The sequence below is a fragment of the Streptomyces sparsogenes genome (assembly GCF_001704635.1).
Taxonomy (GTDB): Bacteria; Actinomycetota; Actinomycetes; order Streptomycetales; family Streptomycetaceae; genus Streptomyces; species Streptomyces sparsogenes.
The window spans coordinates 1-57671 of the sequence record NZ_MAXF01000077.1 but is presented as its reverse complement, the minus strand read 5'-3'; the positions used below and the strand labels follow the sequence as shown (position 1 = coordinate 57671).

Below are 57671 nucleotides of genomic sequence, written 5' to 3'. Positions count from 1 at the left end.
TCCGAGCGCTCGCCCCGGGCGGCCGGGACGGAGCCGCCGGCGGCGGCCGCGGGCTGGGGCCGCCGCGCGGCGCGGTCGGCCCGGGCGGCGGTGCGTCGCTGTGTCCGGGGAAGCCGGGCGCTCCAGCGTGTGAAGTTCACCGGGGGTTACCTCGCGAGGTTGTGGCTGAGCGGCGCGCCGGCGCGGGGGTCGGGAGAGGGGTGCGGGTGTGGGTGCGGGGGGCGGCCCCCAGGGGAATGCAGCAAACTTCCGAATCCTCGCGATTGTCACTCTTTGCAGATACGAGCCCACCCATGGTCACACGTCCAGTGTGGCCGACCGGACTGACATCCGTGAGACGCCGGTCGGGTAGGGGGAGTTCCCGCCACCGCCCCGACGGCCCCGACACGCCGGAACGGGCGTCAACTGGCCTCGGGATGGCGGCCGGTGTCGGCGGCCAGCTTGAACTCGGCCCGCGGGTTCTCCAGCGAACCGAGCGAGACGATCTCCCGTTTGAAGAGCCCCGACAGGGTCCACTCGGCCAGCACCCGCGCCTTGCGGTTGAAGGTCGGCACCCGGCTGAGGTGGTACGCGCGGTGCATGAACCAGGCCGGGTAGCCCTTCAGCTTCCGCCCGTACACATGCGCGACGCCCTTGTGCAGGCCCAGGGAGGCCACCGAGCCGGCGTACTTGTGCGCGTAGTCCTTCAGCGGGCGGCCGCGCAGGGAGGCGATCACGTTCTCGGCGAGCACCTTCGACTGGCGCAGGGCGTGCTGCGCGTTGGGGGCGCATTCCTTTCCGGGCTCCTCCGCCGTCAGGTCCGGGACCGCCGCCGCGTCCCCGGCCGCCCAGGCGTGTTCCACCCCGTCCACATGGAGGGCCGCGGTGCACTTCAGGCGGCCGCGCGCGTTCACCGGCAGGTCGGCGGAGGCCAGGATGGGGTGCGGCTTGACCCCCGCGGTCCACACCAGGGTGCGGGTGGGGAAGCGCGAGCCGTCGCTCAGCGCGGCCACCCGGTCCACACAGGAGTCGAGGCGGGTCTCCAGCCGTACGTCGATGTTGCGGCCGCGCAGCTCGCGGACCGCGTACTTGCCCATCTCCTCGCCGACCTCGGGGAGGATGCGGCCGGTGGCCTCCACCAGGATCCACTTCAGGTCCTCGGGCGAGATGTTGTGGTAGTAGCGGACCGCGTAGCGGGCCATGTCCTCCAGCTCGGCGAGCGCCTCCACGCCCGCGTACCCGCCGCCGACGAACACGAAGGTGAGGGCGGCGTCCCGGACGTCGGGGTCCCGGGTGGACGACGCGATGTCCAGCTGCTCCAGGACGTGGTTGCGCAGGCCGATGGCCTCCTCGACGGTCTTGAAGCCGATGCCGTGGTCGACCAGGCCGGGGACCGGGAGGGTGCGGGAGACGGAGCCGGGCGCCAGCACGAGCTCGTCGTAGTGGATCTCGATCGAGCCGGTGCCCTCCTCCTCGGTGGCGAGGGTTCTGACGGTCGCGGTGCGCTTGCCGTGGTGGATCGCCGTGGCCTCGCCGATCACGACCTGGCACTGGGGCAGGACGCGGCGCAGCGGCACGACGACATGGCGTGGCGAAATGGATCCGGCCGCGGCCTCGGGGAGGAACGGCTGATAGGTCATATACGGCTCGGGGTCGACCACGATGACCTGTACGTCGCCTTGCCTCAGCTCCTTCTTCAGCTTCCGCTGGAGGCGCAGCGCGGTGTACATCCCGACGTAGCCGCCGCCGACAACGAGAATGCGCGCAGGTTCCTTCACTCTCCCATGACGCACGCACAGCCGCGGTTTGTCCACAGCCCCGACGAATTGTGTGACCGGCGGTCCCGGGGCGGCGCCCGGCGCCCATTCGGTCTGGCGTACGGAAGGTGCGCAGGTCAGTAGGGGCGCGCGGGGTGGTGGGCGGCCGGGGAAGCGGGGATGGGCGGTGCGGTACTCCGAACGTGGGTCGATCTGTCCGGACCTACCCCCTTCTTTCTTGACCGGTGCTCAACTATGTTCGTACTACCTGTCGGGGTCGAGACTGCCCCGGCAATTCTGGGCGGGGAGTCTCCGGGGGGAGACGTCATTACCGGGGGATCACTATGCAGCTTCAGGGTTCTCATTGGTCGTCAGCCGTCGCGTCGGCGGACGGGACCGGCGGCCGGAACACTCCGCTGCGCGTGGACGCGCAGCGCAATCTCGAGCATGTGCTGCGGGCGGCGCGCGAGGTCTTCGGGGAGCTGGGGTACGGGGCTCCCATGGAGGACGTCGCGCGGCGGGCGCGGGTCGGGGTGGGCACCGTCTACCGGCGCTTCCCCAGCAAGGACGTCCTGGTGCGCCGCATAGCGGAGGAGGAGACGGCCCGGCTGACCGACCAGGCGCGGGCGGCCCTCGGCCAGGAGAACGAGCCGTGGTCGGCGCTGGCCCGGTTCCTGCGCACCTCGGTGGCCTCCGGCGCGGGCCGGCTGCTGCCGCCCCAGGTGCTGCGGGTCGGCGTCGAGGCGGAGGCGGAGATCCGGGTGCCGCAGCAGCGGCAGGCGGCGTTAGCCGACCCTCCCCAGCCGGAGCTGCGGCTGGTGGAGCAGCCCAGCGCCGTCCCCGGCGGCCCGGACGACGCGGGCGCGGCGGCGCTGCTGGAGGTCGTGGGCCAGCTGGTGGAGCGGGCGCGGGAAGCGGGCGAGCTGCGGCCGGACGTGACGGTGGCCGATGTGCTGCTCGTCATCGCCACGGCGGCCCCCTCCCTGCCGGACGCGGCCCAGCAGGCGGCGGCCTCGGCGCGACTGCTGGACATCCTCCTGGACGGCCTGCGGTCCCGCCCGGCGAGCTGAGGCGCCGCGCGGAGCGCTGACCTGGGACGGACGCGGCGTCCGTCCCCGGAGCGGAAGCGGTCTGCGGGGGCCTGCGTCATACATGCGCGTTCACGGCGCGTTCACGGCGCGTCGAGCAGGTCGACGACCTGCTCGACGGACAGCCCCGCGCCCTCGGCGCGCAGCGCCCGGGCCGCCTCGCGGCCCAGGGCGCGGTGCGTGGCCTCCGCGACCTTCTCGACCTCCTGACGCGGAAGCGGGGTGCGCGGCAGCTCGCCGCGCCAGCCGTCGGCCGCGCCCAGCAGCCGGGCGGCGAGGCGCTCCTTCCCGCAGCCCACCAGGATGTGTGCGGCGGTCTCCGCCTGCTGGGCCAGCAGCACCTCCGAGCATCCGACCTCCCCGCCCTGGCTCAGGGCCTCGCGTATCTTGCGCAGCGCCCCGGGGGTATCGCCCTCCTCGGCGGTGAGGCGGGCGTCCAGGCCGTTCAGCACCACCCGGAACTGGGGCGGCGGGGTCGCCTGGTCCCCCACGCGCCGCGCCTCCTCCCACAGCACCCGGGCCCGGACCGGGTCTCCGCGCCGCAACTCGATCAGGGAGCGCAGCAAGCGGTTGAAGGACTGGACGTCCCGGGTGCCGCGGCGCTCCGCCTCCTCGTCGGAGAGGTCCAGCAGCTTCTCCGCGCTGTCGAGGTCCCCGGCGTGGAGTTCCACGTCCGCGAGCCGGGTGATGATGAAGGGTGTCTCGGTGTGCGCGCCGATCTCCCGGGCGAGCCGCCGCGCCGTCCGGTAGGCGGCCCGGGCCTCGTCGAGACGGCCCCGGTTGGTGGCCATCTCTCCGGCGGCGGTCTCGACCTGGGCGAACATCCACCGGTCGCCGACCCGCCGGCTCAGCTCCCGCAGCTCCGCCCACCCCTCCTCGGCGTGGATCACCCCGCCCGGCGAGTCGATGACCAGGTGGACGCGGAACATCATCACCACGCCGAGCGCCCAGTCGTCGCCGTACTCCCGGCAGTTGGCCACCGCGATGTCGGTCATCGGCAGGACCGCGTTGTGGCCACCGAGGACGAAGCCGGAGAAGGGCCACAGCATGCCGGGGAAGCGGGCGGCGCGCGGGCCGGGGTGGTCTCTGTAGGCATCGCGGATACGCCGGGCCGCGGTCTGGAACCCGGGGGTGGCCATGGTGGCGCCGTCGGCGTTGTCGGCGTTCAGGAAGAACAGCATCAGCCGCAGGTCCATCTGGTCCCAGTAGCGCGTGGCGGCCTCGTCGACGCCGTCCTGCCCGGGCGGGACGTCCTCGGGGATCGAGCCGAGCACGCTCTCCAGGTCGTCAGCGCTCAGGACTCCGCCGAGCTTCAACGCCTCGCGGATCCAGGCCCCGCCCTCGTCCCGGTAGTTGCGCAGCCACCAGAACCAGCTCATGGACCTGACGAACTCGACCACGGTCCGCTCGTCGCCCGCCTCCAGGGAGCGCAGCAGCGCGGCCCGGATGTTGTCCAGCTCCGTCTCGACCCGGTGCAGCCAGGGAAGCTGTTCGGCGGAGCGCAGCCGTGGCTCGGCCGTGCGGATGAAGTCGCGGAAGTGGGCGATGTGCCGGGCGACGGCGGCGGCGTGGTCGGCTCGCGCGGCGGTGTCCTCGGTGGCGCGCTCGCCGACGTACTCGTGGATGGTCTCCAGCATGCGGTAGCGCACCTCGGCGGGCGCGGCGGCCGAGGCGCCGGCGGGGTCCTCCGGGCCCTGGTCGGGCGTCGGGTGGTCGACGACCAGGAGTGACTTGTCGACCAGCGCCCCGAGCAGATCGAGCACCTCGCCGGGGGCGATGTGGGTACGGGGGCGGGCGCCGGACGCGCCCGGATCGCCGGACGCGTTGGGGTGCGCGGACGCGGTGGGGTGCGCGGACGCGCGTACGCCGGCTCGGGGCGCGCCTGCATGGGGCGCGCCCCCGTGGGCTCCCCCGTCGTGGGCTGCGCCGTCCTGGGTTGCCTGGTCGTACGCCACGCCGGGCCCCGCCGCCCCCTCGTACGCCGCCGTGCCGACGCCCGGGTCGGCGGCGGGCGAGGCGTCCGCGCACACCGCCTCCGCCGCGCTCAGGCTCCACCCGCCCGCGAACACCGACGCCCGGCGCAGCACGGTGCGCTCCCGCTCGTCGAGCAGCTCCCAGGACCAGTCGACGACGGCCCGCAGCGTCTGCTGGCGCGGCAGGAGCGTCCGGCTGCCGCTGGTCAGCAGCCGGAAGCGGTCGTCGAGCCGGTCCGCGATCTGCCGGGCGGTCAGCATCCGCAGCCGCGCGGCGGCCAGCTCGATCGCCAGCGGCAGGCCGTCCAGCCGGCGGCAGATCTCCGCGACGGCCGCCGGCGTCTCCGGATCCCTCGCCGGGTCGAAGCCCGGCAGGGTGGCCGCCGCGCGCTCGGCGAACAGCTGGTGGGCGGGCACGGGCCGGAGCGGCTCCACGGGCCGTACGGTCTCGCCGGGCACGCCCAGCGGCTCCCGGCTGGTGGCCAGCACGGTCACCCCGGGGCAGTGGGCGAGGAGGGTCTCGGCCAGCCGTGCGGCGGCGTCGATGACGTGCTCGCAGTTGTCGAGCAGGAGCAGCAGGCGGCGGTGGGCGCAGAGCTCGACGAGGCGCGCGGTCGGGTCGGCGCCGTCCGCCCCGCCCTTCCGCCCTTCGAGGCCGGTCGCGAGCAGGCGGCTCTCGCGGTCGCCGACGGCGCTCAGCACGGCCCCGGGGACGGCGGCGGCATGGTCGAGCTTGGCGAGCTCGGCCACCCACACCCCGTCCGGGTAGGCGGCCGCGACGGTCGCGGCGGTCTCCTCGGAGAGCCGGGTCTTGCCGGACCCGCCGGGTCCGGTGAGCGTGACCAGGCGGGCGCCGCCCAGGTCGCGGCGCAGGTCGCCGATCTCGGTCTGCCGGCCGACGAAGCTGGTGAGCCGGGGGCGGAGGTTGCCGCGCGGACGGGAGCCGGCGCCCGGCCCCCCGCCCGCCCCGGTCCCGCCGTTCGGCGACAGCGCGGGCGGGGGACCGGCGGGGGCGGGGCGGAGCGCGTCGTGGGCGGGCCCGCCGGGGCGGCGCGGGCCCGGGGCTTCGGGGTCCTGGGGGGCGTACGCGGTGTGGGGCGCCGTCGCGTGGGCCGCGGCGGCCGCTGCCGCTTCGTACGCCGCGTCGGCCGCGTCCCGGCCGTATGGCGCCCCGGGGCCGGGGCCGCCGGACGGCGCTCCCGGCGCCGCCGCGTCGTCGCGGCCGGGGTACGGGGCGTGGGCGGCGGCTCGCCCGTGAACGGAGCCCGGTCCCTGGGCCGTCTCAGGAGCGAGGGCCTGAACCCCGGGGGGCTGCTCGGCGGCGGGGCGGGCGTGCCCGACTCCGGGGGCCGGCGCGGCGTGGGCGCCCTCGCTGTCGTGGGCGCTCGCGCTGTCGTGGGCCGCGCCAGAAGGTTCGGGAGCGGGATACGGCACACCGGCCGACGCGGATCCCAGAGGCGCCGCGGGCCCATGGTGGCCCCGCCCCGCCCCGCCGCCGCGCCCCGCCTCGCCGCCGGTGGCCGGTCCCGCGCCGGCCGGGAGCGGGGCGGGCTCCCCAGACAGCAGCCGCCCGTGCAGCGCCTTGAGGTCCGCGCCCGGGTCGGCGCCGAGGTGGTCGGCGAGGGTCCGGCGGACCGTCTCGTACGCGGCGAGCGCGTCCGCCGTACGGCCCGACGCGTGCAGCGCGCGGATGAGCTGCGCGTGGAAGGTCTCGTCGAGGGTGTGGTCCACGACGAGCCCGCGCAGCTCCGGTATGACGTCCGCCGCGCGGCCGAGGGCGAGGTCGGCGTCGATACGGCGGTGCAGCGCGGCCATCCGGAGCGCCTCGGGGCGGGCCGCGGCCGCGTCCCGGTCCGGCAGGTCGGCCAGCGCGGGGCCGCGCCACAGCGCGAGCGCCTGCCGCAGCACCTCGGCGGCCGTCCCCGGGTCTCCGGCGTCGAGGGCCCGGGTGCCGTTCCTCGTCAGCGCCTCGAAGTGGAGCAGATCGACGTCCTGGGGCCCGGCGGTGGCGAGGCGGTAGCCCCCGGGCGAGGAGACCACCGCATCCCGGCCGATGGCCCTGCGCAGCCGGCCCACGAGCGCTTGGAGGGCGGCGGGCGCGTCCTGGGGTGGGTCGTCGGTCCAGAGTTCGTCGATGAGGACGTCCACGGGCGCGGGGGCGGGCCGTGCGGCGCGCATGGCGAGGGCGGTGAGGAGCGCGCGGAGCCGGGGACCGCCCAGGGGGAGGGGGTTCCCGTCGTCGTCGCGAGCTTCGGCCGAGCCGAGGATCAGATACCGCACGGGGTCATTGTCCTCGGGGCGTCGATCGAATTATGCGAACACACGACCAATTGGCGCGCCGCGCCGCCGCCCCCTGCCCCGACAAGCACTGCCTCGCCCCCACAAGCACAACCCGCCCCCACGAGCGCATCCCCACCCCACGAGCCCCGCGCCGCGCCCCCACAAGCCCAGCCACGCCCCTACAAGCCCAGCCACGCCCCTACAAGCCCAGCCGCGGGACCACCCCGCCCGCCACCGCCCGCTGCCGCGGCGCCGCCGTCCCCGTCCAGCAGGTGCCGCGCCGGGCCAGCAGCCGCCGCAGCCACACCTCCGTGGAGACCAGTTCGGCCAGCCCGTCCAGGGGCAGCCGCTCCCCCTCCGCCGCCGCCCGCAGCGCCTTGCGTACGACGCGGGCCTCGACCAGGCCCGCGTCGGCCAGCAGCGGGGCGTCGAAGAGGCTGACGACCTCGCCCACCCAGGCGCGCAGCCCGGCCCGTACGGCGGCGGCGTGGGCGGCGTGGGACGGGGCTCCCCAGCCGGGCGGCAGGTCGCGGATGCCCGCTCCGGCGAGGACCGCGCGCAGCACGGCCGCGCGCGCCCCGGGTTGCACACGAAGCGTTTCGGGGAGCGCGCGGCAGGCCCGTACGACCTGGTTGTCGAGGAAGGGCGCGTGCAGGCGCTGGCTGCGCACCTCGGCGGCCTGCTCGAACACCCGGTGGTCGGCGGCGTACCTGGCCAGGGCCGCGTCGGCGCGCCGCTCGCCCGGGCGGCGCAGGGTGACAGGGCGGGCCGCGGCCTCCGCCAGGCGCAGCGAGACCTCGGCCAGCGCCTCGCCGGTGAGCCAGCGCGCGGCGGGGCCGGGCCGGCACCAGGCGAGCGCGGCGAGGGATGCGGAGACGACGCCGCGGCCGCCCTTGCCGCCCGCCGCGCCGCCGCCGTCGTCGGTGAAGCGCCGCTCCAGGAGGCGGCTGGCGGCGTCCTCGACGCCGTCCCGGTAGGACGTGCGGGCCAGCTTGCGCGCCGCCCGGTAGACGGTGAAGGGCACGAAGAAGGAGTGGCCGGTGGGCCCGTCGGCCTTGGCCAGCGCGGTGGCGGGGCGCAGCAGGTGGCGGCGTCGGCGGTCGAGCAGCAGGTCGGCCAGGCGCGCGGGGTGGGCGTCGAGCGCCTGCCGGGCGCCGTGGCCGACGAAGTGGTCGGCGCTGCCCGCGACGAGCCGGCGGCGGTGGCGCTCGGCGACGACGATGGAGGGCCCGGGTTCGTCGGTGAGCGGGCCACTGTCCAGCGCGGCGTACGGGAGCGCCTCCTCGCCCGCGGCGACCACGACGTGGTGCAGCCGCGGGTCCGCGGCGATGGCGCCGGCCCGCTCCAGCTCGGCCTCGCGGGAGCGGGCGCCGCCGGCGGTGGCCAGGTCGTTGAAGGTGACGGCGAGGAGCCGCTGGCCTGCCTCCGTGCCCTGGCCGGACAGGGTGCCGGGCAGAGTGCCGGGCATGCCGGGGAGTCCGGCGGCCAGCAGGGCCAGGGTGGCGGAGGCGCTGCCCCCGGAGAGGTCGGCGCCGATGCCGGGTGCCGGGGCGCCGCGGGCGGCGCGCCGCTCGGCGGGGCCCATGCCGGGGACCGGTCCGGGGTCGAGGCCGCCGCCGGTCTCGGGGGCGTGGCGAGGGGCGGTGAGCCTGGCCCGTACGGCCTCCACGAGGGCGTCCCGTACACCCTCCACGGCCTGCTCCTGGTCGGCTTGGGGCGCGGCGACGGCGAGCGAGGCGGTGGGCTCGTAGCCGATGATGTCGCGGGCGCCGTCGCGCAGGATCAGCGCGTGGCCCGGGGGCACGCGTCTGACGCCCAGGTACGGGGTGCCGTCGCGCATCGCCTCCGGGGAGTCGGGGCAGGCCAGGAGCGCGCCGAGGTGGCCGACGTCGAGCTGGGCCTCGATCAGGTCGGCGAGCGGCAGGGCGGCGGTGGCGTACGCGGTGCCGCCGCCCCAGTCGGTGTGGAAGACGGGCCGGGCGCCGGCCAGGTCGCCGACGATGGTGGTGCGGCGGCCGACCTGGGCGACGGCGGTGTAGCTGCCGGGCCAGGCGGTGAGGTGGCGCAGGGCACCGCCGCGGGCGGCGAACAGGCCGACGCGCAGCTCGTCGTCGGAGGCGCCGCAGCAGCCGAAGACGGCGAGGCGGGAGAAGGGGTCGGCCTGGACGACGCGTACCTCGTCGGGCCGCCAGTCGCCGACCGCCCACAGCGGATCGGGGTCCGCCCACAGGAGGTGGGCACCGACCGGCTGGATCGCGCGGCCCTGCGCGGGGTCCGGCCCCGATGCGGTACTGCTCCACCCCACCAACCACCGCATCGCGCCTCCACAGGGTGTGGACAAACAAGGCAACCAAGAGAGAAGGCAGCCAAGAAAGTAGGTGCCATCATGCACAGCACGTCGACGGTTTCGGCATCGAACCGGACAACTACATGGATCTCCTGGATGTCCTTTGACCGTAGTCGACCACAGGAACAACAGGGTTGATCACAAGACGTGATCCCGCCAAGTCCCGCACATGCCCCGCCCACATCCCAGCCCACGTTCTGTCGGGCGCGGAACGCGACATAAGGGAACCGCCGTCGGCGCGACGGACCGCTCCGCCGTGGCCCATGCTGCCATGAGCGGGGCGCACAAGGGCGCACGAGGGCGCATAGGCGTCAATACGGTGCGTGCCCCCGGCACTTGCGAGGGGGCTGCCGCGCCGGGCCTCCCCCTCCCCGGTCCGGCACGGCAGCCCGGCCGCGGTCGAGCGCCACGCGGAGCCACGGCAGTGGGTGGCAGGCGTTATTCGGCCAAACTTCCGCGGCGCTCTTGATGGCTCGCCATGGGCTCGCCAACGGGCCCACGAAGTCCCCGACGGGGTAAGCCACTGAGGGATGGCACTTGGATGCGGCACATGCCGCACGACAGTCCGGGAGGCGGCATCCGCCTCCCGGACCGCTCCGCCGCCCGCGGGGAATGAGGCGGCGGCGTCCCCCAGCCCACTGATTCCGTACAGCGGGCCGACCCACGCAGGACCCATCGAAACGTTCCCGCGAACCCTGAGACAGAGCGCACGGACGGGCGCACAGCCACACACAACGGGAGCACGCGTCACGTCCCGCACGCCCGTTCGTACAAGAATCTCGCCATCCGGGACACCACCTCTTAACGGTCGGGATGCGGCGAACTACGCTGGGTTTACGAATGCCCCGTGCCTATGCCGGGGCGGCCGTCGGTGCTGTCGAGGGGTGCGCATGTCCAGGGAGCCACGCGGGCCGAACGAGAAGCTCGGCACCGTTCTCGCCCTCGCGGGGATCAGCAATGCCGGGCTGGCGCGCAGAGTCAACGACCTCGGAGCCCAGCGTGGCCTGACGCTTCGCTACGACAAGACGTCCGTGGCCCGCTGGGTCTCCAAGGGCATGGTGCCCCAAGGCGCCGCGCCCCATCTGATTGCGGCCGCTATCGGGAGCAAACTCGGGCGGCCCGTACCACTCCATGAGATCGGGCTCGCCGACGCCGATCCGGCGCCCGAGGTCGGCCTCGCCTTCCCGCGCGACGTCGGCCAGGCCGTCCGCTCGGCGACCGAGCTCTACCGGCTGGATCTGGCGGGTCGGCGCGGAGGCGGCGGCATCTGGCACAGCCTGGCCGGATCCTTCGCGGTCAGCGCGTACGCCACACCGGCGTCGCGCTGGCTGATCACCCCCGCCGACCCGACGGTCGCGCGCGAGCCGAGGGACGCCGAAGTCGGCGGCGGCGTGGACGGTTTACCCCAGCGCGTCGGGCACAGCGACGTCACCAAGCTGCGTGAGGCCGCCGAGGATGCGCGCCGCTGGGACTCCAAGTACGGCGGCGGCGACTGGCGTTCGTCGATGGTCCCCGAGTGCCTGCGCGTCGACGCGGCGCCGCTGCTCCTCGGCTCGTACAGCGACGAGGTCGGCCGCTCCCTGTTCGGCGCCACCGCAGAACTGACCCGGCTCGCGGGGTGGATGGCCTTCGACACCGGCCAGCAGGAGGCCGCCCAGCGCTACTACATCCAGGCGCTGCGGCTCGCGCGCGCCGCGGCCGACGTCCCGCTCGGCGGCTATGTGCTGGCCTCCATGAGCCTTCAGGCCACCTATAGAGGCTTCGCCGACGAGGGCGTGGACCTGGCCCAGGCCGCCGTGGAGCGCAACCGCGGCCTGGCCACCGCCCGCACCATGAGCTTCTTCCGCCTGGTCGAGGCCCGCGCCCAGGCCAAGGCCGGGGACGGCCCGGCCTGCGGCGCGGCGCTGAAGTCCGCCGAGGGCTGGCTGGAGCGCTCCCGGTCGGGCGACCCCGACCCCTCCTGGCTGGACTTCTACTCCCACGAGCGGTTCGCCGCCGACGCCGCCGAGTGCTACCGCGACCTGCGGCTGCCGCGCCAGGTGCGGCGGTTCACCGAGCAGGCGCTGGCCCGGCCCACCGAGGAGTTCGTCCGCTCCCACGGGCTGCGGCTCGTCGTGTCCGCCGTGGCCGAACTGGAGTCCGGCAATCTGGACGCGGCCTGCGCGGCGGGCACCCGCGCCGTGGAGGTCGCCAACCGCATCTCCTCCGCGCGCACCACCGAGTACGTACGGGACCTGATGCACCGCCTGGAGGCCTACCGCGACGAGCCGCGCGTCGCCGAACTGCGGGAGCGGGCACGGCCGCTGCTGATGGCCCCGGCGTGACGGCCGGGGCCGACCGGGCCGCGTGATCGCCTGACCGCGCGGCACACTCGCGGCTCGCGGCCGACGAGATCGACAAGCCTGACAAGGCCGACAAGGTTGGCAAGACCGACAAGGACGACGACCGGGGTTTCGGGGCGTTGTCAGTGGGGCGGGTCATGATAGTTGTCGGCGGTCGGGTGAGTGGACTGTGCGCGGTGTGGGGAGGTGTGGTGACGTGAGGGCGCTGGACTGCGATGTTCTGGTGATCGGGGGCGGGATCGTCGGCCTGTCGACGGCGTATGCGATCACGCGCGCCGCGCCCGGCACCCGCGTGACCGTCCTGGAGAAGGAGGCCGGTCCCGCCCGCCACCAGACCGGGCGGAACAGCGGCGTGATCCACAGCGGCATCTACTACCGCCCCGGCTCCCTCAAGGCCCGGTTCGCGGTGCAGGGCGCCGCGGAGATGGTCAAGTTCTGCGCCGAGCACGGCATCGCCCATGAGGTGACCGGCAAGCTCATCGTCGCCACGGAGCGGTCGGAGCTGCCCCGGCTGCACGCCCTCGTCCAGCGCGGCCGGGAAAACGGCATCCCGGTGCGCGAGCTCGGCCCCGCCCAGCTCGAGGAGCGCGAGCCCTGGGTGCGCGGCCTGGCCGCCATCCATGTCGGCACGACCGGCATCTGCGACTTCAAGGCGGTCGCGGCCCGGCTCGCCCGCCTCGCGCGCGACGCCGGGGCCTCGGTGCGGTACGGAGCGGGGGTGCGCGCCATCGGGCGGCGCCCGTCGGCCGTCGCGGTCCGTACGGCCGACGGGGCGGTGCTGCGGGCCCGCGCCCTGGTCAACTGCGCGGGACTGCACTGCGACCGGATCGCCCGGCTCGCCGGCGACGACCCGGGCATGCGGATCGTCCCCTTCCGCGGTGAGTACTACGAGCTGGTCCCCGCCCGCTCCTCCCTCGTGCGCGGCCTGGTCTACCCCGTCCCCGACCCGGCCTTCCCCTTCCTCGGCGTCCACCTCACCCGCGGCGTGGACGGCTCCGTCCACATCGGGCCCAACGCGGTGCCCGCCCTCGCCCGGGAGGGCTACGCCTGGCACACGGTCCGCCCGCGCGAGCTGGCCGGCACGCTGGCGTACCGCGGCTCCTGGCGGATAGCCCGCCGCCACTGGCGTTACGGCGCGGGCGAGCTCCACCGCTCGCTGTCCAAGCGCGCCTTCACCGACGCCGTCCGCCGCCTGCTGCCCGACATCACCGCCGACGACCTGATACCGGCCCCGGCGGGCGTGCGCGCCCAGGCGGTCCTGCCCGACGGCACGCTGGTGGACGACTTCCTGATCCGGGAGTCCCCCCGCATCGTCCATGTGCTCAACGCGCCCTCGCCCGCGGCGACGGCGTCCCTGCCGATCGGCCGGGAGGTCGCGAGGCGGGTGCTGGAGCGGCTGTGACGCCGGGGCGGGGCCCCGGCGGGCGTCGGCGGGCGTCGGCCGGGGACGCCGGGCCGGACGTGGCGGCCGGGGACGCCGAGGGCAACGGGCCTCGCCGGGGGGCGGAGTGTCGGCCGGGGACGCCGAGGGCAACGGGGCCAGGGCCCGGCCCCGGCCGCGTCCCCGGCCCGATGATCACGCGCAGGGCCCCGCACCTGATCACCCTCACGCGCCACGCCCCACCGCCCGCGCCCCCGGCTCCCGCGCTCGCCCGCCGCCCCCACCGAGGCCGCCACCGCCACCGGCGCCCGACACACCCACCGGCGCCCGCCGCCCCCACCAAGGCCACCACCCCCGCCAAGGCCACCACCCCACCGGCGCCCGCCGCCCGCCAGGCCCGCACCGGCCCCGCCCGTAGAATCGAAGCACTGTGTCCGAGAACCACGCCGCGAACCCCGTCCCGACTCCCGTCCCGACTCCCGTTCCGACCCCCGCCCCCAACCCCACCGCGCCCGAGCCGCGCGCCGAGCGGGCCGTCCCCGCCCCGCGCGACCGCGCCGAGCCGATGTTCCCGGGCGGCCCCCTGGCCGACCCCGCCGGCTCGCACCACGAGCGGCGCATCCGGTCCTTCCGCCCCCGGCGCGGGCGGGTGACCCCGGGCCAGGGCGAGGCGCTGCGCCGCCTGTGGGGGCAGTGGGGCCTGGACATCGACGGTCTCTCCCGCATCGACCTCGGGGAGCTGTTCGGCGACCCGGACCTGCCCGTCGTCCTGGAGATCGGCTTCGGCATGGGCGAGGCCACGGCCCAGATGGCCGCCGCCGACCCCGACACCGGCATCCTGGCCGCCGATGTCCACACCCCCGGCCAGGGCAATCTCCTCGCCCTCGCGGAGCGGAACAACCTCTCCAACATCCGGGTGGCCAACGGCGACGCGATCATCCTGCTCCGCGAGATGCTGGAGCCCGCCTCCCTCGCCGGGCTGCGCGTCTACTTCCCGGACCCCTGGCCCAAGAAGCGCCACCACAAGCGGCGCCTCATCCAGCCCGAGTTCATCGCGCTCGCCGCCACCCGGCTGCGCCCCGGCGCGCTGCTGCACTGCGCGACCGACTGGGAGCCGTACGCCGAGCAGATGCTCGAGGTCCTGACCGCCGACCCCCACTTCGAGAACACCCAGCCCGACGGCGGTTACAGCCCGCGCCCGGACTTCCGCCCGCTGACCAAGTTCGAGGGCCAGGGGTTGGAGAAGGGCCATGTCGTCCACGACCTGATCTTCCGCCGCCGCGACACATAGCGCCCTTTGCCGGCTGGGCGTAATCCCGCGGTCCCCCATTCCCCCGTTGGTTAGGGTCGTCAGGTGCACGAGTCCCCGCCCCCACACCAGCAGCCCGGACCACCGGCCACGGCGTACGGACAGCAGCCGTGGCCCGACGCCCCGTCCGCGCCGCCGGCCACAGGCGGCGGCTGGCCGTACCCGCCTCCCCGCGCCTCGTGGGGCGGCCGGCTGAGCGCGCTGTGGGCCAACAAGTCCGTGCGCGCCACGGCGCTGGTCGTCCTGCTCTCCCTGTCCGGGCTGATCATCCTGGCGCTGGTCCGCCGGCAGACCGGCACCGAGGGCTTCCTGGTGGGCCTGGGCCTGGCCATCCTGCCCGTACCCCTGCTGATAGCCGCGTTCCGCTGGATGGACCGCGTCGCCCCCCAACCCTGGCGGAACCTGTTCTTCGTCTTCGCCTGGGGCGCCTGCGCCGCCACCCTCGTCGCCATCATCGCCAACGGCTTCGCCACCGAGTGGCTGATCAGCACCGTCGCCGACTCCTCACACTCCGGCCAGGCCGACGCCGACGCCTGGGGCGCCACCCTCGTCGCCCCCGTTGTCGAGGAGAGCGCCAAGGCCGCCGCCGTCCTGCTGCTCTTCCTCTTCCGGCGCCGCGACTTCCACGGGATCGTCGACGGCGTCGTCATCGCCGGCATCACGGCCACCGGCTTCGCCTTCACCGAGAACATCCTCTACCTCGGCACGGCCTTCGTCAGCGACCAGGAGTTCGGCTACTCCGGCATCCGCTCCACCACCGCGGCGACCTTCTTCATCCGCGCGGTGATGTCCCCCTTCGCCCACCCCCTCTTCACGGCCGCCACCGGCATCGGCTTCGGCATAGCCGCCGCGGCCGCCCACCACCAGCGCGCCCGCCGGACCCTCGTCCCCCTCGCCGCCCTGCTGGGCGCCATGGTCCTGCACGGCGTCTGGAACGGCTCCGCCACCTTCGGCGGCTACGGCTTCCTCGCCGTCTACGCCCTCTTCATGGTCCCGGTCTTCGGCCTGCTGACCTGGCTGGTCATCTGGGCCCGCAACAACCAGCTGCGCACCATACGCACCCAGCTCCCCGCCTACCAGGCCGCCGGCTGGCTCACCCCGCCCGAGCCCATCGCCCTGTCCTCCATGCGCGCCCGCGGCATAGCCCGCGACCTGGCCCGCCGCACCCAGGGCCCGGCCGCGGCCCGCGTCGTCGCCGACTACACCGCGACCGCCACCTCCCTCGCCCTCCTCCGCCACCGCGCCTACCGCGGCACGGCCGGCCCCGACTTCACCACCCGCGAGCGCGAGTTCCTGGACCGCCTCTGGCAACACCGCGAAACCGCCCAACCACCCCTCGCCCACGCGGCCCTGTCCGTCCCCCTCCCCCGCCGCCCGGTCCCCCGCCCCCACCCGGCCACCATGCCCCCGCCCTACTGGCCGCCCGCCCCCCACACCACGTACGCCCCACCCCCCGGCTACGCCCAGCCCACCCCGTACGCCTACCCATCCTGGCCCCCGGCCGGCCCGCCCCCGCGCCCGCAGGGCCAGCCGTGACCAGGTTCGCTGTTCAGGCACCCCTTCTGCGGATCCTGAGCCACGGCGCACAGTCGCCGCCGTCAAGCCCACTCAGCGGAATCGCGCCCGACCCTGCCGGCACAATGGCCACGTGCCCGTCACACCGTCTTCCCCCGGGGTCTCCGCCCGCATGAGCCGCCAGGCCAGCCAGGACACCACGCCGGAGCTGGCTGTGCGGCGTCTGCTGTACGCGAGTGGGCACCGGTACCGCCTGCACCGCCCGGTCCCAGGGCTTCCCCGCCGAACAATCGACATCGCCTTTCCCGGGCTCAAGATCGCTGTTTTCCTCGACGGGTGCTTCTGGCACGGCTGCCCCCAGCATGCGACCCACCCGAAGGCGAACGCCGACTGGTGGCGGCAGAAGCTGAATCGAAACATCACTCGCGATCTTGAAACCACCGAGCGCCTCAGGACGGACGGATGGACGGTTTTGCGCTTCTGGGAGCACGAGGCCCCATCCGACGTAGCAGAGCGAGTGGCTACCGCTGTCGCCGACGCCAGGAGACCACACCACTCATAAGCCGGTGTCGGAAGAGCCTGGTTTCAGATCTTCCAACCCACTTGTCGCTCCTCGGCTCTACCATCACCATTGCTCATACGAATCGTGCGACGGTGAGTGGTCATACTCCTCGCGCTCCAGGATCTCTAGGCGGATGATGACAGGCTGGCAGTTCGACGTTCCCACCACCGGTAGCAAGCACCTACCCCCGGACGCCCGGTACATGGAGGCGCTGAGCAGCCAGGGATACGGCTTCGAGGTGGCCATCGCCGACCTCGTCGACAACTCGATCGACGCAGGGGCGAAGGACGTCGTCATCCACTTCCTTCGTGACGGCGAGCAACTCGTCTCCCTCCTTGTCGTGGACGACGGTCGGGGGATGGACGAGGAAGCGTTGGACGTCGCCATGACCATCGGCGGTCGCCAGTCGTACGACGCCAAGTCTCTCGGCATGTTCGGTACCGGCTTGAAGTCGGCATCCCTCTCTCATGCCGACGCCGTCACAGTCGTGAGCACCACCAAACGCACCCGTGCCGCAGGCCGGCGCTGGTTGATGGAGCACGCCAAAACGGGGTTCCAATGTGACATCGTCGACTCCGACTTCGCTCAAGGACTCGTCGATCGCTACTACGACAAGCCCATCACCTGGCAGGGCACGATCGTTCGGTGGGATGGGGTGAAGGACTTCCCGAAGCACGGCGGCAGCGGCCAGACCGATCGCTATCTACAGCGCACGATCAACAAACTGGGCCTTCATTTGGGGCTCTACCTCCATCGCTTCCTGGCCCGCGCGGACTTCAACATCACCATCGCTGTGGAGGACGTCCTGACCGGCACGGTCTACCTGGACTTCGGTGTTGAACCGCTGGACCCGTTCGCTTACCCGGTCACTGGTGCTGCGGATTACCCACGACGGTTCAGCGCCTTCATCGAGAGCCTCGCTTCTCAGGTCGTGCTCGACGCACACATCTGGCCACCCAAGTCGAACCTCGACGAGTACCGGGCCGTTGGTTCTGTGATCGATCGACAGGGCTTCTACTTCTACCGCAACGACCGCCTCGTCCAGGCCGGCGGCTGGAACAACTACCGCCAGCCCGAGCAGCACCTTTCTCTTGCTCGCGTGGCGATCGACCTGCCCGAGAAGCTGGGCGATGTCTTCAGGCTCACGGTCAAGAAGTCAGGGGTCGACACGTCTCCGGAGTTCACGGCGGCACTCGAGGAAGCGGTGGACGAGTCCGGCACCAAGTTCGCCCAGTTTCTCTCGGACGCGGACTCCGCTTATCGCGAGGCCCGCCGACGAGTAGGTGTTACGCGCAAGGCAGTGATCGGCCCAGGCAAGGGGATTGCCCCGGAAGTACGAGCAACCATCGAGGAAGAGTTGCCTCTCCTCCCCCATGAGGACACGATCAGCGTCCGCTGGGATCGGCTGGACAACGAATCGTTCTTCCACGTGGACCGCAAGCAGCGAACCATCGTGCTCAACAAGCACTACCGCAAGGCCATCCTGGGCGGGCGCGACGGCAGTCTCAACGATGCCCCACTTCTGAAATCGTTGATGTACCTGCTGTTGCACGAAGTGTTCGAGAAGGAGTACAGCGGCCGGCGGGAAAAGGACAACCTCCAGCTATGGCAGTCGGTACTGGTAGCTGCGGCCCGCAGTGAACTGGAGCGGGTGGTCGACGATGACAGCTGATTCCAAAGCCGACTGGTCACAGATCGAGTATTTTCTGCACGCCGGCCAGGCAACGACCATCCCTCTCGGTGGAAGTGCGCTACCCCGTGTCGACTATGTGGTGACGGATGACCGGGACATCGCCCTTCACCTGGAGCTCACTTCGCGTCAGAGGCTGCCGCGCTCACCACACCCATTAATACGGGTCGAAGAGATAGCGTACGAAGGCATGCGCATGGCTCGTCTCAGGACCACTCAACGACAGCTGTTGCGTGACTTTCACGACCTCCTGTGCGCTGTCGCCGATCGTGTCGTGGACCGGGGTCGCGCTCCGGATCAAGCTTTCAGTGAGACGGTGCAGGCCTGGCGTGCACTTCTGGACAGGCCGCGGGCCATGAGCCTGGAGAAACGAATCGGCTTGATGGGCGAGCTGGTGATGCTGACAGCCATCGCTGCCTCGCACGGATGGCAGACCGCCGCGGAATCATGGAGAGGGTCGTACGGCGAGGAACACGACTTCGGTCTGCCGTCCTACGACATCGAGGTCAAGACCACCTCGGCGGAAGAGCGCAACCACACCATCCATGGGCTTTCCCAACTCACCCCCAGCGCCGACCGGCCGCTCTGGCTGGTTTCTCTGCAGCTCACCCGAGGCGGTGCGCATGGCCGCACCTTCACTCAGTGTGTCTCCTCCGTCCGGGAGCGGCTCACAGAACACGCTACAGGCGTCGCCGCCGAAATGCTGGACCAACGACTCGCAGCCATATCTCACCCTGACACCGCTGACTTTCTGCCCACGGACGACGAACGTTGGTCGCTCCGCAGTGCGCCTCTCGTTCTCAAGGTCGACGAGCATTTGCCGCGCTTGGACCACTCTCTTCTGCGCGGACTGCCTCCGGAATCGGCGGCCCGAATAAGCCAGGTCGACTACAACATCAACGTGACAGGGCTGCCGGGCAGCCCCGAACGACCTGAAGCACTCCAGAGTGAATTCTTCCTGCCGTAAGCCACCCGCCCTTGAGGAAGCACCACATGAGCACAGCGGAAAACGCCAACGCCGACGTACTTCTCAAGGTGCATCAGGCCGCCTTGGCCGGCATGCAAGCAGCCGGTCCCGGGCCGCTCGGCCGCGCCGTCGCCTTCTACGCCGAGATGCAGGCTTTTGGGCACGACGTGTCCGAAACGACGTTCCGGGACATCTTGACCTGCGGCGGCGAAGGCGCCGAAGCGTTGAAGCGAGCTTGGCGCATTCAGCTCACTGACTGGGACTACGCAAACGGGCCCGCGACGACCGCTTGGGCCGCCGGTACCGAACCACGTACGGACGAACGCCGCGCCGCCATCCACGACAGGCTCGGCCTCGAACCCGCGACCCGCAAGGTCCTGGATGCCGAGATCCCGGTACAGAAGACAGCCGGTCCAGTCGTCATCAGCCAAGAGCGGAAGCCCTGGCGCGGTATCGGCACTCAGCGTGGGGTCGATTGGTATTGGCCCGCTTACCAACGCTACCTGCAAGAGAAGAAGGGATGGAGCCCAGAGACCACGGCGGACCTGGGAGACGCCGCGGAACGAGTCGTCGAGCGCTTGGCGGACCCCACGTCGTCCGAGGCCTACCAGTCGAAGGGGTTGGTCGTCGGCTACGTGCAGTCCGGGAAGACGGCCAACTTCACGGGTGTGATCGCGAAGGCCATCGACGCCGGCTATCGGCTGGTCATCGTGCTCGGGGGAACGCTGAATCTGCTCCGTGCGCAGACCCAACGCCGCCTCGACATGGAGTTGGTGGGTCGGGAGAACATCCTGCGCGGGGCCGGCAATGAGGTCGATTCCGACTATGCGGACGACACCGCATGGCTGCGCAACAAATTCCTGTCCCACGGTGGGATGCCATCAGAACTCGGCGCCTTCGATGTCGAACGGCTCACCACACGAGCCAACGACTACAAGTCGTTGGCTCAAGGCATCCGCGCACTCCAGATCGAGAAGCGGGAGAAGGGGCTCCCCCTCTACGACCCACGCAACCTGGACCACGCCGCCGCCCGCCTGATGGTGGTCAAGAAGAACAAGACTGTGCTCGCCAAGCTGGTCAAGGACCTGGAGAAGATCAAGGGGCTTCTCGGCGAAATCCCGGCCTTGATCATCGACGACGAGTCCGATGAGGCGTCCCCGAACACCGCCAACCCCAACAGAAGCGACGGCCCGGACCGTACAGCCATCAACCAGAAGCTCTCGGAACTGTTGGGGCTTCTCCCTCGGGCCCAGTACGTCGGCTACACGGCGACGCCGTTCGCCAACGTATTCATCGACCCCAGCGACACCAGGGACATCTTCCCCAAGGATTTTCTTATCTCCCTTCGCCGACCGGACGGCTACATGGGAGTTCAGGATTTCCACGACCTCGACTCGAAGATTCCGCCGCAGGAACGCACGTTCGCGAACTCGAACGAGAAAGCCTACGTCCGTGAGATCGGTGGCTCCATCGAAGAAGAGGACGACATCAGCCTGCGCAAGGCCCTGGACATGTTCGTCCTCACCGGAGCAATGAAGATCTACCGGGAGGCCGAGGATCCGCGGGTGGACGAGAACCACTTCCGCCACCACACCATGCTGGTGCACGAGTCCCGGCTGACAGCAGAACACAGCGAGCTGCGGGGAAGGCTGCTGCGCCTGTGGGACGAGGGCGGCTACACCGGTCCCTCCGGCCGGGAGCGGCTGCGTGAACTCTTCGAGTCCGACCTCCTCCCCGTCTCCCGCGTCCGAGCCGACGGGTTCGCGGTCCCCGGCTCCTATGACGACCTGGCTCCGTACATCGGACCGGCTTGGGCCCGCATCGGCGCCGACGACCGACCGGTCATCGTGGTCAACGGCGACAAGGACATCGAGAGGGGCGAAGCAGACTTCGACCGCCGGGCCATCTGGAAGATTCTCATCGGCGGGCAGAAACTGTCCCGGGGGTTCACCGTCGAGGGCCTGACCGTCACCTACTATCGCCGTCGGGCGGGCAATGCATCCACAATGATGCAGATGGGTCGATGGTTCGGATTCCGCAGGGGCTACCGGGACCTGGTCCGTCTGTGGATCGGCCGCAACGAGTCGTCCGGCGGGCTCCGCCCACAAGAAATCGACCTCTACGAAGCCTTCGAGGGGATCTGCCGTGACGAGGAAAGCTTCCGGGCGCAACTCGAGCAGTACTCGGTCATGGTGAACGGTAAACCTCAGGTGACACCGGCACAGGTACCTCCTTTGGTTTCCCAGCACTTCCCGAAATTGAAGCCGACTAGTCGTAACAAAATGTACAACGCTCGCCTGGTCGAGGTCAGGTCTCCGGGCCAGTGGTCGGAGCCCACCGCATATCCGGCGGAGAACCAAACCGCTGCCCTGCGCCACAACACCAATCTGTGGATTCCGGTGCTGGACCGCCTGTCGGACACCACGACGCATTTCTCGTTCCACAACGCAGACACCGGCATCACTCACGGATTCGACGCCTTCACCGGTCAACTGACCCCGGAGGACGCTCTCGCCGTCTTCCGCTCCCTGAAATGGCACGGGCAGCATTTCGCCCCGAGCCTCGCTTATTTGGAGGCGATCTCAGAGAACCGTCGGGAGGTCGACGACTGGTTGGTGGTCGCCCCTCAGCACTCCTCGTCCGTACAACGCATCCCGCTGGGGACACACAAGCGATCGTTGTCCTGGTTCAGCCGGAAACGGCGGCAGGAACGTTACCCACTGTTCGGGGCCATCAGCGACCCCAAGCATCGAGCAGTCGCCATGCGAATTGCCGGATCACTCCCCCACAGCAACGATCCCAACACGGAAAAGCATGTGGCGCGCCGGCGAGGCGTGATCACCTTGTATCCGGTGCTTGAGCAACGCCCTACTGTCACGGCAACGGGTGAGGCCGACCTCAGAGGATTGGTCATGGCCTTCGCCTTCGTCGCCCCCGCTGCCGCACACGGCCAGGACGAGAAAGTCGTACGGTTCACAACCATCGACTCCGCTCAGGAGGACGAGGCGATCATCGACGCGACCTGAGCGCGGGCGCGCCCGTTGTCAAAAAATGACCTGGGCGGCTTCGGCCCAGTAGATCACCACACCGCCACCATTACCGCAAGGAGAAAGCCGCATTGACCTCACCACGACTCTCCTCCCTCGAAATCTGCGCGGGAGCAGGTGGCCAGGCATTGGGGCTGGAACGAGCGGGCTTCGATCCGGTCATGCTGATCGAGACCGACGAGAACTCCTGCAAGACGCTGAAGCTGAATCGCCCGAGTTGGGAAGTGCTGCGCGCGGACGTCATCGACTTCGATCCGGAAGAACACCCGTCCGTCTATGACGTCGACCTACTTGCGGGTGGTCTGCCACGCGTCAAGTCCGCAGCGACGGTTCAGCGCCGCGAGAGCGACACGGAGCGCAAGCTCCTGGAGGCAGCGGTGTGGCTCACCCACTCGGTGCAGCCACGTGCCGTCCTGCTCGAGAACGTGCCCGACCTTGTCACCTCGGACAAATTCGAGAGCATCAGGTCCTGGATCGTCGACAATCTCGCCGACGTGGGATACGAGGTCGAGTGGCGCGTGCTCGATGCGGCCGATTTCGGCGTCCCGCAGCACCGCAGACAGGGGTTTCTGGTGGCCATGCGTGACCCGGAATTCAGTCGCTTCGAGTGGCCTGTGCACTCGACGGAACCTCCACCCACCGTCGGCGAGCTGTTGGAAGCGTCCATGGCCCGTGACGGCTGGCCCGGAGCCTCCGCATGGGCAAGAGGAGCGAGCGAGCCTGCGCCGGCCATCGTCGGTGGTTCCGCCTTCAGAGGCGGAGCCGATCTCGGACCGACGGGCTCGAAGCGCGCTTGGGCGAGGTTGGGCGTCAACGGCAACAGCATCGGAGACGGTGTGCCGGGCCCCGACTTCCCCGTGGACGCCATGCCCAAGCTCAATGTTCGTCAGGTCGCGATGCTCCAGTCCTTCCCTGACGAGTGGCGGTTCTTCGGCCGGAAAACCTCCGTGTACCGCCAGGTGGGCCATGCGTCGCCGCCACCGGTGGCCGAGGCTGTAGGACACTGCATCGCTCGGGCCCTTGGAGTGAAGACGCAGGCAGGGAGCAGTTGAGTGCGATTTGCCGGCTTTCCGAAGGCGCCTTCCAGCCGATCACCAGGCATGTTCGTGACCACTCCCGGCGGCCGGCTAAACTCACCGTCATGAACAGCCAGGAAGCCCCGGAACCGATCAACGTAGTTGATCTCTTTGCGGGATGCGGGGGCTTCACGGAAGGTTTCCGATCGTTCCGCACCCCCGGCGGGACGACTCCGGTCTTCCGATCGGTTGCAGCGGTCGAACACGACTTGGCTGCGGCCTCCACCTACGCCGCCAACTTCGCCGACGAGGCCGGCGGCTTGCATCACATCCACGCCGGCGACATCGAGGACTGGCAACCTCGCGACCACGACATCAAGGCCGACGTCATCCTTGGCGGCCCTCCGTGCCAGGGCTTCTCCGGGCTCGGGCTGGGGGACGTCAACGACCCCCGGAACAAGCTGTGGCGCGAGTACATGCGGGTTGTCAACGAAATCGAACCCAAGATTTTCATCATTGAGAATGTTGATCGATTCTTGAGATCCGCCGAGTTCGAGGCGCTGTACGCCGCCACGGAGAAGCCCAACGGCGACTTGCGCGACTACAAGCTCGTCGAGTACTCCCTCCTCAATGCGGCGGACTACGGTGTACCGCAATCGCGACGCCGAACCATCGTGATAGGGGTCCGCCGAGAGCTTGAATACCTCAATGGGCTCCGCTACCCCGAGCCCAGCCACGCCAAGGCCCCGGAAACCATGGGGACAACGTTGCCCGGCATCGAATCCAAAAAACCTTGGGTGGCAGTCGGTCCCGCAGTTTTCTCTCGTTCGTTGGTAACCCCCACCACCACCGAGCTCCCCCAAGGGAGCTGTAATCCCCTTGGACTGAAGGACTTCAGCCTGCCAGGCACTTTCAGGACCACGGATTTGCATTTCGGGCGGACGCCTACAGACGTCTCCCTGGCTCGCTACAAGGCGATTCCCAGGGGCGGTAACAGACACGACCTCCCGCCGGAACTGTCGACCCCGAACTGGCTGGCCCACCGAAGCGGCTCCCACGACGTCATGGGACGCATGTATTGGGATCGACCATCGGTAACCATCCGAACGGAATTCTACAAGCCGGAAAAGGGTCGCTATCTGCACCCCTTCGCATGGCGCCCCATCACCCACTACGAGGCTGCGCTCATCCAGGGCTTCCCGGAATCGTTCAAATGGTGCGGCAGCAAGATCCAGATCGGGCGTCAGATCGGGAATGCGGTGCCGGTCGGCCTGTCGCGGGCACTGGCAGGGGTCATATACCAGGCTTTGCGAGGCTGACTCCGGCACCGGCGTTGTCAACGGTCGCTGCTCTGCGGCGAAGGTGGGGAGACTCCTCGTGGACCTTTTCGAAGATTTTCACCAATGCGTCCACCGAGGTTTTGGGGACTCTTCCGTCCCTCGGTCCGTCCGGAAGTGAGTTCAGCGGAACGGGCGGAGCCGTTTCCGCCTCTGCGATCCATTCGAGAACAGCATCGGTGTCGGGTGGTTCCACGGGCGCGATGACGTCATACATCAAGGTGCTCCGGACGATGTTTATTTCGCTTGCCAGAGCATTGACGTGATCACCGAGGTGAGAGACCTTGCGCGCCGCCAGGTTCGCAAGGACCTGGAGAAGCGCCAGTGCTGTCGGCCGGTGATCGATCGCATTGAGCCTGAGAGCCGTATGGAGCACGTCCTGGTTCCCGCAGGCGAATTCCGCGCTCCTGTAGTCCTCACCGTCCCGGAACATTTCCGCGGCCCACCACAGTCTTGCGAAGGCATGTTTGTGGGCGACCCCCACGAACCGGTCCGCCGGCGCGGTCGGCCTGGAGGTAGTCGACGTGACCGCCCCTGTGTGACGCCAGACCACGTAGTCCGGCGCCACCACCAAGGACATGAAATTCCAGAGTTCCGGGTCGGCTGCTTCGGCTCGAGTCATACGCAGGGTGGCGTGCAGGCGTGGAGCCAGCCAGGCGTCGGCTCGGGTGCGCGCATCGGCGAACCGCCGCATGGCCTCTTCGACCAGTTCCCTCACCGGCGCGGTGTGCCACCGCGCGGCGGATGCGCCAATGGGCTTACTGGCACGCTGGAGGGCGACCCTGGGCGGATCCTCTTGGCCGGTCAGCACGCCCCGAGTCAAGTGTTGCGTTGCCGCTGTGGTGGGCAGCAGGGCGAGAACCTCTGGAAGTGCAGGGGGAGTCCGGTTCACCGCTCCGAGTCCTCCGCTCGATCGAGTGCGCGAACGGCAGTTCTGACGTACTTCGGTATGCGGGCGCGCTTGGCCGCTGCGTGATGAATATATGTCTGCAATGCCGACCAGCCCTGACCGTCGGTACGGCGCTCATGCACCTCGAGCAAGGCATCGGCCAATGATGCCCCGGGGATCACATCCGGCAGCATCTGCCGCAACACCGATTCGCGCCACCCGGAGGGGACTTGAGGGGTCCCGTCGTCGCCGATCTCCAGATCGCTCACGGCCGCATGGAACATGGCCGTCCAGGCGTCGCCGGCGATTTGGGACGCCACCAGCCCTCGTGCGCTCTTCTCCATCTCACTCCTCGCGCCGTTCAACAGCGGTGCGAGGCCTTCGAAGCCGGTGTTGAGATAGACGGTCGGCATCTCCCCGCTCGTGTCCACCAGCCAGGGAGATTCCTTCAACTTGATCAACCACTCCTCGTCACTGGCCGCGAAGTCGATCTCGACGATATTCAGTTCCTTCTTGCGCTCCGGGGCCCGGGCAGTGAGGTCGATCACCCACGCTGCGTCAGCAGCGCCGATCACTCGACCGGCCACACCTCCTACAGTGCCAACGACGCTCACGGTGAGGGATGCGCGAGTACGATGCAGGGTTCGCGACACCGGGACGCTGCCGACCCATGCCCCATCCGTCCTCTTCCGAAGCGGGCGGGCCAGTCGAGCGTTGGTCGCTCCCTCGGTGAGTATCGCGACACAGACAACATCGGTCCACGGGCCCGCCTCGATCTCCCGCTCCGGAAGTGAGACGCGCAGCGCGATCCTTGCCTCTTCCCACTCGGCCCGCTCGACCTCGTGCAAGGCGACCACACGCTCGTTCCGCGAGATCATCGAGTAGGGAAGATCCCGCCCGTCGAGCGCGACCTTCTCGATTGTCACATCTATATCGCCGACAACCGTGGGGTAGGGCATTAGGGTCTTCATGTCCTCGCCCCTCTCGCTCGCCGGACGTCCACGGCGAGACGCGCCCAACCGGCCGGGACCAAGTGGCTGCTCACTTCCGTGATGCCGGCGAACGATGCACTGCCCACGCCAGGAGAGACCCGCACATTCTCTCCGTCGATCTCACAGTTCTCCACCGCCGCGAGTTCCGCCCAGGTGATCGTGGCCTTCCCGCCTTCCTGTCCGTGGAACCAGGCGACGGGTGCCAGCAACCAGGGATCGTCCCGTCGCGGAATGCGCAGCTCGATATGCACTCTCCAGGCTCCCGTGTCGTCGATCGCCCCCTCGATGTGACGAACGGTGGGGTATCCCTCACCACGGCGTGCTCCGACCGCGGTGTCCAACTGGAGAAGTTCCCGCAGTACCGACGGGCCCCCCTTGGCTTGCACCTCGCGGCGTCCGACGATTTCCCGCAATGCGGCGTCCACATCGGCTCGGAAGGTCCTGGGACGGGTCAGTGCGCCCCGAGCGTAGACGACCGCGAGTTCCTCGGTTCTGTCCCACCTGTCGTGCTCAGGCGGCTCCGATGCCCGCAGGAACGCCTCCGCCGCCGCAACCTCCGGGCCTTCCTCGCCGGTGGCATAGCCGGCCAGAAGAATGGCCTGGAAGGGATCCGTGCCCAAAGGGACCTCGCGGGGACGGCGTTTCATGACCGTCATCCGGCTCCCGCGCATATAAACGATCTTGCCGGGGTCCCGATCTCCATGGTCAGCCGGGGTAACCAGCAACACGGCTCGGTGCTCGACCGCCTTGTCCCCGGTGCCGCGCAACGGTGGGACCAAGAGAGGGACTCGGGCCAGTGCCACTTGATCCACCGCCGTGAGCCTGTCGACGGTCACGCCGTCCAGATACGCCTTCAACGCCCTGACATGAGCCGGAAAGTACTCGCTGGGCTCCACACGCTGCTCGGGGATCACCACCTCGCCGTTGCGCAATGCCGCGACCGAGGCCTGCAGCAGGGGAGGCCTGTTCTCACCAGCGGTCATAGCGGCCCAGAAGTTGTCGGCCAATGCCACAACCAACTTGGTGTGCATGGCGAGGAGATCGGGCCGACCGGGCTCTCCCTCATTGCTCATGTCATGAGCGCCGACGATCAAAAAGGACGTGCCCGGCTCCTGGCTGTCACGCTCCAAGTGCAAAGCACGGGCCGTCTCCTCGTCCGCCCACCATGACCGGGCCACTCTTCTGAACCCTGGGGTCTCGTCCGGCTCACCGAGCCAGGCGGGACCGGCGAACGGCTCGCCGTCCACACGTCGCCACGGCAGGTCCAGGCGCCCAATCATGCGCCGTTCATGGTGGCCTTCGTATGGCTCCGAGAGAGTGCTGTTCATCAGGACCAGACCCAGGCGGCTGTTTGCCCACAGAGTCGCCTTGCCCAATCCGAACGACCCGCCCGCAGGGCGCCCCTCGGCCTTGCGACTGTCCAACTGCCGCCGCACGACTGCCGCGAACCTGCCGTCGTCGTATTCGGGGCCGGTCAGTCCAGCGGCGTTGTAGTCGTCGATCCGTAGAAGCAACAGGCTGTCGGTCTCGTCGAGTTCGCGAAGGCCCTCGGCAAGTACTCGTGCCACCTTCTGACGGTGACGGGCCGCTGCGCGAAGGTGTGGTTCCAGGTCGTCCCACTGCAGGTGGTCCTTGAACGTCCGCAGCTGGTCGCCGCTCAACTCGTGCAGCGTGTACCGCACCCGGACGGGACGCGTGGGATCCAGCCCCTCGTCGAGGCTGTTCTGGGTTGCCTCCCGGGCGAGTGTCGCCAGGTCGGCTTCGAAGGCGAAGGCGGCAGCATTGCCGAACTCCCTCCCTCCGTCCGGGTGGGCACGTCGGTGGTACCAGATGCGCTGCACAGCCCGCTTCTCGGCATCCTGGAGAGACGTGGCTGCCCCGGGCAGAAGGCCGAAGAACTCCTCTATCGAGCGGAGCTTGTCTGCTCGCGGCATGGCCCGGTTGTTGACCCACGCCGACACCCCGGCTCGCGTCATGTTCAAGGCCGCAGCCAGCTCCGCCTGGCTGACCCTGCTCCGCCGAAGCTGTCGCTCCAGCCAAGCTCCGAAGGAGTCGAGCTCACTCACCGAACCTCCCCGTCCCCGCCCTCCAATGGGTCACCGAGGTTATTTGACATGCCCTGGCACGTCAAATGTAGGTTGACGAGATGTTCGAGAGGGCTGCTACCGTGGTTCGGGCACACGGCACCAACTCCCGTGCCGTCAAACGGCGTCGCCCTGACCAGAAGGGTCCACCTCATGTCCGAACCGGCACGCATCGAGTACACCTTCGAGGTGGAGAAGGGCCACCCGGCGACCGTGACGCTCCATCATGTCGAGGGCGGGTCCGCCATCGTCGTGAACCCCACCCCCTGCGCCGTCAGGATCTCGATCAACGAGGTGGCCACGGCAGAACCGGAGCAGTCGTGCCGCCACGAGCCCGGGCCGGCACTGGCGCGAGAAGCGCCCGTCGCGGGCGCCGATGATGCCTGGTTCAAGTCCTCGTACAGCGGCGCCGGACAGACCGAATGCGTCGAAGCCGCCTTCCGGCCGGGCGGCATCGCCCTACGGGACTCGAAGGATCCGGAGCGGGCCGTGCTCGCTTTCTCCGCTCGCGCTTGGGGGGACTTCCTCGCAGCCGTTCGACCCCGGGAAGCGGGTCGCGCTTAGGCGATCGATTGCAAGGGATCAGTGAGCATAGCGGTCAGCGAGCGCTGGCGAGTGCCGGAATTGTCCCTGTACCAGAAGCCAGCAGTGAGAGCCCGGATGTGCGACGAAACGCGGGCGACCCCACTTCGGTAGCGGCGGCCCCAGTGCTGCTCCGGACCGAGCCGGCCTTCCAGCTTCAATCAGCCGCCCTGCACAGCATGTCAACCCGGGGGCGCGTACGGTCTCCGGTTCATCCGGCTGCTCCCACCTCGGCTTCGAAGTGCAGCTGGGCGCGGTCCAGGGCCGTGTCCGGGTCCTGGCCGTGGGCGCGGAACCAGTGGAGGAGGTCCGCGATCAAGGCGATCGCCGCCTCTTCCGCGATGGCGCGTCCGAGTTGCGGCGAGGAGCCCGTGCCGGGCGCCGTTCCGCCGTAGAGGGTGAGCAGAGCCTCCGCGCGGTGGACTTGAGGCCCGTCCAGATGCGCATCCTCCCGGCACAGCGGCGTGGCGATCTCGCACCAGGTGGTCTTGCCGGCGTCGGTCGGCATCACGCCCCACCGGTCCGTTACCGCCATGACCAGGGCCAGCCCTCGGCCGGACTCCGACGTGGAGGACGCGGCCAGGAGGGTGGGCAGGGCTCCGCGGTCGGGGTCGTGAACCTCGATGCGCAGGTAGGTGCCGTTCATGGAGACGGCCATCGTCGTGGGTGTGCCGGCGCCGACGTGGACGATGACATTCGTGACGAGTTCGCTGACGCAGATCAACGCGGCGTCGATGAGGTCGGGCAGGCCCCAGCGCGCCAGGTGAGCACGCACGCCGCGCCGGAGGGCGGGGACTTCACCGGGTTCCGCCAGGAAGGGAAAGTGCCACGCCTTCCTCGGCATGCAGTGCTCGATGGCCATCTTTCAACCCCTCGTGTTCGCGTCGCCCTGCAGCGATCACGACGTGCGATCGCGTGGTGGCCCCTGGTTACTACGAGTGAGAGCATGGCACTGCACATCTCGCCGTGCAATGTGCACGGAGGGATTCGCTCGAATGAGTGACTGGCGGGTCCCTATCCATCCGACAAGACTGAACAATCTTTTCCACACGAGGAGTTCACGTGCCCGGATCGCCCACTGCCCGACGTCGCCGCCTGGCCATCGAGCTCAAGAAGCTCCGCGAGGAGCACCAGCTCACCTGCAACCAGGTGGGCAAGGAGTTGGACTGGAGCGGCTCCAAGGTCAACCGCCTGGAGACCGGCCAAGGTCGCGTCCAGCCTTCGGACGTCGATGCGCTCTGCCGGTTCTACGGAACCCCCGATGAGCTCCGTGAACTCCTCAAGGACCTGGCCAAGCAGTCCAAGACGCGCGGGTGGTGGCATGCGTACGGCAGCGCCGTGCCCTCGTGGTTTTCGGTCTACGTCGGGCTGGAGCAGGCCGCCTCGGGGTTGCGGACGTACGAGTGCGAGTTCGTGCCCGGTCTGCTGCAGACGGCGGACTACGCACGGGAACTGCATCTCGCGGCGCCTGCTCAGGACCCCGACGATGTCGAGCGCATGATCAGCGTACGGATGGAGCGGCAGGCCCTCCTGACGAGCGCGGCGCCTCTCGACCTGTGGGCGATCGTGCACGAAAGCGTGCTGCGGCACACCATCGGCAACGCCGACATCATGCGTGGGCAGCTCGAACGCTTGCTGGAAGCGGCGCAGTTGAAGAACGTGACGCTCCAGGTGCTGCCGTTCGACGCCGGCACCTACCCCGCTGTCGGCGCTTTCACGATCTTGGGCTTCCCGGATCAGGAGGATCCCGACATGGTGTACCGCGACGGCCTGACGGACGCGGTGTACCTGGAGCGTCCGGAAGAGATCGCTCTCTACGGCAAGGCGTTTGACAATCTACGTGCGCTGTCCTTGAGTCCTCAGCGGTCGAGCGACCTGATCAGACAAGCGGCACAAGGACTGCGTTGATGACTCACATATCGCCCCTCCAGTGGCGGAAGAGCAGCTACAGCAACGGAAGTGGGGGCAACTGCGTCGAGGTGGCCGAACTCGCCGACGGTGGGGCAGCCGTACGGGACTCCAAGGACCCGGAGCGGGCCGTGCTCGCGTTTTCGGCGTGCGCCTGGGGTGAGTTCGTCGTGGCTATTCGGCGCGGGCAGCGCTGAGGAAGCGCTAAGCGCGCGTGCCAGGCAGGGCGTAGCCCTCGTCCCCGTCCCACGGGATGTCCACGTCGTCGATGTGCACCCGCCACTCCGCGTCCGGCAGGGCCCGGCGGAGGTCGGTCACGGAGGCGAGGACATGGGTGGTGACCGGCAGGAGGCGGTCGGGGGCGAGGGGGAGCTTGGTGGATCCGGCAAGGATCTCGTCCGGGTCGCGGCCATCATCCCCGTAGAGGTACAGGCTCTCCTCGTCCTCATACGGGAAAGACGCCTGGTGGGCGGCGGCGATGCGGGCCACCTCGGTGGCCTCGGCTTCGGTCGGCGGCGTCGAGCGGCGCGCTTGGTAGTAGAGGGATACGCCCATGCGCCGAGCGTAGGGGCAGGGGCGGGTGGCACGGGGGCGTGGGTGCGGGCTGCCGCTGGTGGGTGACCGCCGGGCGGGGGAGGTGGACGTGTCGGTGCGGCTGGGGGCGGGGTGGTTGTGGGCATGGTGGTGATCACTCGTGCCTAGAAGAGGAGACTTTCCAATGACGTTGTCAAGCCGCTGCCGTGACTGGTGGTGTGGCTTGGTAGCACGCTCCGTCGCGGATCATGGCCCACAGGACGTTGGCCCGGCGGCGGGCCCGCTCAGCCTCATCGTTCAGTACCCGACGCGACAGCAGCCGCTTGCCCTGGGCGTCGATCACCACGCAGTGGTGATGTTCCTTGCCGATGTCCACTCCGGCCCAGATCTCGGGCACGGCCACCTCCGCCAGCTCGTCGTACATGAACCCAGCAGACGACCTCGCCGACGTTGTCCTACACAGCGATCGCGTCGCGTCTTCCAATTAGCGGTCGAGTCGTCGCGGGGCCCGGGCGGCCAAGTCTCCTGAGCCATCCAAACGGCGACGTCATGGCAGCCATACCCGGGACCCCCGGGCCCCACCGATCTTACGAATGACCAGTTCAGACCCACATCAAGAAAGGTAGGACCGTCATGAGGCCACTGTCGCGTTGGGTCGCAGCCGTGGTGACAGGGGTGGTGACCGGGGTGGTGGTCGGGGTGCCGGCCGTGGGTGCTTCGGCGCAGGCCGTGGGGGGTGGGGGTGTGCGGGGGGAGGGTGAGCAGGCCCGCGGCGTTGAGGTGCGGGTGCGCAATGGGACGGGGTGTCGGCTTACGCGCAGCGATTACGGGCTGAGCTCGGGGCAGTTCGTCGCGCGTCCTCCGGTGACGCTGGCCAAGGGGCAGGACGGCGTGTTCAAGGCGCAGGCGCGGGAGGGGTCGTACAAGGGGGTCGCGGGGTTCGTCGAGTACACGGCCGGCAGCTGTGACGCGAGCTGGCGCAACGGGCACACGGCCCGGCTGGTGTTCGGCGCCGCGGCCAACGGCATGAACAGCTACACCTCCGACGGCGGCGGGGCCTTCGGGACCCGGCTCTCCGGCGGGGGCGGGTCTCAGGCCGTGATGACCTGGATCGTGAGCAGGTAGCGGGGCTGTTGCAGAGTCGGTGCCCGATCATGACCCCACCGGAGCGTACGGCCGCCGGGCCGGGCATAGGGTCGAGGGAGTAGGCACCCTCACAGTGGAGGTAAGAGGTCATGGCCGGAATTCCGGCAGGTGTGGTGGCCGCGGGCGGGCTCGTCGGCGGGTACGGGGTGGCGCGCTGGACCAAGAAGCGGCAGCTGGGCGGGGTGGCGCTGGCGGCGGCCGGGGTGGTGGCCGCGCGTGGCTGGAAGCAGAAGGCGGGGACTGGGACGGCGGCGGTGCTGAGTGGGCTGTACGTCGCGGCCTTCGCCGGGTCGCATCCGCTCGCCAAGAAGCTCGGGGCCTGGCCCTCGGTCCTCACCGTGGCCGGCGGGGTCGCCGCAGCGTCCTGGGCCGCCGCCGACCGGCGGAGCGGCCGGGCCGCGGCCTAGAACACACCTGAAACGTTGCGCGGCGGGGAGGGCCTGGTGCCCTCCCCGCCGCGTTTTGCGGTGAGTTCGGGACAGCGACACGCCGTGGCGTCGGCGTTGTCCCATACTCACCGCAAAGGAGTCACAGCGAAGGGCTCACCGCAACGGGTTCACCGCCCCCGGAGTCACTCCGACGCCGACGTCAGCAGCGCCAGCTCCTCCTTCGTCAGCTCCAGGTCGGCCACCGCCAGCAGCGCCGGCAGCTGGTCCACCGTGCGCGCGCTGGCGATCGGCGCGACGACGGTGGGCTGGGCCGCCAGCCAGGCCAGGGCGACGGTCGCGTGCTCGGCGCCGTGGTTGGCGGCCACGTCGTCCAGGGCGGCGAGGACCTTCTGGCCGCGCTCGGTGTCCAGGTACTTGCCCGCGCCCTGGGCGCGGGCGCTGTCGATGGTGGCGCCGGGGCGGTACTTGCCGGTGAGGAAGCCGGAGGCGAGGGCGTAGTACGGGACGGTCGCCACGCCGTGGCGGGCGGCGACCTCGGCCAGCTCGCCCTCGAAGGTGTCGCGGGAGACCAGGTTGTAGTGCGGCTGGAGGGCCACGTAGCGGGCCAGGTTCTCCTTCGCGGAGAAGTCCAGGGCCGCCTCCAGGCGCTCGGCGGAGATGTTGGAGGCCGCGATCTCGCGGACCTTGCCCGCCTTCACCAGCTCGTCCAGCGTGGAGATGATCTCCTCGATCGGCACCGAAGGGTCGTCGTAGTGGGTGTAGTACAGGTCGATGTAGTCGGTGCGCAGGCGCTTCAGGGACTCGTCGACGCCCGCCTTGACGGCCGCGGCGGACAGACCGCGGGGGTTGGGGACGCCGGCGCCGACCTTGGTGGCGAGGACGATGTCGGCGCGGTTGCCGCGGGAGGCGAGCCAGTCGCCGATGATGGTCTCGGACTCCCCGCCCGAGTTGCCCGGCACCCAGGCGGAGTAGACGTCCGCGGTGTCGATGAAGTTGCCGCCCGCCGCCGCGTAGGCGTCGAGCACGGCGAAGGACTCGGCCTCGTCCGCCGTCCAGCCGAAGACGTTCCCGCCGAGCGAGAGCGGGTGGACGGACAGGCCGCCGATCCGCTTGCGGTGGCCGGGCTGGGTGGTCTGCGGGGACTGCGGGGTCTGTGTGGTGTCAGCCATACGTTGTTTCAGCGCGGGGGCGGAGGGGCGTATTCCCCCGTCGTGGCCTCCACTCCCCCAAGATCCCGTAAACGCGCGGGCCAAGCGCCCGTGAAACCAGGCCTCGTGGTACCAGGCCTCGTGAAAAGACCGACGGCCCTGGCGTCAAGGGGGGAGAGAGCGCCAGGGCCGCCGGGGTTTCGGGGCCGGGCCGGTCACCCGGTCGGGAGGTCCGGGAGGTCACCCGGTCGGGAAGTCACCCGGTCGGGAGGTCACCGGGCACGAGGTGACGGTCACCGGTCATGGGGTCAGTCCGTGGTCGCGGAGCCAGGGCATCGGGTTGATCGGGCCGCCGCCGCCCGGCCGGACCTCCAGGTGGAGGTGCGGGCCGGTCACATTGCCCGTGGCGCCGACGCGTCCGATCACCTCGCCGGTCGTCACCGAGCCCGACGTACGGACCATCGAGGACAGGTGGCAGTACCAGATCTCGGTGCCGTCCTCGAGCTTGAGCACGATGCGGTAGCCGTACGAACCGGCCCACCCGGCCGAGGTGATGGTGCCGCCGTGGACCGCCTTGACCGGGGTGCCGGTCGGGGCGGCGAAGTCCTGGCCTGTGTGGTCGGCCGACCACATGTCGCCCGCCTGGCCGAAGGACGCGGTCAGGGTGTAGGAGGCGACGGGGAGGGTGTACTGGGCGGCGAGCTTGGCCAGCCGCTCGGCCTCGGCCTTCTTGCGGGCCGCCTCCTCGGCCTTCCGCTTGGCCTCCGCCTCGGCGGCCTTCTTCTTCGCGTCGATGTCGGACTGCCGCTCGGCCGCCGCGTCGGCGGCCTTCTGGGCGGCGGCCCGCGCCGCGGCCTGGCGCTGCGACTCGTCGGCGGCGTTCTGCTGGTTCTCGGCCTGCTGCAGGATGCGGGCGCGCAGCGCCTCGCCCGCGTCGGTGGCGCCGTTGGCCTGGTCCTCGGTGGTCAGGCCGGCCTGGGAGAGGGGGGCCGCGGAGGTGGCGGGGCCGTCGGAGTCCGAGCCGGAGTCGGAGATCAGCGAGCCGATGCCGGGCAGGTCCGCGGCGTCGGGGAGGGCCTCCTTGACCTGGCCGGCGATGTGGCCGAGGTCCGGCATGGAGATGGGGGCCTTGGGGCGGTCCTTGGCGCTGGCCATTCCGCCCGCGCCGACGGCCGCGATCACGCCGACGCCGAGGACGGCGCCGCTGCGCGCCATCGTGCCGCCGCGCTGCTTGGGGACGCGGTGCCGGCCGCGCACGGGGGCTATGGACTCCTCGGTGGGATTCCACTCCTCCCACGTCTCGGTGTCCCGGTCGGCCTTCGCCTCGGCGGCCGGTTCGAACCAGGAGCCGTAGCGGGTGGCTGTCCCCGCTCCGGCACCGGATGTGCGGGACGGGGCTTCTTCAAGGGCAGACCTGTTGGACGCCACGCGGGCGCACTCCTTTCCTTCCCTCTCGCCTACCGGGTTAGCTGACGGGTTCGGAGCAGGAAGGTCTCCTACGGGTCAAGTTCGACCCGATTCACCCCAAGGTTGGTGGTTCCCCGGTTCCCTTGGTGTTGCTTGTCGCTGTGCTGCTGCTGTGCGTGCGGGATTCGGCGACGGCGCACGGTGCCGCCTCTTGCGGCGGCGGTGACGACCGCGCTGCGTTATCGAACGTTAATAGAAGCCGTGACGTGATTCCAAGCTGTTCCGGGGAATCAGAGGAACCTTTGAGGTGAACTTAGCGCCCAACTCCGGGCAAACGAGGGCGAGTCAGTGGTGTCGTGAGCACGCTCAGAAACGCCCTCGGGTTGATCGTGTGTCAATTGTTACCCGAAACGATCACGCTCTACTACGGAGCGTGTCCTACGGAGCGTGTTCGGGTACGGCGCCGGACGTCACCGGCGCCCGGCGCAGCGCCAGCAGCGCCATGTCGTCCGTGGTCCCGCCGCCCGTGTGCCGTTCCACATCCGCCACCAGGGCGTCGAGCAGCTCCACCGGGGTGGCGAAGCGGCGGCCGCGCAGCCGGGCCTCCGGGTCGTAGAAGGTGCCCTGCGCGTCGCGTGCCTCGCTCACCCCGTCGGTGAACAGCAGCAGCGTCACCCCCTCCGCGAAGGGCAGCTCCTCCACTCGGTCCGGCCAGGCCCCGAGGTCGCCCATCCCCAGCGGCAGCGCCGGCACCTCGGGCTCGGCGGAGCGCACCGAGCCGTCCGCGTGCAGCAGGAGCGGCGCGGGGTGGCCCCTGTTGATCAGGCGGAGCAGGGAGTCGCCGCGCGGGATCTCGGCCAGCACCGCCGTGATGAACCCCTCGGTCTGCTCGAAGTCGGCCCGCCGGGCCCGCTCGCGCTGCAGCGCCCGCTCCAGCCGGAGCGCGAGCCCCTCCAGCGTCGCCTCCTGCTCGGCGGCCTCCCGGAAGGCGCCGACGGTGATCGCGACCACCTCGACCGCCCCCAGCCCCTTGCCCCGTACGTCGCCGATGAGCATCCGTACGCCGTGCGGGGTGTCCTGCACGGCGTACAGGTCGCCGCCGATCGCGGCGTCCTGCTCCGCCGCCACATACCGGGCCGCGACGTCCAGGCCGGCGAGCCGGGCCGGCGGCACGGGAAGCACGGCGCGCTGGGCCGCCTCCGCGATGCCGCGGGCCGAGGCCAGCCGCCTGCCGCCGCGGCGGACGACGTGGCTGATGAGGAGTGCCAGCAGGGCGACCGTCACGACGGTGGCGATCTCGGTGGCCGACTGGGCCCAGTCCCGGACGCCGTGCAGCTCGGCCAGCAGGCAGGCGGCGGTGACGGCGAGGGCCCCGGTGAGGGCGGTCAGCCGCAGCGGATAGAGGGGGGGCGGCGACCAGCGGGGCGGCGGCGAAGAAGGGCGCGGCGGTGTAGGGCGGCGGGCTGCTGATGTCGTAGACGACCCCGCCCACGATGAGGATGGCGGGGAGCCAGGACGCGAAGCGGGGGCTGGGCATGCCCTCGGGCGCCTCGTCCCCCGCGCGGGGCGCGTCCGCGCGCGGTCTCGCGCGCCGGGGCTCGTGCGGGCCCGTACGCCGCGCGGGTCTCGTACGCCGCGCCGGGCGCCCTTCGCCGCGCGGGTCCGTACGGGCGTCCGTACGCGCCCTGCTCCCTCGCACCCGCACCGGTCGCTCCCGCTTCCCTGGCCCGCTTCCCCGGCCCGCTCCGCCCGGCGGCCCCGGCCGGCGGCTCCGGCCGGCGGATCCGGCCGGTGCGCGCCGTCTCGTACGCGCCGTCTCGTACGCCGCGCCGTCCCGTACGCCGGGCCGCGCCCTTCTCCTCAGGCTCGCGGGTGACGGGGTGTCGGGCGAGCCGGTGTCGGCCAGGTGGGTGCGGCGGGAGGGGGCGCCGGGGCGGCGGAAGGGGGCGTCAGAGGTCGACGCCGAGAGCGCGGGCGTGGCGGTCCGCCGCCAGTTCGGCGGAGACCTCGTCGAGATACACCTCGCACACCAGCCGCCCGTCGGCGGTCAGGTTGTGCTCCAGCTCCCACAGGACGATCTCGTCTCCGCCGGCCAGCAGGAAGGCGTGCTCGTAGAAGCGGCACCACGTGGCGTCGGGGCCGCCGGAGCGGCGGCGCGGCTTGGGGGCCAGCGCGATGTCGTGGGCGAAGGCGGTGGCGAGCAGCTGCTCGGTGTCGGCGCCGGGGCGGTCGGGGTTCTCCGCGCGGCGCAGGACGCGGCGGGCGTGGTCGGCCGAGTTGTCGGAGACGTACGCGCGGGAGGTGCCCACCGGCGCGACGGACTGCAGCAGTTGCTCGGGCAGCCACAGGGGTAACCCCTCCAGCTCGTCCCAGCGGGCGCCGCCGATCCGCTCGTGGACCCGGCGCTCGGCCAGGGCGAGGGCTTCCTCGTCGGCGTACAGCTCGAACAGCGGGGCGCGGTCGGGGCCGGTGTTGTGCTCCAGCTCCCACAGCAGGAGGCTGCTGCCGTCGGGGAGCAGGAAGATGTGCCGGTAGGTGCTGTAGCCGAGCGGGCCGGCGGGCTCGTTGCACTGCCGGCAGGACCGCAGCTCGGACTGGTGCATCAGGGCGTCCCGGGCCTGGCCCAGCACCGCCTCGTCGATCTCGAAGCCGTTCTGCGCGCGGGCGAGAAGCCCTTCCAGGTGCTCGGTCGGCGTGCCGCCGCCCGCACCCGATCGTGAGTGCCCCATCCCTGTCTCCTCCCGCCTCCCGGCCATCCGCTCGCCATCCCCCGGCGACATCTCGCGCACTTACCGTAGCGGCGCGAACACGGGCCGCGCGTGCGGTTCGACGAAGCCGTCTGTGGGCGTGTGCCTCACTCAGTGCTGCGTCGGGAGGCTCGGATATATCACTCGTTCGGCCGGTCGAACAACCCGGAATGAGTGATTCCGCCCTGGACTCGGGTTGACAGATTCGCTTTCGTATTTCATATAAAAGCCCCCTCGGGCGGCCGCCATCCGGGGTCAGATCGCCCGTATTCCCTTCGCGGAAGCGCAAGGCGAGCGAAGCGAAAGAGCGACCAATTATGCCGGACGAGTGAAGCTGAAAGCAAACCCGAAGCTTTTACAGATTTTCTTCGTTGACGTGGATGTCCGTGATTTCGCGGCAGACACCCACCCGGAGGAATTAAGTGAACATCGCAAAGAAGGCAGCCCTCTTGGCCGCCGCCGCCGGCACCATGGTGATCGTCGGCGCCGGTGGCGCGTCCGCCTACGGCGGCGGTGGCGGTGGCAGCTACCAGTCCAACGACTGTGACACGAAGGTCGGCCTCATCACCCACGGCTCCGTCCTCGCTCCGGGCGGCGACATCAACGTGGGCGCCCCCTGCACCAACGTCGACTACAGCGGCTCGGCCTACCAGAGCAACGACTGTGACACCTCTGTTGGGGCGATCACCCCGATCTCCGGAGCCGCCGCCTCGGGCGACATCCACCTCGGCAGCGCCTGCAGCAACATCTCGTACCCGAAGGCCACCACCAGCGTCCGCTCGACCAACAGCGGCTACAGCAACAACCTCAGCGACAACGGCAACGGCAACTACAGCGGGAACGGCAACTACAGCGGCAGCGGCCACCGTGGCGGCAGCTACGGCGGCAGCGGCTACGGCGGCTGACCCCCTGCCACGCCCGCCGCGTCACCCCGAATGAGAAAAGCAGGGTGAGCGCCTCTCTGGCCTCCATCGCGGCCCCGGACACCATCCCGTCCGGGGCCGCCTTGGCGTTGCCCAGGGAAATCGAACGGCCGACGCAGAGTGACGATGTCCCTAATGCGCCGGACGGGTAGACGTGCGGCGACTCGGGGACCCATCACCGACTGCCCTCGTTAGTCAGATGTTCGCGGATAACCGTCGAGAACTCACTTGGAGGCTTTATGCACAGGCGCAAGAGGACGGCGTTGCTTCTGGCAGCCGTGGGTGCGCTGACCATCGGCGGCGCGGGCAGCGCCGGCGCCACCGACAACGACTCGGGTACCAAGTCCGCGCCGGGAGGGACAGGCAGCCAGAAAAACCGCTGCGACACGAACTCCACCATCGGGCCCATCAGGATTGTCGGCCTCGCCCCGGCAGGCGACATCACGACGGAGACCAACTGCCTCAACTACAGCGAGTCGGGAGTGCTCGAGCAGAGCAACCACTGCCGGCACACGTCCACGATCGGATCCATCACCATCAACCCGGGCCTCGCTCCGGCAGGTGATATCACCAGCCGGACCAACTGCATCAACTACAGCAAGACCGGCGGTGCGTTGCTTCAGAGCAACAAGTGCGACACCAGGTCCACCATCGGGGACATCACCATCTCCCCGCTCGCCCCCGGGCCCAAGATCACCCAGGAAACCAACTGCGTCAACATGTCGGGGGCCGGTGACGGCGACGGCAAGAGCGGGAAGCGCTCAGGGCGTTGAGATACTGACAGCTTCGCGAAGGCCCCCGGCGGCATCTCCCGCCGGGGGCCTTGCCATTTCGGAGCCGAACGGCACGGAATCAGGCGAAGATAGCCTTACTGCGGCGGACGGGTGAAGCTGCGCCCGGCACCGGATCCTTCGCCAATTGCCTTCGTTGTCAAGCCGTCTGCGGAATTCGCGGAGAACCTAAATGGAGGCACCCACCAATGCAGATTGGCAAGAAGGCCGCTCTCATGGCCGAGCGGCCGGCGCGATGGTCATCGGCACCGCGGGGGGCGCGAGCGCTCACGGCTTCGGTCCCCTGTTCGGCTCCGGCGGCGCCATTCAGAGCAACTCGTGTGACACCACCACCGGCGCGATCGCCACGACCGGCAGCGTGTCCTCGACCGGTGAGGTCAACGTCGGCAGCGACTGCACCAACTTCACCACCTCCGGTGCGGTGGCCCAGAGCAACGACTGCGACGTCACCACCGGCCCCATCGCCACGACGGGCAACCCGTCGCCGACCGGTGACATCAACGTGGGCCGCCCCTGCACCAACATCGCCCTCGGCGAGAACATGCACGAGGAAAACAAGCACAAGAACGAGAACAAGGGCAAGAAGAGCAACAAGAAGAACAACAAGAAGTCGCACCACCGCGGCCACCGCTACTGATGTAGCAGGTGCCATGTGCCCGCCCGAGCGGGATCACGGCACCACCTCCCCGGTCGATGAGCACGGCCCCCGGCGAAGTTGTCTGCCGGGGGCCGCGTTCATGCATTCAGGTCAATAAAGGAAAAGATATCCTTACTGCGACGGACGGGTGAAGCTGCGACCGATACCGGTTCCTTGGTCAATTGCCTTCGTTGTTAATGCGTCTGCGGAATTCGCGGAGACCCTAAATGGAGGCACCATCTGTTCGGCTCCGGCGGCGCCATCCAGCGCAACGACTGTGACACCGCCACCGGCGCGATCCCCAGCACGGGCAGCGTGTCGGGCACCGGTGACATCACCGCGGGCAGCGCCTGCACCAACTTCACCAACTCCGCCGCGGCGATCCAGAGCAACGACTGCGACGTTCGCACCGGCCCCATCGCCACCACGGGCAACGTGGGCCCGACCGGTGACATCAACATCGGCCGCCCCTGCACCAACATCGCTCTCGCCGAGAACGCGAAGAACGAGAACAAGAACGAGAACCACGGCAAGAAGAGCAACAAGAAGTCGCAGCGCGGCTACGGCTACTGATGGGGCAGGTGCCGTGTGCCCGCCCGAGCGGGATCACGGCACCACCTCCCCGGCCGATGACCTCCCCGGTCGATGAGCGCGGCCCCCGGCAGAGTTCTCTGTCGGGGGCCGCGCTCACGCGAGGCCGCTCCCCAGGCCCGCTCCCGAGGCCGAGCCGCGTCAGCAGCCGGGGAGGCCGGGAACGCAGTTGTCCGGAATGTTGCCGGAGACGGTGGTCCCGGTCAGTGTCACCGTGCCGCCGGCCACGAAAATGCCACCGCCCTGGCCGCCGCCTGCCGTGTTGCCGGTCACCTGGTCGCCGATGAGCTGAGCGGTTCCCGAGGCGTTGTACAGGCCCCCGCCGTTCCCCCCGGCGGTGTTGTTGGTCAGGGCTACGGACTGCATCAGCAGCTGGCTTCCGAAGTTGGCGATACCACCTCCATGACTTCCTGAGCTATTACCGTCGATGATCACCGAATTCATGGTGAAATCGCCGCCGTTCGTCGTGATCGCACCGCCCTCGAAGTTGATGGCACGATTGCCCCGCAGTTCCACCGACGTGAGCGTCACGTTTCCGAAGTTGGAGATCCCGCCGCCCGAGCCGTTGGCAGTGTTGTTGGAGATCTGGCTGCCGAGCGCCGTCAGCGAGCCCCCCGTGTTGATGTGCACGCCGCCGCCGTCGCCCCCGGTGTTGCCGTTCACCTGACTGGAGTTGAGCGTCAGGGAGGCGTTGTTCGCGACCTCGATGCCGCCGCCGAGGTTGCTCGCGGTGTTCCCGGTGACCGCGCTCGAGGTCAGCCTCAGCGTTCCCGCGTCGAGGATGCCGCCCCCGTTGAGCCCCGCGGGCCCGGTGGTCGCCGATCCGTTGGAGATCGTGATGCCGTAGAGGTCCAGGGTCCCCCCGGGAGCGACCTCCGCGATGCGGAACGCGGTGCCCGAAGCCCGGGTGATGGTCGTGTCGGACCCGCTGAGGGTCACATTGCCGGTGATCACCGGCAGCCCGTCGGGCCCGTTCGTCCCGGGGGTCACCGCCGGGCCGGTGAGGCTGTAGACACAGTTCGACGCGAGCGTGATCGACCCCGACCCCGCGTTGTTGGCGTCGGTGATGGCGCTGATCAGCGCGCCGACGTCCCCGCAGGCCACATCGGGCTGATTCCCGCCGCCGCCCTCGCCGCCACCACCACCGCCGCCCTCGCCCCCGCCCTCGCCTTCGCCGTGGCGATGGTCGCCGTGGCGGCGGTCGTCCTGGCGGCGGCCGTCCTGGCGGCGGTCGTGTCCGCCGTCATGGGCATGGTGATGGGCAAGCTCGTCGCCGTGGCCGTGCCCGCCGCCGCCCCCGCCGCCATGCCCCCCGGCCGCGGCCGACGCGGGGACCCCCCACACCGACGCCGCCACCATCATGACCGGGACGAGACCGCGGAGTGTTGTCACGAGTCGCACGAGGTGTCTCCTTACGCCTTGCTGGATTCCGGATGGCTCGAAGCAGCAAGATCAGCCTGAGCGGAGGGGCAGGAGACGGCATCCGCTCGGGCGCAGGTGGGTGACACCATGATCTAAAAACGACGAAAACCGCAGGTCAGCGGTGCACACCTGCGGTTCGCCACGTGGGTCATCAGGGGCTCGAACCCTGAACCAATGGATTAAAAGTCCACTGCTCTGCCAATTGAGCTAATGACCCGCACCCCCGCAGCATAGCTCGGCCGGGGGCGAAGACCCGAGCCAATACCCCAGGAGGTCGAAAGGCCGTGCAACAACCGGGTGTTGCACGGCCCCTCATCAGGCCGATCGGCAGGCCTCTCCGTCAGCCTCTAGCCGACGGATCGGCGGCCGTCAGCCGTTGCGCTTCCAGCGCGGCTTGTCGGCGCGGCGGTCGAAGGACCGGTCGTGGGACCGGTCGTGCGAGCGGTCGTAGGAGCGCTCGTAGGACCGGCCGCCGGAGTTGCCGGGCCGGTGGTCGTCGCGGCGGCCCGGACGGTCGTCACGGCGGTCGCGGCCGAACGGACGGTCACCGCCCCGGTGGTTGTGGTCGCGGCGCTCGAACGGGCGGCCAGGACGGTCGTCACGGCGGTCGTCACGGCGGAAGCCACCACGGTCGTCACGACGCTCGAAGGAACGGCCACCGCGGTCGTCACGACGCTCGGACGAGCGGCCCGGACGGTCGTCACGGCGGAAGCCGCCACGGTCCCGGTCCTCACGCCGCTCACGGCGCTCGAAGCCGCCCCGGTCGTCCCGGCGGTCGTACGAGCGGCCACCCCGGTCGTCGCGCCGGTCGTCACGGCGGAAGCCACCACGGTCGTCACGACGCTCGAAGGAACGGCCGCCCCGGTCGTCACGGCGGTCGTACGAGCCGCGCGGGCGGTCCTCGCGGCGGTCGTCACGCCGGTCGTCACGCCGGAAGCCGCCACGGTCCCGGTCCTCACGGCGCTCCCGCCGCTCGAAGTTGCCCCGGTCGTCCCGGCGCTCGTACGAAGCGCGGCGCGGCGCCTCGTCGGCCTCCGCCGCGGCGACGGGAGCCGCGGGGGCGTCGGCCTCGGCCACCACGGGTTCGGCCGAGCGCTGCGCGGGCACCACGACGTCCGCGGAGCCGTCGGCCGGGGCCTCCGGCGCCGGGGCGCCCGCCTCGGCCTCCACGGCGGCGGTCGGCTGCGCCGGCGCCACCTGCTCGCCACGCTCCCGCGCCGCACGCGCGGTCAGCCGGTCGGCCTCCTCGCGCAGCTCCGTCGCCCGCCGCTGCGCCTTCTCCAGCTCGCGGGTGAGCTCCTGCACATCGCGCTCGGCCTGCTTGGCGGCGTTCGCCACCGACTCGGCCTGCACCTCGGTGAGCGAGCGGGCGCCCGTGATGCGCGCCACGTCCTCGTCGAAGACGCCGGCGCCGCCGACGATGTGGCGCGAGGCGTCGACGCCCGCGTCCTCCATCAGCCGGAAGATCTGCCGGCGCTGGTGCGGCAGCGCCAGCGAGACGACGGTGCCGCTCTGCCCCGCCCGGGCCGTACGGCCGGACCGGTGCAGATAGTCCTTGTGGTCCCCGGCCGGGTCCACGTTCAGGACGAGGTCGATGCCGTCGACGTGGATGCCGCGCGCGGCGACGTCCGTGGCGACCAGCACGTTCACATAGCCGTCCTTGAAGTCGGCCAGCGTCCGGGTCCTGGCGCCCTGCGTCATGCCGCCGTGCAGCGCCTCGGCCCGCACCCCGGCGTCACGCAGCTGCTCGGCCACGCGGTCGGCGCCGAGCTGGGTCCGTACGAAGATGATCGTGCGGCCCTTGCGGGCGGCGATGGCGGCGGTGACCGGCGCCTTGTCCTTCGGCTTCACCACGAGCACGTGGTGGGTCATGGTCGAGACCGCGCCCGCGGAGGGGTCCACCTCGTGGGTGATCGGGTCGACCAGGTAGCGCTTGACGAGGGTGTCGATCTCGTTCTCGAGGGTCGCGGAGAAGAGCAGCCGCTGGCCGCCCTGCGGCACCAGGTCGAGAATCTCGGTGACCTCGGGCAGGAAGCCCATGTCGGCCATCTGGTCGGCCTCGTCCAGGACCGTGATCTGCACCTTGTCCAGCGACGCGGCGCCGCGGTCGATGATGTCGCGCAGCCGGCCCGGGGTGGCGACGAGGATGTCTACCCCGCGCTCCAGCGCGTAGATCTGATTGCCCATCGAGGTGCCGCCGCAGACCACCTTGAGCTTGAGGCCCAGGACGTCGCCGTACGGCTGCAGCGCGTCGCTCACCTGCATGGCGAGCTCACGGGTGGGGGTGAGGATGAGGCCGCGGGGGCGCTTCTTCTCGGTGTGGCCGCCGGCCAGCGTGGTCAGCAGCGGGAGCCCGAAGGACAGGGTCTTGCCGGAGCCGGTGCGGCCACGGCCGAGGATGTCGCTGCCGGCCAGGGCGTCCGGGATGGTCGCGGCCTGGATCGGGAAGGGCGTGGTGACGCCGTTCTGCGCCAGCTTGCGGACGATCTGCTCGGGCAGGCCGAGGTCGGCGAAGGTGAGCTGCGGCTGCTCGGCGGGGGCCTGCTCGGCGGGGGTCTGCTCGGCAGAGGTCTGGGGCTCGGTCTGGGCGGGTTCGTCGGTCTGGGTGCGCTCGGCCTGCTCGGTCAGCTCGGTCTGCTCGTCGGCGGCGGGCATGACGGCGTGGTCAGTGGCAACGGACATGCGAAATGCGAAACCTTCCGGAGTTTCGGCACGCGCCCAAGCTCCGTGTGATGTCGCAAAAAACCGCCTCAGTGCGGTCAGCCACGGGAAGGTAAGGAACGCGCCACGCGGCGCTCTTCGGTTTGGCGCCGGGCAAATGGGATCAAACGATCTACCACCATACGCACTTCCACCCCCCAAGAGCAAATCCGCCACGCGGCCCGTGCCGGTCGGGCGCCCGGCGGGCCGGCGTCAGTCGTCCTCCTCCTCGTCGGGCGCCGGGGAAGCGGGCGGGGAGTCCGGCGCGGAGGTGGTCGGCCGCGGCGGCTCCTGGGTGCCCGGCGCCGGGTCCGAGGGGGCCGCGGTGGAGGGCCCGCCCTGGGACGGCGACGAGGGCGCGGACGGCACCGGCCGGTGCGGGCCCTGCCCGCCCTTCGGGGGCTTGGCCGGGGAGGGCTCGGCTTCGCCCGGCGCGGAGGCCGAGGCCGACCCCTTCGCCTCCTTGTCCCCCTTCTCGCCCTTCTTCCCCTTCTTGTCCTTCGCCCGCTTCCCGTCCTTGCCGTCCTTCCCGTCCCTGCCGTTCTTGCCGTCGTCCCCCTGATCGCCGTCCGGGTACGTACGCGCCCTGGCGTCCGCGTTCGCCACGCCTCCGGGCTCCGCCGCCCCGTCCCGGTGCGGGGCGGTGTGGCGCGACCCCGGTCGCTTCGGACCCTCGGAGACGCTCGTGCAGCCCGCCAGGGCCACGGCCGCGGCGAGGAGGGCCGCCACCGCGCAGGGCCCCCGCAGGACGCGGGTCGCCCGGGCGACCCTGGGCGCCCGGGAGGCCCGGGAGACCCGGGAGGCCCCGGGGCGGCGGGCGGGGCGGACGGAGCGGGGAGCGGGCGATCCGGGCATGCGGGCAGGCCTCCAGGGCGCGGGGGTACGGACGCCCTGCCCAACTGAACCCGCCCCGCCCAGGACACGCCCGGGCCCAGAGACGCGCGCCGCGTGATAAACGCCGCCCGGAACGGCCGCCGGGAGGCCGCAGGCCGCAGCCGTTTCAGTCGTAGCTACCCGCTGCCGCCGGCCGCGGCCGTATCAGCCGTAGCCGAGCGCGGCCGCCGGCCGTATCAGCCGTAGCCGAGCGCGTGCAGCCGTTCGTCGTCGATCCCGAAGTGGTGCGCGATCTCGTGCACCACGGTGACCTCCGTCTCCTCGACCACGTCCTCGCGCGTCTCGCACATCCGCAGCGTCGGCCCGCGATAGACGGTGATCCGGTCCGGCAGCACGCCCGCGTACCACTCGCCCCGGTCGGTCAGCGGCGTCCCCTCGTAGAGCCCGAGCAGCTGCGGACCGTCCGCCGGCGGCTCGTCCTCCACGAACACCGCGACGTTGTCCATCAGCCGCGTCAGCTCCGGCGGGATCCGGTCCAGGGCCTCGGCGACCAGTTCCTCGAACTCCTCGCGCGTCATCTCCAGCACGTGGCCATTGTCCGGCAGCGGGCCCCGGAAGGGGACGACCGTGGCGCAGATCCGTACCGGCCGGGGATCGGGGACGACCGTGGCGCGGATCCGTACCGGCCGGGCCCCGGCATGCGGCAGCGCCGCGCATCGCGGGCGTCGGCGACCCGCAGTGCACCCCGGACCACTCGGTCGCCGCCGGGGGGCGACCCCGCCTAACGCCGCGCCGGCCGCCAACTCGCCGCCGGGATCCGCGCCCAGAGGACGGCCAGTCGACCTCGCCCTCGACCTCGCCTGCCACCCGGTCGCCGCCGAGCCGACGGCCGTCGGCGTCTACCTGGACCGCGACACGCACCGGCCGCAGGCCTGGAACGAAAACGGCCTCGGCGGACTCGGCGCCGCGAAAGCCGAGGTCAGCCGCCCCCTCCCGGCCGAGAACAGCCCACGGGCGCGCCCGGCGCCCGGCCCTTCCAAAACCGTTTTGGCGAACCTCCCCGGCATCCCATATGCTTCTCACGTCCCCGACGGCGCCGGAAGGCGCTCCAGGTGGGCCATCAGCCCTCATCGTCTAGTGGCCCAGGACGCCGCCCTTTCAAGGCGGTAGCACGGGTTCGAATCCCGTTGGGGGCACGCAACACCATGTGCGAGACTGGTTCTCGCACGAGCTAGGTCCTGTGGAGCAGTTTGGAGTGCTCGCCACCCTGTCAAGGTGGAGGCCGCGGGTTCAAATCCCGTCAGGACCGCTGCGGCTGGGTAGCTCAGTTGGTACGAGCGTCCGCCTGAAAAGCGGAAGGTCGCCGGTTCGACCCCGGCCCCAGCCACCGCAGCCCTCACCAGGGCGAAGCCCCCTCCAGGGTCACCCGGAGGGGGCTTCTTCGTTGCCTGTACCGTCCGGCCGTGTGGGAGCGCCTGCTCACCCGGGCCGGCTTCGCCACGGCCAAGGCGCAGATCCTCGACGCACCGCAGCCTGGGCATATCGGAACGCTCCTGGTCCGCGCCGTGACCCCATGACGATGTTCCCGAGCTTGAGAGCGTGAAGCGGTACGAGGCGCTTACTACTCCTCGGCTGACGCCAGCCGTGACGCCAATGGCTCGCCGGTCAGGGTCCGCTCGGCCCGCTGCCCGGTCCCGTCGCGGGGGCCGTGGGTTGGGCGGTGCCGCAGTAGCGGCACTTGGAGGCGGCTTCCGGGAGGTCGGCGGCCAGGCAGGCGGGGCAGGTCTTGACGGGGGTCGGCTCGCCGAAGACGGTCATGCCGCGGCGGGACTGGATGGCCTTGTAGGGCAGGACGATCAGGAAGTAGACCACCGCCATGAAGATGACGAAGTAGATCAGGGCGGAGATGAAGGCGCCGATGTTGAGGTAGGTGGCCTTGTTCCCGGACTGGCCGAGCTGCCAGCCGAGGCCGGCGGAGCTGCCGCCCTGGGCGCGGGCGATGATCGGGTTGATGACGTTGTCGGTGAACGCCACGATCAGGGTGGAGAACGCCAGGGCGATGATCAGCCCCACCGCGGCGACGATGACGTCACCGCGCATCAGGAAGTTCTTGAAGCCCTTGAGCATGTCCTCAGGACAATCGATCCCGGGCCGGCCGACAACCGGGACTGCTCCGAGTGGCGGAGTGGCGGAGTCGGGGGTCAGCGTTCGGGGCGGCGGAGGGGGGTCTCGCGGCCGCCGGGGTGGCGGTGGCGCCAGGTCCAGAAGACGGCGCAGCCCAGCAGGGCCCAGGCGGCCAGCACGAGGAAGGGGAAGGCGTGCTGGTGGCCGCGGAAGTAGACGGCGGTGTGCTGGGCGTTGACCGAGCCGCCCGGGGGGAGCCAGCGGCCGATGTGGCCGAGGAGGGAGGGCAGCAGGGGCCAGGAGACCGCGCCGCCCGAGGAGGGGTTGCCGAGGAGCACCATCAGGCCCCAGGTGGGGATGAGCGCCCATCGTCCGAAGAGGACGTTGAACATGGAGAAGACCATGCCTGAGGTGAACATGGTCAGGGCCAGGATCATCCAGGACTCCAGGAAGGGCAGGTCGAGCGCGCCGAGCCCCCAGTCCACGGTCGCCGCGATCGTGAAGCCGCCGAGCAGCGCGTAGGCGACGGTGAAGGCGATCCGCTCCCCCGGCTCCAGGGCGCGGGCGTGGACGCTGAGCTGGATGGCGCCGATGAAGCCGATGACCACGGCGGCGAGCGAGATGTAGAAGATCGCGAGCCCGCGGGGGTCGCCCGGCTGGAGTGGGTTCACGTCCCTGACGAGGACCGGCACCCCGAGTGCCCGGCCCACCTTCGGCGCGGCCTCGGTCAGCACCTGGGCCACCGAGGCCCCCGACGCACCGGAGACGTCCAGCGCGACCCCGCGTCCGCGCGCCCGCAGCACCGCGAAGACGGTCTGCTCCTCGACGGCCTCCCGGGCGCGCGGGTAGGTGGGGTAGAGATGCAGCCGGAGCGAGGTGTGCAGGGCCTTCTCCATGCCGTCGACGAAGGCCTTCTCGGTAGGGGTGCCGTGGTCGGGGAGCACGACGGCGGTGGGGATGCGGTGCGGGGTGGGGTTGGCGAAGGCGTAGGTGTACGAGCCGGCGAAGAGCCCCGCGCCCGCCGAGATGATCAGCACGACGACGGTGGCGGAGAAGAACGGGGAGTGTCTGAAAGCCGACCACCACGACGGCCGGCCCCGTCGGCCCCGTCGGCCCCGTCGGTCCTGTTGGTCCTGTTGGTCCTGTTGGTCCTGTTGGTCCTGTCGCTCGCCCTCGGACCGTTCGGCCCCGCCACTCCCACCGTCGGCCCGTTCGGCCCCACCGCCCTCCGACCGCTCGCCCCCGCCCTCGGCCCTGTCGTCGCTCGCCTCATTGCCCATGAGGTCACGCTAGAACGGACAACTCGGATATACCTCCCGGCGTGCTCTGGACAACACCGGACAGAAATCGTTCGCCAGTCGTTTTCGGGAGGTGAGATCCTGGAGCCCGTATGTCCACATCGCCTGCCCCCGCCCTGACCGCCCTGCTGGAGCGGCTGCCCGAGCTGATGCTGCGCGACCAGCAGCGGCTGGGCCGCCGGCTCGACGGCGCGCGCCGGATCCGCAAGCCCGAGGCCCGCGCGGCCGTGCTGGGCGAAATCGCCGACGAGATAGAGCGGGCCGAGCTGCGGGTCGAGGGCCGCCGCGCCGCCGTGCCCGCCGTCACCTACCCCGAAGAGCTGCCGGTCAGCCAGAAGAAGGACGACATCCTCGCGGCGGTCCGCGACCACCAGGTCGTGATCGTCGCGGGCGAGACCGGCTCCGGCAAGACCACCCAGATCCCCAAGATCTGCCTGGAGCTGGGGCGCGGCGTCAAGGGCCTGATCGGCCATACCCAGCCGCGCCGCATCGCGGCCCGTACGGTCGCCGAGCGCATCGCCGAGGAGCTGCGGTCGCCGCTGGGCGAGTCGGTCGGCTGGAAGGTCCGCTTCACCGATCAGGTGAGCCCGGACACCCACGTCAAGCTGATGACGGACGGCATCCTGCTGGCCGAGATCCAGACCGACCGCGAGCTGCGCCAGTACGACACGATCATCATCGACGAGGCCCATGAGCGCAGCCTCAACATCGACTTCCTGCTCGGCTACCTGGCCCAGCTGCTGCCCCGCCGCCCCGACCTCAAGGTCGTGATCACTTCCGCGACCATCGACCCCGAGCGCTTCTCCCGCCATTTCGGCGACGCGCCGATCGTCGAGGTCAGCGGGCGTACGTACCCGGTCGAGGTGCGCTACCGCCCGCTGCTGGAGGAGGGCGGCGAGGACAGCGACCGGGACCAGATCACCGCCATCTGCGACGCCGTGGACGAGCTTCAGGCGGAGGGCCCGGGCGACATCCTGGTCTTCCTCTCCGGGGAGCGGGAGATCCGGGACACCGCCGACGCGCTGAACAAGAAGCAGCTCCGGGCGACCGAGGTGCTGCCGCTGTACGCGCGGCTGTCGCACGCCGAGCAGCACCGGGTCTTCCAGCGCCACACCGGGCGCCGGATCGTGCTGGCGACGAACGTGGCGGAGACCTCGCTCACCGTCCCCGGCATCCGGTACGTGATCGACCCGGGCACCGCCCGGATCTCCCGCTACAGCCACCGCACCAAGGTGCAGCGGCTGCCCATCGAGCCGGTCTCCCAGGCCAGCGCCAACCAGCGCAAGGGCCGCTGCGGCCGCACCAGCGACGGCATCTGCATCCGGCTGTACTCCGAGGACGACTTCCTGACCCGCCCGGAGTTCACCGACGCCGAGATCCTGCGGACCAACCTGGCCTCCGTCATTCTCCAGATGACCGCCGCCGGGCTCGGGGACATCGAGAAGTTCCCGTTCATCGACCCGCCGGACCGGCGCAACATCAAGGACGGCGTGCAGCTGCTGGAGGAGCTGCACGCGCTGGACGGCGCCCAGAAGGACCCGCGCAAGCGGCTCACCCCGGTCGGGCGCAAGCTGGCCCAGCTGCCCGTGGACCCCCGGCTGGCGCGGATGGTCCTGGAGGCCGACCGCAACGGCTGCGTCCGCGAGGTGATGGTGATCGCGGCCGCGCTGTCCATCCAGGACCCGCGCGAGCGGCCCTCCGACAAGCAGCAGCAGGCCGACCAGCAGCACGCGCGCTTCAAGGACGAGGGAAGCGACTTCCTGGCCTTCCTCAACTTGTGGAAGTACATCAGGGAGCGGCAGAAGGAGCTGTCCTCCTCCGCGTTCCGCCGGATGTGCCGCCAGGAGTTCCTGAACTACCTGCGCATACGCGAATGGCAGGACATCTACAGCCAGCTCCGCGCGGTCGCGAAGACCATGGGCATCCAGATGTCCGACCAGGACGCGTCCCCGGACCGCATCCACACCTCGCTGCTGGCGGGGCTGCTGTCGCACGTCGGCCTGAAGGACACCGACAAGAACGAGTATCTGGGCGCGCGCAGTGCCAAGTTCGCCGTCTTCCCCGGCTCGGCGCTCTTCAAGAAGCCGCCGCGCTGGATCATGTCGGCCGAGCTGGTGGAGACCTCGCGGCTGTGGGCGCGGGTCAACGCGAAGATCGAGCCGGAGTGGATCGAGCCGCTCGCCGAGCACCTGGTCAAGCGCACCTACAGCGAGCCGCACTGGGAGCAGAAGCAGGCGGCCGTGATGGCGTACGAGAGGGTCACCCTCTACGGCGTGCCCATCGTCGCCCAGCGGAAGGTCAACTACGGCCGGATCGACCCGGAGACCTGCCGGGACCTGTTCATCCGCAACGCCCTGGTGGAGGGCGACTGGCGCACCCACCACCAGTTCTTCCACGACAACCGCAAACTGCTGGGCGAGGTCGAGGAGCTGGAACACCGCGCCCGGCGGCGCGACATCCTGGTGGACGACGAGACGCTGTTCGATTTCTACGACCAGCGGCTGCCCGAACACATCGTGTCCGGGGCGCACTTCGACTCCTGGTGGAAGCACAAAAGGCGCGAGGAGCCGGAGCTTCTCAACTTCGAGAAGTCGATGCTCATCAACGAGCGTGCGGCCGGCGTCACCAAGGACGCCTATCCGGACTCCTGGCGCCAGGGGAAGCTCAAATTCAAGGTGACGTACCAGTTCGAGCCGGGCACGGACGCGGACGGCGTCACCGTCCACATCCCGCTCCAGGTGCTCAACCAGGTCACCCCCGACGGCTTCGACTGGCAGATCCCGGGGCTGCGCGAGGACTTGGTGACCGAGCTGATCCGGTCGCTGCCCAAGCCCATCCGCCGCAATTACGTTCCGGCGCCGAACTACGCCAAGCGCTTTCTCGACACCGTCGTCCCCCTCCAGGAGCCGCTGACGACCGCGCTCTCCCGCGAACTTCAGCGGATGGCGGGGGTCCGGATCGACCCGGAGGACTGGGACCCGGACAAGGTGCCCGGCCACCTCAAGATCACCTTCCGGGTCGTCGACGAGCGGCGCCGCAAACTCGCCGAGGACAAGGACCTGGAGGCGCTGAAGCAGCGCCTGAAGCCCAAGACCCGGGCCGCCATCTCCAAGGCCTTCGAGACCTCGAAGGAGGGCGGGGGCCTGGAGCAGCGCACCGGGCTCACCCGCTGGACGGTCGGCACCCTCCCGCGCACCTTCGAGACGCGCCGCGCGGGCCAGCCCGTCAAGGCCTACCCGGCGCTGGTGGACGAGGGCGAGTCCGTGGCCGTACGCCTCTTCGACACCGAGGCCGAGCAGCGGGAGGCGATGTGGCGCGGCACCCGCCGGCTGATCCTGCTGGGGCTGCCCGCCAACCCGGCCAAGTTCGCCCAGGACAAGCTGTCCAACCAGGCCAAGCTGGCGCTGTCGCGCAGCCCGCACGGCAGCGTCCAGGCCCTTTTCGAGGACTGCGTGGCCGCCTCCGCCGACCGGCTGATCGCGGGGCGCGGGGGTCCGGCGTGGGACGAGGAGGGCTTCCGCAAGCTCTTCGACGGGGTCCGGGCCGACATCATGGACGCGACGCTGGACACCGTGCGGAAGGTCCAGGAGGTGCTGGCCGCCTGGCAGGCCTGCGAGCGGCGGCTCAAGGCCACCACGAGCCCCGCGCTGCTGGCGTCCCTCGCGGACGTCAAGGAGCAGCTGGCGGAGCTCATCAAGCCCGGTTTCGTGACCGAACACGGGGTGCGCCGGCTGCCGGACCTCATGCGCTATCTGGTGGCCGTCGACCGGCGGCTGCAGCAGCTCCCGACCGGCGCCGAGCGGGACCGGGCGCGGATGGCGAAGGTCAAGGAGATGCGGGACGAGTACGCGTGGCTGCTGGAGCAGTTCCCGGCGGGCCGGCCGGTGCCGCGCGAGGCGCTGGAGATCCGCTGGATGATCGAGGAGTTGCGGGTGAGTTATTTCGCGCACGCCCTCGGCACGGCGTATCCGGTGTCGGACAAACGCATCGTGAAGGCGATCGACGCCCTCGCCCCCTGACGGCCCGACGGCCCTGGACCCGCCCGACGGTCCCGGAAGGCGCCCAGACGGGCTCTGGGGCGCCTTTACGGGCCTCCTGGAGCCCCACCGGGGCCGTAGCCCCACCGGGGCCGTAGGGGGGCCGTACGGGGGTAAGGGCGGGACACGGGGGCCAGGGACGCGGTGCGGCGCCGCGCCGCTCTCCTGGCCGCCGCGGTGGGGCTCGAGCGGGCGCCGGGCGCGAGTTCGACCGCACCCCCTGACCTGCTGTAGAGTCTGGTTCCGCAGCGCACGGAAGAGCGCGGCAACCAAGCAGCTGAGCTGCATGGTCCTGTGGAGCAGTTTGGAGTGCTCGCCACCCTGTCAAGGTGGAGGGGTTCAAATCCCGTCAGGACCGCAGAGAAAAGGCCCGGACCGCACAGAGGTCCGGGCCTTTCGGCGTCTTGACGGCGGCACGTACCAGGGGTACCCAAGCTAGAAGGTGGCTTGGGGCGCGCGCGGGAGGTACGGCTCATGACGACATCCGCGAGGCATGAGACGAGGGCGCTGCTCCGTGCGCATCTGGCGGCCGCCGCGGGCTATCGCCACTTCACCCGCCACTGCCCCATCTGCCATCGGCTGCTGCGGCTCGCCATGGACTCGGCCGCCATGGATTCAGGCGCCATGGACCCGGTCCCCTTGAACCCGGTCCTCATGGACTCGGTTCCGAGGAACCCCGCGGCCATGGATTCAGTGGCCATGGAGCCGGCGAGGGACACGGCGAGGGACGCGGCGGCGGAATCCCCGTCCGCGCGGGCCGATGACGGTCCGGCGGCAACTCGGTAAGCCCTTACCGCAGTTGTGGAGCACGCCACAAGCATTGTGCGGTGTGACGGGAGTCACCGAATGGGCTCAAGGACTAGGGGAACTTACACCCCCCCTACACCCAGTCAATTTAATATGTGCAATTGCACTGCCCATCCAAGCCCCCGGGAGGCTTCCGGAAGGGGTGATTCCGAGGCGACTCGCCCACCCGCCCCCACCCTCCCGCGACGTCCCGCCACGGCGTGCTACCGGTGAGTCACCAAGCCCCGGAGGCGGCCGCGAGCGGCCCCGGTGAGCGGGCACAAAAAGATCGCGCTGGACCCGGCGGAGTCCAGCGCGATCGACGACGCACCCATGTCGAGCGGGCGTGGGGCCTGTTGGGGCAGGCACCAGTCGTTGTGGAGCTAAGTGGAGCCACGTGGGCGGTTTCCTGGCTGGGGGGCCGGAAAACGCCCGGTCATGCGGTTGTTCAGGCCTCGCTGCGCTGCTGCGGGATGCCCGCCAGCAGTGCGCGGACCTCCGCTTCGCGGTAGCGCCGGTGTCCACCGAGCGTGCGGATGGACGTGAGCTTGCCTGCCTTGGCCCACCGCGTGACCGTCTTCGGGTCCACGCGGAACATCGTGGCAACCTCAGCCGGGGTCAGCAGCGGCTCGGCATCAGGGGTGCGAGCGGTCATGAGCGGCCTCCTCGGGAGAACCGAACCATCACGGTTCTTTCCTCTAAATTCTGCACCTTGACCCGCGTTGCCCGAAATGGCGGACGCGGGCCGAGTCGGTTATAGGACGAACGGCTTGTCCTCGGCACTACAACTACACCATCTGTCCAGCCCCGTCGGCCAAACCGATGGAATTGCCCTCTCAGGTGTTCAACCTCGACGGAAGCCGATGGACCATGTCATAGCGGACAGTCACGCGGCCGTGACGATCAGTCACAACAGGACCAGGCTCACCAGACCCCGCCAAGGAGCGCAATACCGATGAATCCGCCCATACTTGGGCGGAAGGAGTCCTTCCCGGACTCCTTGTCCTATTTTGACACGAGGGTGGGGGATTGCCGCAAGGCCCGAACTCAGTGCTTTAGGTCACGATTGAGGCAATGGCCCGGATCGGGACCTACGTCCCGCCCGTCCCCCTTCCGCCCCGCGTCCCGGCCTCAGCTCGCGTTCTGGCGGCGGCGCACCGCGCTCCAGCGCTCGGACAGCCGCTCGTACACCCTCCCCGCCCGCTCCCCGTCCCCCTCGCGCAGCGCGGCGAGCCCCTCCGTCACATCAGCGGCGGAGTGGTCGTCGTCCATCTGGCCCGGGGGCACCGCGTGCACCAGGCCGCCGTAGTCCAGCTCGACCAGCGAACGCGGGTGGAATTCCTCGAGCCATCGACCAACATCTACCAGGCCGTCGATCAGCGGCCCCTCGCCGAGACCATCCTTGAGCACCTTAAGGCCGCGCGCCACTCGGCGCCTGGCCTGGACCATCGGGGTCCGGTAGCGCAGCAGGGGCCCCTCGTCCCCCTTGGCGTACTCGCGCTCGTCGTCCGCGAAGAGCACGAACCACCGCACCGGCACGTGCCAGGTGGCCGATCTGATCCACGGCCGGGCGTCCGGATTGCGCTCCAGCCACCGCTCGTAGTCGGCCGCCGCCTGCCGGCGCACCACCGGGGGCAGCGCGGCGTCCAGCAGGGGCGCAGGAAGGCGCTCGGCGAGCTCCTCCAGGGCCAGCCAGCCGCGCAGCCGGGTGCGCCACGGACAGACGCAGGTGACCCCGTCCACGACCGCCACGAACGCGTCGCTGCTCTCGTGCACGGGCACCGGCACGGGCGGCACCGGCAGCAGGTCCGCCAGGGAGCGGCGCAGCTCGTCCTGGGCGCCCGGGAGGTCGTCGCGCTTGGCGTAACGTGCCCAGTGAGAGCGTTCGGGCTCGGGAAAGGCCGCCAGCGGCTCGTACACCCTCAGGTACGCCGCGTACGGGACAACCACCGAAGACGCCAGGGTCACGCGCGCTCCCTCAAGGCCGAGACGGTCGCCGGGGCCCGCTCGTCCCCGGCTGTCCGCATCGTCCCACGCCCGGCCCCGGCGCTCCGCGCCCGCCGTCGGGACTCGGCGCCCACCGTGCCCTTCCGCGACGGGCCCCAGGGCTTACGCTCTTGCCCACCGGCCCTCCCCACCAGCAAGGAGGGCATCCGACAGCGGCATATGGGAGTCACCACAGTGACCGACGTACGTCATACCGTCAGCGTCGACGGTCCGACGGGCAGCGCAGTATCCGGGTCCTCGTCCCCCCTCACCACGCTCTTCGCCTCCGATCAGGGCGGCCATGAGCAGGTCCTGCTCTGCCAGGACCGGGCGAGCGGCCTGAAGGCCGTCATCGCCATCCACTCGACCGCCCTGGGCCCCGCCCTCGGCGGCACCCGCTTCCACGCCTACGCCTCCGAGACGTGCCCCGAGGACGCGGCCGTCAACGACGCGCTCAACCTCGCCCGCGGCATGTCCTACAAGAACGCGCTGGCCGGGCTCGACCACGGCGGCGGCAAGGCCGTGATCATCGGAGACCCCGAGCAGATCAAGACCGAGGAGCTGCTGCTCGCCTACGGCCGCTTCGTGGCCTCCCTGGGCGGCCGCTACGTCACCGCCTGCGATGTGGGCACCTATGTCGCCGACATGGACGTCGTCGCCCGCGAGTGCCCCTGGACCACCGGCCGCTCCCCCTCCGCGGGCGGTGCGGGTGACTCCTCCGTGCTCACCGCCTACGGCGTCTTCCAGGGCATGCGGGCCAGCGCCCAGGCGTCCTGGGGCGAGCCCACGCTGCGCGGCCGCCGGGTGGGCATCGCGGGCGTCGGGAAGGTCGGCCACCACCTCGTCGAGCACCTGCTGGAGGACGGCGCCGAGGTCGTGGTCACGGACGTGCGGGCCGAGTCCGTGGAGCGGGTCCGCTCCCGCCACCCCCAGGTGACGGCCGTCGCCGACACCGACGCCCTGATCCGCGCCGACCTCGACGTCTACGCCCCCTGCGCGCTCGGCGGGGCGCTCGACGACGCCACCGTGTCCGCACTGACCGCGCGCGTGGTGTGCGGGGCCGCCAACAACCAGCTGGCCCACCCGGGGGTCGAGAAGGACCTCGCCGACCGCGGGCTACGCCCCG

Annotated in this window: 43 protein-coding genes, 5 tRNA genes, 3 pseudogenes and 1 riboswitch (1 of these 52 running past the window's edge); of the genes and pseudogenes, 28 read left to right on the top strand and 23 right to left on the bottom strand. The window is 70.5% G+C overall.

The annotated features are described in order from the left end of the window. Both BBH68_RS15315 and BBH68_RS15310 read right to left on the bottom strand, forming a co-directional pair. Positions 1-140, bottom strand: the beginning of a protein-coding gene (locus BBH68_RS15315; RefSeq protein WP_065962707.1) for an ATP-binding SpoIIE family protein phosphatase. It extends 1759 nt beyond the left edge of the window; 140 of the gene's 1899 nt are visible here — the first part of the coding sequence; its start codon is at positions 138-140; the stop codon falls past the left edge of the window. A gap of 261 nt (positions 141-401) precedes the next feature. After that, positions 402-1757 carry an NAD(P)/FAD-dependent oxidoreductase gene (locus BBH68_RS15310; RefSeq protein ID WP_065962704.1) on the bottom strand — a complete coding sequence of 452 codons (1356 nt, stop codon included), beginning with the start codon at positions 1755-1757 and terminating at the stop codon, positions 402-404. A 323-nt stretch (positions 1758-2080) separates the two neighbouring features. Here BBH68_RS15310 and BBH68_RS15305 point away from each other — a divergent pair, with 323 nt between their 5' ends. Further along, the gene (locus BBH68_RS15305; protein WP_065962701.1) at positions 2081-2806 is read left to right on the top strand and encodes a TetR/AcrR family transcriptional regulator; all 726 of its coding nucleotides are present in this window, start codon (positions 2081-2083) and stop codon (positions 2804-2806) included. Between the two features lie 101 nt (positions 2807-2907). On the opposite strand, the gene BBH68_RS15300 is transcribed toward BBH68_RS15305, so the two are convergent. Both BBH68_RS15300 and BBH68_RS15295 read right to left on the bottom strand, forming a co-directional pair. Beyond that, positions 2908-7077 carry a BTAD domain-containing putative transcriptional regulator gene (locus tag BBH68_RS15300; protein ID WP_065962699.1) on the bottom strand — a complete coding sequence of 1390 codons (4170 nt, stop codon included), beginning with the start codon at positions 7075-7077 and terminating at the stop codon, positions 2908-2910. Positions 7078-7276: 199 nt separating this feature from the next. Beyond that, positions 7277-9394, bottom strand: coding sequence for an asparagine synthase-related protein (locus BBH68_RS15295; RefSeq protein WP_065962696.1), 2118 nt, complete (start codon positions 9392-9394; stop codon positions 7277-7279). 920 nt (positions 9395-10314) lie between these two features. On the opposite strand from BBH68_RS15295, the gene BBH68_RS15290 reads away from it, so the two are divergent. From BBH68_RS15290 to BBH68_RS15250, 10 genes are all read left to right on the top strand, one after another. Beyond that, a complete protein-coding gene (locus BBH68_RS15290) occupies positions 10315-11748 on the top strand; it encodes an NsdA family TPR-like regulatory protein (protein WP_065962693.1) in 1434 nt (477 codons plus the stop codon). Positions 11749-11962: 214 nt separating this feature from the next. Then, entirely contained in the window at positions 11963-13168 is a 1206-nt protein-coding gene (gene lhgO, locus BBH68_RS15285; RefSeq protein ID WP_065962690.1) for an L-2-hydroxyglutarate oxidase, read from the top strand. A gap of 544 nt (positions 13169-13712) precedes the next feature. Further along, positions 13713-14438 (top strand): tRNA (guanosine(46)-N7)-methyltransferase TrmB, encoded by a 726-nt coding sequence (gene trmB / locus BBH68_RS15280; protein WP_079254462.1) that lies wholly within the window; start codon positions 13713-13715, stop codon positions 14436-14438. A gap of 63 nt (positions 14439-14501) precedes the next feature. Then, positions 14502-15992, top strand: coding sequence for a PrsW family intramembrane metalloprotease (locus BBH68_RS15275; RefSeq protein ID WP_065962686.1), 1491 nt, complete (start codon positions 14502-14504; stop codon positions 15990-15992). Positions 15993-16143: 151 nt separating this feature from the next. Beyond that, a complete protein-coding gene (locus tag BBH68_RS39350) occupies positions 16144-16533 on the top strand; it encodes a very short patch repair endonuclease (protein WP_076970875.1) in 390 nt (129 codons plus the stop codon). 133 nt (positions 16534-16666) lie between these two features. Continuing rightward, entirely contained in the window at positions 16667-18205 is a 1539-nt protein-coding gene (locus BBH68_RS15270; protein WP_065962684.1) for an ATP-binding protein, read from the top strand. Then, a complete protein-coding gene (locus BBH68_RS15265; RefSeq protein ID WP_065962682.1) occupies positions 18195-19190 on the top strand; it encodes a PD-(D/E)XK motif protein in 996 nt (331 codons plus the stop codon). Before BBH68_RS15270 ends, BBH68_RS15265 begins: the two co-directional genes overlap by 11 nt. A 26-nt stretch (positions 19191-19216) precedes the next feature. Further along, positions 19217-22216 (top strand): Z1 domain-containing protein, encoded by a 3000-nt coding sequence (locus BBH68_RS15260; protein WP_065962680.1) that lies wholly within the window; start codon positions 19217-19219, stop codon positions 22214-22216. Positions 22217-22308: 92 nt separating this feature from the next. Continuing rightward, a complete protein-coding gene (locus BBH68_RS15255) occupies positions 22309-23289 on the top strand; it encodes a DNA cytosine methyltransferase (RefSeq protein ID WP_065962678.1) in 981 nt (326 codons plus the stop codon). Between the two features lie 89 nt (positions 23290-23378). Continuing rightward, the gene (locus tag BBH68_RS15250) at positions 23379-24572 is read left to right on the top strand and encodes a DNA cytosine methyltransferase (protein ID WP_065962677.1); all 1194 of its coding nucleotides are present in this window, start codon (positions 23379-23381) and stop codon (positions 24570-24572) included. On the opposite strand, the gene BBH68_RS15245 is transcribed toward BBH68_RS15250, so the two are convergent. The 3 genes from BBH68_RS15245 to BBH68_RS15235 are packed head-to-tail and all read right to left on the bottom strand — an operon-like array spanning position 24547 to position 28537. Continuing rightward, positions 24547-25482: a DUF6339 family protein gene (locus BBH68_RS15245; RefSeq protein WP_076970871.1), complete on the bottom strand. Its 936-nt coding sequence runs from the start codon at positions 25480-25482 to the stop codon at positions 24547-24549. The two genes, BBH68_RS15250 and BBH68_RS15245, sit on opposite strands and share 26 nt — an antisense overlap. Beyond that, positions 25479-26450: a hypothetical protein gene (locus BBH68_RS15240; protein ID WP_065962673.1), complete on the bottom strand. Its 972-nt coding sequence runs from the start codon at positions 26448-26450 to the stop codon at positions 25479-25481. The genes BBH68_RS15245 and BBH68_RS15240 overlap by 4 nt, the downstream gene beginning before the upstream one ends. Beyond that, a complete protein-coding gene (locus BBH68_RS15235; RefSeq protein WP_104531305.1) occupies positions 26447-28537 on the bottom strand; it encodes a helix-turn-helix domain-containing protein in 2091 nt (696 codons plus the stop codon). Before BBH68_RS15235 ends, BBH68_RS15240 begins: the two co-directional genes overlap by 4 nt. 171 nt (positions 28538-28708) lie before the next feature. Here BBH68_RS15235 and BBH68_RS44250 point away from each other — a divergent pair, with 171 nt between their 5' ends. Beyond that, positions 28709-29119 carry a DUF397 domain-containing protein gene (locus BBH68_RS44250; RefSeq protein WP_079151007.1) on the top strand — a complete coding sequence of 137 codons (411 nt, stop codon included), beginning with the start codon at positions 28709-28711 and terminating at the stop codon, positions 29117-29119. A gap of 229 nt (positions 29120-29348) precedes the next feature. On the opposite strand, the gene BBH68_RS15225 is transcribed toward BBH68_RS44250, so the two are convergent. Beyond that, on the bottom strand, positions 29349-29999 hold the full coding sequence (locus BBH68_RS15225) for an ATP-binding protein (protein ID WP_065962670.1): 651 nt from the start codon (positions 29997-29999) through the stop codon (positions 29349-29351). 200 nt (positions 30000-30199) lie between these two features. Here BBH68_RS15225 and BBH68_RS15220 point away from each other — a divergent pair, with 200 nt between their 5' ends. Together BBH68_RS15220 and BBH68_RS15215 are read left to right on the top strand one after the other, a co-directional pair. Further along, on the top strand, positions 30200-31045 hold the full coding sequence (locus BBH68_RS15220) for a helix-turn-helix domain-containing protein (protein ID WP_079151006.1): 846 nt from the start codon (positions 30200-30202) through the stop codon (positions 31043-31045). Further along, on the top strand, positions 31045-31242 hold the full coding sequence (locus tag BBH68_RS15215; protein ID WP_065962666.1) for a DUF397 domain-containing protein: 198 nt from the start codon (positions 31045-31047) through the stop codon (positions 31240-31242). Before BBH68_RS15220 ends, BBH68_RS15215 begins: the two co-directional genes overlap by 1 nt. A gap of 7 nt (positions 31243-31249) precedes the next feature. Here BBH68_RS15215 and BBH68_RS15210 read toward each other — a convergent pair whose 3' ends face one another. Both BBH68_RS15210 and BBH68_RS39340 read right to left on the bottom strand, forming a co-directional pair. Beyond that, the gene (locus BBH68_RS15210; protein ID WP_065962665.1) at positions 31250-31600 is read right to left on the bottom strand and encodes a hypothetical protein; all 351 of its coding nucleotides are present in this window, start codon (positions 31598-31600) and stop codon (positions 31250-31252) included. 268 nt (positions 31601-31868) lie between these two features. Further along, a pseudogene (locus BBH68_RS39340) lies at positions 31869-32003 on the bottom strand (IS110 family transposase); the annotation flags it as partial. A gap of 440 nt (positions 32004-32443) precedes the next feature. Between BBH68_RS39340 and BBH68_RS41470 the strand changes: the two are divergent. Beyond that, positions 32444-32704, top strand: a complete 261-nt coding sequence (locus tag BBH68_RS41470; RefSeq protein WP_065968586.1) for a hypothetical protein — start codon at positions 32444-32446, stop codon at positions 32702-32704. Between the two features lie 110 nt (positions 32705-32814). After that, positions 32815-33132: a hypothetical protein gene (locus BBH68_RS15195; RefSeq protein ID WP_079151005.1), complete on the top strand. Its 318-nt coding sequence runs from the start codon at positions 32815-32817 to the stop codon at positions 33130-33132. 164 nt (positions 33133-33296) lie between these two features. On the opposite strand, the gene BBH68_RS15190 is transcribed toward BBH68_RS15195, so the two are convergent. The 4 genes and pseudogenes from BBH68_RS15190 to BBH68_RS15175 form a co-directional block, all read right to left on the bottom strand. Continuing rightward, on the bottom strand, positions 33297-34283 hold the full coding sequence (locus BBH68_RS15190; protein ID WP_065962656.1) for an aldo/keto reductase: 987 nt from the start codon (positions 34281-34283) through the stop codon (positions 33297-33299). A 279-nt stretch (positions 34284-34562) separates the two neighbouring features. Beyond that, entirely contained in the window at positions 34563-35690 is a 1128-nt protein-coding gene (locus tag BBH68_RS15185) for a M23 family metallopeptidase (protein ID WP_065962653.1), read from the bottom strand. 11 nt (positions 35691-35701) lie between these two features. Beyond that, positions 35702-35828: riboswitch (cyclic di-AMP (ydaO/yuaA leader) on the bottom strand. Positions 35829-36107: 279 nt separating this feature from the next. Next, a pseudogene (locus tag BBH68_RS15180) lies at positions 36108-37206 on the bottom strand (PP2C family protein-serine/threonine phosphatase). 412 nt (positions 37207-37618) lie between these two features. Beyond that, positions 37619-38398 carry a DUF6227 family protein gene (locus BBH68_RS15175; RefSeq protein ID WP_065962651.1) on the bottom strand — a complete coding sequence of 260 codons (780 nt, stop codon included), beginning with the start codon at positions 38396-38398 and terminating at the stop codon, positions 37619-37621. A gap of 440 nt (positions 38399-38838) precedes the next feature. On the opposite strand from BBH68_RS15175, the gene BBH68_RS15170 reads away from it, so the two are divergent. The 4 genes from BBH68_RS15170 to BBH68_RS15155 all read left to right on the top strand — a co-directional run bounded on the left by BBH68_RS15170 (position 38839) and on the right by BBH68_RS15155 (position 41340). Then, positions 38839-39321 (top strand): hypothetical protein, encoded by a 483-nt coding sequence (locus BBH68_RS15170; RefSeq protein WP_065962649.1) that lies wholly within the window; start codon positions 38839-38841, stop codon positions 39319-39321. Positions 39322-39578: 257 nt separating this feature from the next. Continuing rightward, positions 39579-40112, top strand: coding sequence for a hypothetical protein (locus tag BBH68_RS15165; protein WP_065962648.1), 534 nt, complete (start codon positions 39579-39581; stop codon positions 40110-40112). 253 nt (positions 40113-40365) lie between these two features. After that, positions 40366-40767, top strand: a complete 402-nt coding sequence (locus BBH68_RS15160) for a hypothetical protein (protein WP_079151004.1) — start codon at positions 40366-40368, stop codon at positions 40765-40767. A 315-nt stretch (positions 40768-41082) separates the two neighbouring features. Next, a complete protein-coding gene (locus BBH68_RS15155) occupies positions 41083-41340 on the top strand; it encodes a hypothetical protein (protein ID WP_065962639.1) in 258 nt (85 codons plus the stop codon). A 159-nt stretch (positions 41341-41499) separates the two neighbouring features. Here the strand turns inward: BBH68_RS15155 and BBH68_RS15150 are convergent, their stop codons facing one another. From BBH68_RS15150 to BBH68_RS15125, 5 genes are all read right to left on the bottom strand, one after another. Next, a complete protein-coding gene (locus BBH68_RS15150; RefSeq protein WP_245738070.1) occupies positions 41500-42759 on the bottom strand; it encodes an autotransporter outer membrane beta-barrel domain-containing protein in 1260 nt (419 codons plus the stop codon). A gap of 165 nt (positions 42760-42924) precedes the next feature. Further along, positions 42925-42997, bottom strand: a tRNA-Lys gene (locus BBH68_RS15140). A gap of 152 nt (positions 42998-43149) precedes the next feature. Further along, positions 43150-45462 (bottom strand): DEAD/DEAH box helicase, encoded by a 2313-nt coding sequence (locus tag BBH68_RS15135; protein ID WP_065962634.1) that lies wholly within the window; start codon positions 45460-45462, stop codon positions 43150-43152. Between the two features lie 231 nt (positions 45463-45693). Beyond that, the gene (locus BBH68_RS15130) at positions 45694-46335 is read right to left on the bottom strand and encodes a hypothetical protein (RefSeq protein WP_065962633.1); all 642 of its coding nucleotides are present in this window, start codon (positions 46333-46335) and stop codon (positions 45694-45696) included. Positions 46336-46550: 215 nt separating this feature from the next. Next, complete coding sequence (locus tag BBH68_RS15125) at positions 46551-46901, bottom strand: metallopeptidase family protein (RefSeq protein ID WP_065962632.1); 351 nt, start codon at positions 46899-46901, stop codon at positions 46551-46553. Positions 46902-47437: 536 nt separating this feature from the next. On the opposite strand from BBH68_RS15125, the gene BBH68_RS15120 reads away from it, so the two are divergent. The 4 genes and pseudogenes from BBH68_RS15120 to BBH68_RS43120 all read left to right on the top strand — a co-directional run. Continuing rightward, positions 47438-47510: transfer RNA gene (locus BBH68_RS15120), tRNA-Glu, on the top strand. A gap of 38 nt (positions 47511-47548) precedes the next feature. Then, positions 47549-47623, top strand: a tRNA-Asp gene (locus tag BBH68_RS15115). A 4-nt stretch (positions 47624-47627) separates the two neighbouring features. After that, a tRNA-Phe gene (locus tag BBH68_RS15110) sits at positions 47628-47701 on the top strand. Positions 47702-47756: 55 nt separating this feature from the next. Further along, a pseudogene (locus tag BBH68_RS43120) lies at positions 47757-47891 on the top strand (SAM-dependent methyltransferase); the annotation flags it as partial. A gap of 88 nt (positions 47892-47979) precedes the next feature. Here BBH68_RS43120 and BBH68_RS15105 read toward each other — a convergent pair. Together BBH68_RS15105 and BBH68_RS15100 are read right to left on the bottom strand one after the other, a co-directional pair. Then, entirely contained in the window at positions 47980-48441 is a 462-nt protein-coding gene (locus tag BBH68_RS15105) for a large conductance mechanosensitive channel protein MscL (RefSeq protein ID WP_065962629.1), read from the bottom strand. Between the two features lie 74 nt (positions 48442-48515). Then, entirely contained in the window at positions 48516-49718 is a 1203-nt protein-coding gene (locus BBH68_RS15100; protein ID WP_245738069.1) for an ABC-2 transporter permease, read from the bottom strand. A 110-nt stretch (positions 49719-49828) separates the two neighbouring features. Here BBH68_RS15100 and hrpA point away from each other — a divergent pair, with 110 nt between their 5' ends. The 3 genes from hrpA to BBH68_RS43115 all read left to right on the top strand — a co-directional run bounded on the left by hrpA (position 49829) and on the right by BBH68_RS43115 (position 54559). Beyond that, positions 49829-53755 (top strand): ATP-dependent RNA helicase HrpA, encoded by a 3927-nt coding sequence (gene hrpA / locus BBH68_RS15095; protein ID WP_065962626.1) that lies wholly within the window; start codon positions 49829-49831, stop codon positions 53753-53755. A 306-nt stretch (positions 53756-54061) separates the two neighbouring features. Beyond that, positions 54062-54131, top strand: a tRNA-Asp gene (locus BBH68_RS15090). A 116-nt stretch (positions 54132-54247) separates the two neighbouring features. Then, on the top strand, positions 54248-54559 hold the full coding sequence (locus BBH68_RS43115; RefSeq protein ID WP_065962624.1) for a DUF6274 family protein: 312 nt from the start codon (positions 54248-54250) through the stop codon (positions 54557-54559). Between the two features lie 448 nt (positions 54560-55007). Here BBH68_RS43115 and bldC read toward each other — a convergent pair whose 3' ends face one another. Further along, positions 55008-55214 carry a developmental transcriptional regulator BldC gene (gene bldC, locus BBH68_RS15080; RefSeq protein WP_003949541.1) on the bottom strand — a complete coding sequence of 69 codons (207 nt, stop codon included), beginning with the start codon at positions 55212-55214 and terminating at the stop codon, positions 55008-55010. Between the two features lie 476 nt (positions 55215-55690). Beyond that, a complete protein-coding gene (locus tag BBH68_RS15075) occupies positions 55691-56527 on the bottom strand; it encodes a DUF8083 family protein (RefSeq protein ID WP_065962623.1) in 837 nt (278 codons plus the stop codon). 198 nt (positions 56528-56725) lie between these two features. On the opposite strand from BBH68_RS15075, the gene BBH68_RS15070 reads away from it, so the two are divergent. Next, positions 56726-57671, top strand: a 946-nt coding sequence (locus BBH68_RS15070) for a Glu/Leu/Phe/Val dehydrogenase dimerization domain-containing protein (RefSeq protein ID WP_065962783.1), incomplete at its 3' end; no start/stop codon positions are given.

What these genes read in the sequence shown, in the direction of transcription:
- BBH68_RS15135 (WP_065962634.1), bottom strand. Translation starts at nt 45,462, where the DNA reads ATGTCCGTTGCCACTGACCACGCCGTCATGCCCGCCGCCGACGAGCAG.
- BBH68_RS15305 (WP_065962701.1), top strand. Translation starts at nt 2,081, where the DNA reads ATGCAGCTTCAGGGTTCTCATTGGTCGTCAGCCGTCGCGTCGGCGGAC.
- BBH68_RS15260 (WP_065962680.1), top strand. Translation starts at nt 19,217, where the DNA reads ATGAGCACAGCGGAAAACGCCAACGCCGACGTACTTCTCAAGGTGCAT.
- BBH68_RS15190 (WP_065962656.1), bottom strand. Translation starts at nt 34,283, where the DNA reads ATGGCTGACACCACACAGACCCCGCAGTCCCCGCAGACCACCCAGCCC.
- BBH68_RS15100 (WP_245738069.1), bottom strand. Translation starts at nt 49,718, where the DNA reads ATGGGCAATGAGGCGAGCGACGACAGGGCCGAGGGCGGGGGCGAGCGG.
- hrpA (WP_065962626.1), top strand. Translation starts at nt 49,829, where the DNA reads ATGTCCACATCGCCTGCCCCCGCCCTGACCGCCCTGCTGGAGCGGCTG.
- BBH68_RS15175 (WP_065962651.1), bottom strand. Translation starts at nt 38,398, where the DNA reads ATGGGGCACTCACGATCGGGTGCGGGCGGCGGCACGCCGACCGAGCAC.
- BBH68_RS15215 (WP_065962666.1), top strand. Translation starts at nt 31,045, where the DNA reads ATGACTCACATATCGCCCCTCCAGTGGCGGAAGAGCAGCTACAGCAAC.
- BBH68_RS15290 (WP_065962693.1), top strand. Translation starts at nt 10,315, where the DNA reads ATGTCCAGGGAGCCACGCGGGCCGAACGAGAAGCTCGGCACCGTTCTC.
- BBH68_RS39350 (WP_076970875.1), top strand. Translation starts at nt 16,144, where the DNA reads ATGAGCCGCCAGGCCAGCCAGGACACCACGCCGGAGCTGGCTGTGCGG.
- BBH68_RS15210 (WP_065962665.1), bottom strand. Translation starts at nt 31,600, where the DNA reads ATGGGCGTATCCCTCTACTACCAAGCGCGCCGCTCGACGCCGCCGACC.
- BBH68_RS15195 (WP_079151005.1), top strand. Translation starts at nt 32,815, where the DNA reads ATGGCCGGAATTCCGGCAGGTGTGGTGGCCGCGGGCGGGCTCGTCGGC.
- BBH68_RS43115 (WP_065962624.1), top strand. Translation starts at nt 54,248, where the DNA reads ATGACGACATCCGCGAGGCATGAGACGAGGGCGCTGCTCCGTGCGCAT.
- BBH68_RS44250 (WP_079151007.1), top strand. Translation starts at nt 28,709, where the DNA reads ATGTCCGAACCGGCACGCATCGAGTACACCTTCGAGGTGGAGAAGGGC.
- BBH68_RS15225 (WP_065962670.1), bottom strand. Translation starts at nt 29,999, where the DNA reads ATGGCCATCGAGCACTGCATGCCGAGGAAGGCGTGGCACTTTCCCTTC.
- BBH68_RS15250 (WP_065962677.1), top strand. Translation starts at nt 23,379, where the DNA reads ATGAACAGCCAGGAAGCCCCGGAACCGATCAACGTAGTTGATCTCTTT.
- BBH68_RS15265 (WP_065962682.1), top strand. Translation starts at nt 18,195, where the DNA reads ATGACAGCTGATTCCAAAGCCGACTGGTCACAGATCGAGTATTTTCTG.
- BBH68_RS15240 (WP_065962673.1), bottom strand. Translation starts at nt 26,450, where the DNA reads ATGAAGACCCTAATGCCCTACCCCACGGTTGTCGGCGATATAGATGTG.
- BBH68_RS15130 (WP_065962633.1), bottom strand. Translation starts at nt 46,335, where the DNA reads ATGCCCGGATCGCCCGCTCCCCGCTCCGTCCGCCCCGCCCGCCGCCCC.
- BBH68_RS15105 (WP_065962629.1), bottom strand. Translation starts at nt 48,441, where the DNA reads ATGCTCAAGGGCTTCAAGAACTTCCTGATGCGCGGTGACGTCATCGTC.
- BBH68_RS15160 (WP_079151004.1), top strand. Translation starts at nt 40,366, where the DNA reads ATGGTCATCGGCACCGCGGGGGGCGCGAGCGCTCACGGCTTCGGTCCC.
- BBH68_RS15295 (WP_065962696.1), bottom strand. Translation starts at nt 9,394, where the DNA reads ATGCGGTGGTTGGTGGGGTGGAGCAGTACCGCATCGGGGCCGGACCCC.
- BBH68_RS15165 (WP_065962648.1), top strand. Translation starts at nt 39,579, where the DNA reads ATGCACAGGCGCAAGAGGACGGCGTTGCTTCTGGCAGCCGTGGGTGCG.
- bldC (WP_003949541.1), bottom strand. Translation starts at nt 55,214, where the DNA reads ATGACCGCTCGCACCCCTGATGCCGAGCCGCTGCTGACCCCGGCTGAG.
- trmB (WP_079254462.1), top strand. Translation starts at nt 13,713, where the DNA reads ATGTTCCCGGGCGGCCCCCTGGCCGACCCCGCCGGCTCGCACCACGAG.
- BBH68_RS15270 (WP_065962684.1), top strand. Translation starts at nt 16,667, where the DNA reads ATGATGACAGGCTGGCAGTTCGACGTTCCCACCACCGGTAGCAAGCAC.